Source organism: Streptomyces sp. NPDC050806 (genome assembly GCF_055586425.1).
The window spans coordinates 451,945-509,615 of record NZ_JBVJIF010000004.1 but is presented as its reverse complement, the minus strand read 5'-3'; the positions used below and the strand labels follow the sequence as shown (position 1 = coordinate 509,615).

The 57,671-nt window shown below is 72.7% G+C and carries 45 protein-coding genes (2 of these 45 only partly in view); 25 read left to right on the top strand and 20 right to left on the bottom strand.

The features are described 5' to 3' along the window. The 4 genes from lacZ to ACZ6WH_RS15040 form a co-directional block, all read right to left on the bottom strand. Positions 1-3,120, bottom strand: partial view of a beta-galactosidase, LacZ type gene (gene lacZ / locus ACZ6WH_RS15055; protein WP_469728656.1) — the 5' portion only. It extends 66 nt beyond the left edge of the window; the window shows 3,120 of its 3,186 coding nt (coding positions 1-3,120); its start codon is at positions 3,118-3,120; its stop codon lies off the left edge, out of view. 109 nt (positions 3,121-3,229) lie between these two features. Next, complete coding sequence (locus tag ACZ6WH_RS15050) at positions 3,230-3,874, bottom strand: LutC/YkgG family protein (RefSeq protein WP_469728654.1); 645 nt, start codon at positions 3,872-3,874, stop codon at positions 3,230-3,232. Continuing rightward, on the bottom strand, positions 3,871-5,364 hold the full coding sequence (locus ACZ6WH_RS15045; protein WP_469728652.1) for a LutB/LldF family L-lactate oxidation iron-sulfur protein: 1,494 nt from the start codon (positions 5,362-5,364) through the stop codon (positions 3,871-3,873). Before ACZ6WH_RS15045 ends, ACZ6WH_RS15050 begins: the two co-directional genes overlap by 4 nt. Then, positions 5,361-6,113, bottom strand: coding sequence for a (Fe-S)-binding protein (locus ACZ6WH_RS15040; RefSeq protein WP_432861014.1), 753 nt, complete (start codon positions 6,111-6,113; stop codon positions 5,361-5,363). Before ACZ6WH_RS15040 ends, ACZ6WH_RS15045 begins: the two co-directional genes overlap by 4 nt. Before the next feature lie 144 nt (positions 6,114-6,257). On the opposite strand from ACZ6WH_RS15040, the gene ACZ6WH_RS15035 reads away from it, so the two are divergent. The 5 genes from ACZ6WH_RS15035 to ACZ6WH_RS15015 all read left to right on the top strand — a co-directional run bounded on the left by ACZ6WH_RS15035 (position 6,258) and on the right by ACZ6WH_RS15015 (position 10,686). Continuing rightward, on the top strand, positions 6,258-7,538 hold the full coding sequence (locus ACZ6WH_RS15035; RefSeq protein ID WP_469728961.1) for an MFS transporter: 1,281 nt from the start codon (positions 6,258-6,260) through the stop codon (positions 7,536-7,538). A gap of 503 nt (positions 7,539-8,041) precedes the next feature. After that, positions 8,042-8,380 (top strand): hypothetical protein, encoded by a 339-nt coding sequence (locus ACZ6WH_RS15030; RefSeq protein WP_469728649.1) that lies wholly within the window; start codon positions 8,042-8,044, stop codon positions 8,378-8,380. A gap of 31 nt (positions 8,381-8,411) precedes the next feature. After that, a complete protein-coding gene (locus tag ACZ6WH_RS15025; RefSeq protein ID WP_469728647.1) occupies positions 8,412-8,729 on the top strand; it encodes a hypothetical protein in 318 nt (105 codons plus the stop codon). 183 nt (positions 8,730-8,912) lie between these two features. Further along, positions 8,913-10,019, top strand: coding sequence for an acyltransferase family protein (locus ACZ6WH_RS15020; RefSeq protein ID WP_469728645.1), 1,107 nt, complete (start codon positions 8,913-8,915; stop codon positions 10,017-10,019). A 145-nt stretch (positions 10,020-10,164) separates the two neighbouring features. Further along, on the top strand, positions 10,165-10,686 hold the full coding sequence (locus ACZ6WH_RS15015; protein WP_469728643.1) for an Asp23/Gls24 family envelope stress response protein: 522 nt from the start codon (positions 10,165-10,167) through the stop codon (positions 10,684-10,686). A 211-nt stretch (positions 10,687-10,897) separates the two neighbouring features. Here ACZ6WH_RS15015 and ACZ6WH_RS15010 read toward each other — a convergent pair whose 3' ends face one another. From ACZ6WH_RS15010 to ACZ6WH_RS14995, 4 genes are all read right to left on the bottom strand, one after another. Continuing rightward, on the bottom strand, positions 10,898-13,165 hold the full coding sequence (locus ACZ6WH_RS15010; protein WP_469728641.1) for an FUSC family protein: 2,268 nt from the start codon (positions 13,163-13,165) through the stop codon (positions 10,898-10,900). A 111-nt stretch (positions 13,166-13,276) separates the two neighbouring features. Then, positions 13,277-14,281: a Gfo/Idh/MocA family protein gene (locus ACZ6WH_RS15005; RefSeq protein ID WP_469728639.1), complete on the bottom strand. Its 1,005-nt coding sequence runs from the start codon at positions 14,279-14,281 to the stop codon at positions 13,277-13,279. A gap of 27 nt (positions 14,282-14,308) precedes the next feature. After that, positions 14,309-15,094 (bottom strand): SDR family oxidoreductase, encoded by a 786-nt coding sequence (locus ACZ6WH_RS15000; RefSeq protein ID WP_469728637.1) that lies wholly within the window; start codon positions 15,092-15,094, stop codon positions 14,309-14,311. Positions 15,095-15,114: 20 nt separating this feature from the next. Next, complete coding sequence (locus ACZ6WH_RS14995) at positions 15,115-16,290, bottom strand: phytanoyl-CoA dioxygenase family protein (protein WP_469728635.1); 1,176 nt, start codon at positions 16,288-16,290, stop codon at positions 15,115-15,117. 110 nt (positions 16,291-16,400) lie between these two features. On the opposite strand from ACZ6WH_RS14995, the gene ACZ6WH_RS14990 reads away from it, so the two are divergent. Continuing rightward, the gene (locus tag ACZ6WH_RS14990; protein WP_469728633.1) at positions 16,401-17,450 is read left to right on the top strand and encodes a LacI family DNA-binding transcriptional regulator; all 1,050 of its coding nucleotides are present in this window, start codon (positions 16,401-16,403) and stop codon (positions 17,448-17,450) included. 42 nt (positions 17,451-17,492) lie between these two features. Here ACZ6WH_RS14990 and ACZ6WH_RS14985 read toward each other — a convergent pair whose 3' ends face one another. Continuing rightward, on the bottom strand, positions 17,493-17,624 hold the full coding sequence (locus tag ACZ6WH_RS14985; RefSeq protein WP_469728631.1) for a hypothetical protein: 132 nt from the start codon (positions 17,622-17,624) through the stop codon (positions 17,493-17,495). A 99-nt stretch (positions 17,625-17,723) separates the two neighbouring features. Between ACZ6WH_RS14985 and ACZ6WH_RS14980 the strand changes: the two genes are divergently transcribed. Beyond that, the gene (locus ACZ6WH_RS14980) at positions 17,724-19,115 is read left to right on the top strand and encodes a condensation domain-containing protein (protein ID WP_469728629.1); all 1,392 of its coding nucleotides are present in this window, start codon (positions 17,724-17,726) and stop codon (positions 19,113-19,115) included. Here the strand turns inward: ACZ6WH_RS14980 and ACZ6WH_RS14975 are convergent. Beyond that, positions 19,090-19,632, bottom strand: a complete 543-nt coding sequence (locus ACZ6WH_RS14975) for a sugar nucleotide-binding protein (protein ID WP_469728627.1) — start codon at positions 19,630-19,632, stop codon at positions 19,090-19,092. The two genes, ACZ6WH_RS14980 and ACZ6WH_RS14975, sit on opposite strands and share 26 nt — an antisense overlap. After that, on the bottom strand, positions 19,629-20,123 hold the full coding sequence (locus ACZ6WH_RS14970; protein ID WP_469728625.1) for an NAD-dependent epimerase/dehydratase family protein: 495 nt from the start codon (positions 20,121-20,123) through the stop codon (positions 19,629-19,631). The genes ACZ6WH_RS14975 and ACZ6WH_RS14970 overlap by 4 nt, the downstream gene beginning before the upstream one ends. 123 nt (positions 20,124-20,246) lie before the next feature. Between ACZ6WH_RS14970 and ACZ6WH_RS14965 the strand changes: the two genes are divergently transcribed. The 3 genes from ACZ6WH_RS14965 (at position 20,247) to ACZ6WH_RS14955 (ending at position 31,255) form a co-directional block, all read left to right on the top strand. Next, positions 20,247-20,789 carry an enterochelin esterase domain-containing protein gene (locus ACZ6WH_RS14965; RefSeq protein WP_469728623.1) on the top strand — a complete coding sequence of 181 codons (543 nt, stop codon included), beginning with the start codon at positions 20,247-20,249 and terminating at the stop codon, positions 20,787-20,789. Positions 20,790-20,891: 102 nt separating this feature from the next. After that, positions 20,892-30,473, top strand: coding sequence for a condensation domain-containing protein (locus ACZ6WH_RS14960; RefSeq protein ID WP_469728621.1), 9,582 nt, complete (start codon positions 20,892-20,894; stop codon positions 30,471-30,473). A gap of 53 nt (positions 30,474-30,526) precedes the next feature. After that, positions 30,527-31,255 carry a 3-keto-5-aminohexanoate cleavage protein gene (locus tag ACZ6WH_RS14955; RefSeq protein ID WP_469728619.1) on the top strand — a complete coding sequence of 243 codons (729 nt, stop codon included), beginning with the start codon at positions 30,527-30,529 and terminating at the stop codon, positions 31,253-31,255. Positions 31,256-31,301: 46 nt separating this feature from the next. Here ACZ6WH_RS14955 and ACZ6WH_RS14950 read toward each other — a convergent pair whose 3' ends face one another. The 3 genes from ACZ6WH_RS14950 to ACZ6WH_RS14940 are packed head-to-tail and all read right to left on the bottom strand — an operon-like array spanning position 31,302 to position 33,427. Beyond that, positions 31,302-31,973, bottom strand: a complete 672-nt coding sequence (locus tag ACZ6WH_RS14950; RefSeq protein WP_469728617.1) for a TetR/AcrR family transcriptional regulator — start codon at positions 31,971-31,973, stop codon at positions 31,302-31,304. Next, positions 31,970-32,164 (bottom strand): ferredoxin, encoded by a 195-nt coding sequence (locus ACZ6WH_RS14945; RefSeq protein ID WP_469728615.1) that lies wholly within the window; start codon positions 32,162-32,164, stop codon positions 31,970-31,972. Before ACZ6WH_RS14945 ends, ACZ6WH_RS14950 begins: the two co-directional genes overlap by 4 nt. A gap of 39 nt (positions 32,165-32,203) precedes the next feature. Beyond that, positions 32,204-33,427 (bottom strand): cytochrome P450, encoded by a 1,224-nt coding sequence (locus ACZ6WH_RS14940; RefSeq protein ID WP_469728613.1) that lies wholly within the window; start codon positions 33,425-33,427, stop codon positions 32,204-32,206. A 220-nt stretch (positions 33,428-33,647) separates the two neighbouring features. Here ACZ6WH_RS14940 and ACZ6WH_RS14935 point away from each other — a divergent pair, with 220 nt between their 5' ends. The 11 genes from ACZ6WH_RS14935 (at position 33,648) to ACZ6WH_RS14885 (ending at position 46,743) form a co-directional block, all read left to right on the top strand. Further along, the gene (locus ACZ6WH_RS14935; protein ID WP_469728611.1) at positions 33,648-34,952 is read left to right on the top strand and encodes an extracellular solute-binding protein; all 1,305 of its coding nucleotides are present in this window, start codon (positions 33,648-33,650) and stop codon (positions 34,950-34,952) included. Beyond that, on the top strand, positions 34,949-35,857 hold the full coding sequence (locus ACZ6WH_RS14930; RefSeq protein WP_469728609.1) for a carbohydrate ABC transporter permease: 909 nt from the start codon (positions 34,949-34,951) through the stop codon (positions 35,855-35,857). The genes ACZ6WH_RS14935 and ACZ6WH_RS14930 overlap by 4 nt, the downstream gene beginning before the upstream one ends. Beyond that, positions 35,854-36,702: a carbohydrate ABC transporter permease gene (locus ACZ6WH_RS14925; RefSeq protein WP_469728607.1), complete on the top strand. Its 849-nt coding sequence runs from the start codon at positions 35,854-35,856 to the stop codon at positions 36,700-36,702. The genes ACZ6WH_RS14930 and ACZ6WH_RS14925 overlap by 4 nt, the downstream gene beginning before the upstream one ends. A gap of 5 nt (positions 36,703-36,707) precedes the next feature. Continuing rightward, a complete protein-coding gene (locus tag ACZ6WH_RS14920; protein ID WP_469728605.1) occupies positions 36,708-38,363 on the top strand; it encodes a beta-N-acetylhexosaminidase in 1,656 nt (551 codons plus the stop codon). 345 nt (positions 38,364-38,708) lie between these two features. Next, positions 38,709-39,128 carry an aspartate 1-decarboxylase gene (gene panD / locus ACZ6WH_RS14915; protein ID WP_399704255.1) on the top strand — a complete coding sequence of 140 codons (420 nt, stop codon included), beginning with the start codon at positions 38,709-38,711 and terminating at the stop codon, positions 39,126-39,128. 119 nt (positions 39,129-39,247) lie between these two features. Next, positions 39,248-40,633: a DUF6002 family protein gene (locus tag ACZ6WH_RS14910; RefSeq protein ID WP_469728603.1), complete on the top strand. Its 1,386-nt coding sequence runs from the start codon at positions 39,248-39,250 to the stop codon at positions 40,631-40,633. 52 nt (positions 40,634-40,685) lie between these two features. Beyond that, positions 40,686-41,438, top strand: coding sequence for a TauD/TfdA family dioxygenase (locus ACZ6WH_RS14905; protein ID WP_469728601.1), 753 nt, complete (start codon positions 40,686-40,688; stop codon positions 41,436-41,438). Continuing rightward, entirely contained in the window at positions 41,435-42,571 is a 1,137-nt protein-coding gene (locus ACZ6WH_RS14900) for a hypothetical protein (protein ID WP_469728599.1), read from the top strand. Before ACZ6WH_RS14905 ends, ACZ6WH_RS14900 begins: the two co-directional genes overlap by 4 nt. A gap of 158 nt (positions 42,572-42,729) precedes the next feature. Then, positions 42,730-43,674 carry an EamA family transporter gene (locus ACZ6WH_RS14895; protein ID WP_469728598.1) on the top strand — a complete coding sequence of 315 codons (945 nt, stop codon included), beginning with the start codon at positions 42,730-42,732 and terminating at the stop codon, positions 43,672-43,674. A gap of 242 nt (positions 43,675-43,916) precedes the next feature. Beyond that, positions 43,917-45,584, top strand: coding sequence for a SpoIIE family protein phosphatase (locus ACZ6WH_RS14890; RefSeq protein ID WP_469728596.1), 1,668 nt, complete (start codon positions 43,917-43,919; stop codon positions 45,582-45,584). Between the two features lie 37 nt (positions 45,585-45,621). Further along, complete coding sequence (locus ACZ6WH_RS14885; protein WP_469728595.1) at positions 45,622-46,743, top strand: cobalamin B12-binding domain-containing protein; 1,122 nt, start codon at positions 45,622-45,624, stop codon at positions 46,741-46,743. A 125-nt stretch (positions 46,744-46,868) separates the two neighbouring features. Here ACZ6WH_RS14885 and ACZ6WH_RS14880 read toward each other — a convergent pair whose 3' ends face one another. Both ACZ6WH_RS14880 and ACZ6WH_RS14875 read right to left on the bottom strand, forming a co-directional pair. Then, positions 46,869-48,434 carry an FAD-dependent oxidoreductase gene (locus tag ACZ6WH_RS14880; protein WP_469728593.1) on the bottom strand — a complete coding sequence of 522 codons (1,566 nt, stop codon included), beginning with the start codon at positions 48,432-48,434 and terminating at the stop codon, positions 46,869-46,871. A 44-nt stretch (positions 48,435-48,478) separates the two neighbouring features. After that, on the bottom strand, positions 48,479-49,669 hold the full coding sequence (locus tag ACZ6WH_RS14875; RefSeq protein ID WP_469728592.1) for a lycopene cyclase family protein: 1,191 nt from the start codon (positions 49,667-49,669) through the stop codon (positions 48,479-48,481). Between the two features lie 367 nt (positions 49,670-50,036). Between ACZ6WH_RS14875 and crtI the strand changes: the two genes are divergently transcribed. Genes crtI through ACZ6WH_RS14860 form a run of 3 tightly spaced genes read left to right on the top strand, consistent with a single transcriptional unit; the run spans position 50,037 to position 53,679 of the window. Next, on the top strand, positions 50,037-51,578 hold the full coding sequence (crtI, locus tag ACZ6WH_RS14870) for a phytoene desaturase family protein (RefSeq protein WP_469728590.1): 1,542 nt from the start codon (positions 50,037-50,039) through the stop codon (positions 51,576-51,578). Then, a complete protein-coding gene (locus ACZ6WH_RS14865; RefSeq protein WP_469728589.1) occupies positions 51,575-52,609 on the top strand; it encodes a phytoene/squalene synthase family protein in 1,035 nt (344 codons plus the stop codon). The genes crtI and ACZ6WH_RS14865 overlap by 4 nt, the downstream gene beginning before the upstream one ends. After that, positions 52,606-53,679, top strand: a complete 1,074-nt coding sequence (locus tag ACZ6WH_RS14860; protein WP_469728587.1) for a DUF5914 domain-containing protein — start codon at positions 52,606-52,608, stop codon at positions 53,677-53,679. Before ACZ6WH_RS14865 ends, ACZ6WH_RS14860 begins: the two co-directional genes overlap by 4 nt. Positions 53,680-53,769: 90 nt before the next feature. Here the strand turns inward: ACZ6WH_RS14860 and ACZ6WH_RS14855 are convergent, their stop codons facing one another. Both ACZ6WH_RS14855 and ACZ6WH_RS14850 read right to left on the bottom strand, forming a co-directional pair. Continuing rightward, a complete protein-coding gene (locus ACZ6WH_RS14855; RefSeq protein WP_469728586.1) occupies positions 53,770-54,669 on the bottom strand; it encodes a hypothetical protein in 900 nt (299 codons plus the stop codon). Positions 54,670-54,791: 122 nt separating this feature from the next. Further along, positions 54,792-55,169, bottom strand: a complete 378-nt coding sequence (locus tag ACZ6WH_RS14850; RefSeq protein WP_399704221.1) for a peptidase inhibitor family I36 protein — start codon at positions 55,167-55,169, stop codon at positions 54,792-54,794. Positions 55,170-55,563: 394 nt separating this feature from the next. Between ACZ6WH_RS14850 and ACZ6WH_RS14845 the strand changes: the two genes are divergently transcribed. After that, a complete protein-coding gene (locus ACZ6WH_RS14845; RefSeq protein WP_361564245.1) occupies positions 55,564-56,184 on the top strand; it encodes an L-threonylcarbamoyladenylate synthase in 621 nt (206 codons plus the stop codon). Between the two features lie 190 nt (positions 56,185-56,374). On the opposite strand, the gene ACZ6WH_RS14840 is transcribed toward ACZ6WH_RS14845, so the two are convergent. Both ACZ6WH_RS14840 and ACZ6WH_RS14835 read right to left on the bottom strand, forming a co-directional pair. Next, complete coding sequence (locus ACZ6WH_RS14840) at positions 56,375-57,487, bottom strand: NAD(P)-binding domain-containing protein (protein WP_469728583.1); 1,113 nt, start codon at positions 57,485-57,487, stop codon at positions 56,375-56,377. A gap of 152 nt (positions 57,488-57,639) precedes the next feature. Then, positions 57,640-57,671 carry the 3' end of an ABC transporter substrate-binding protein gene (locus ACZ6WH_RS14835; protein WP_469728581.1) on the bottom strand. 1,072 nt of this gene lie beyond the right edge of the window, so 32 of the gene's 1,104 nt are visible here — the last part of the coding sequence; its start codon lies off the right edge, out of view; its stop codon occupies positions 57,640-57,642.

Sequence of the window (57,671 nt, the reverse complement as noted above, 5' to 3'; positions counted from 1 at the left end):
CGGGGGCGCGCCCCAGGAGTCGTTGCCGCCGACGCCCATCTGGCGGTGGTTGACGCCGAGGACCGTCTCCTGGCGGGGCTTCAGCTCGTACGGGTGGCGCGGCCCGTCGAGGTCGTGCGGCGTGTGGTGGAGCGCGCTGATCTCCAGCAGGGGCGCGTCGTCGCCCGGTTCGGCGCGTACGGTGAGGCCCGCGCCGTCCCGGTCGGTGAGGGAGGCGTGCCGGACGTCGACGGCGTTGCCGGTCTGCTGCGGTCGCACGTACGGGCCGAACTGGTTGCCCACGGTGGAGCGGTAGCGGCCGACGAACGCGGCGGTGCACCGGTCCTGGTAGTTCTCGTGCGGCCCGCGGCCGTACCACGACAGCTTCTCGAAGCCGGCCGGCACGGTCAGCAGTGCGCCGACCATCGGCAGGTCGGGAAGGTCGGCGCCCGGCTTCAGGGTGTGGGCCACGCGGACCTCGCCGTCGCCGCGCACGGTGAAGAGCGTGTGCCAGGTGGAGGCGGCGGAGGAGGTGGGCAGCGTGGCGGTGACCTCGATGGTCACCTCGGAGGCGGACGGCTGAGCCGTCCGCACGGCGTCCACCGTCCGCTTCGTGCCCGCGTCACGCCAGGTGCGCAGGCTCTCCTGCGCCTTGCGCCCGATGTCGTTGTCGGTCGGCCCGCGCCAGAAGTTGGGGACGGGGCCGCCGGCCAGCACGGTCCTGCCGCGGTGGCGGTAGCCGGCCAGCGTACCCGTGGACTTGTCCAGGACGACCTCCACGTCCTTGCCGCTGACCGTGACCGCTTCGGCCGTCTCGGAGACCTTCAGGGGCGGCAGAGCGGACGCCGGGGGATCGGCCGGGGCCGGGGCGTGCCAGGGCAGGGCCAGCTGCTCGGCGGCGACGCTGTGCCCGGCCTCCGCCCACCGAGTGGCGCGGCGCAGCACGAAGGAGAGGCCGAGCCAGTACTCGGCGCCGGGAACGGGCCGCGCGGGGCGCCGGTACGGGATGCGGACGGTGGCGTCGTGGCCGGGCTTCACCTCGGGGGCGGGCAGCGTGCCGTGCTGGATGCGCTCGCCGTCACGCGTCACCTCCCAGTGCAGTTCGTACGCGTCCAGGCCCAGGAAGAGCTGCTTGTTGGCGACCTTCACGGTGCCGGACGCCAGGTCGGCGGCGGTCACCCGGACGGCCTGGTAGCACTTCTTCACCTCGTGGATCGCCGGGTGCGGCACGCGGTCGGCGGAGACGACGCCGTTGCAGCTGAAGTTGCCGTCGGTGGGGTAGCCCGGCTTCCAGTCGCCGCCGTAGGAGAGGTAGGTGCGCTGGGAGTCGCCCGGGACCGGGAGCCGGATGGCCTGGTCGCAGAAGTCCCAGATGAAGCCGCCGTGCAGGTTCGGGTAGCGCTCGATGATGTCCCAGTACTCGCGGAAGTTGCCGGTGCTGTTGCCCATGGAGTGCGCGTACTCGCACAGGATGAACGGCTTCGCGTTGCCGGACTTCCCGTACTTCTCGACGTCGGCCGGCTTGGTGTACATCTGGCTCTCCATGTCGGCCACGGAGTTCATGCCCTCGTAGTGGATGGGCCGTGAGGAGTCCCGCGCGCGGGCCCACTCCGCCATCGCCTTGAAGTTGTCGCCCTGGCCCGCCTCGTTGCCCAGCGACCAGACCACGATCGAGGGATGGTTCTTGTCGCGCTCGACCATCGAGCGCATGCGGTCCACGCAGGCGTCGGTCCACTCCGGAAGGCTCGCGGGGAGGTGGTCGCGGACGCCGTGCGTCTCCAGGTTCGCCTCGCCGATGACGTAGAGCCCGTACTCGTCGCACAGCTCCAGCCAGCGCGTGGCGTTCGGGTAGTGCGAGGTGCGCACCGCGTTGATGTTGTGCTGCTTCATGATGCGGATGTCCTGGACCATCCGCTCCTCGGGCACCGCCTGGCCGTGGTCCGGATCGGACTCGTGGCGGTTGACCCCGCGGAAGACGATCGGCACGCCGTTGACGGTGAACTTCCCCGGCTCGCACACGACCGAACGGAAGCCGACACGGGTGCGCTGGATGTCGACGGCCTTGCCGTCCGGGCCGGTCAGGGTGGTCACGAGCGTGTAGAGGTTCGGGTCCTCGGCCGACCAGAGGGCGGGCGCCCGTACGTCGGCGGCGGCCTCGACCGTGACCTGCTCGTCCTCGCCGAACCGCACGTCGGCGGTGAGCGGCCGGGGCAGCGCCGGCCGGCCCTGCGCGTCGTACAGCGCCGCGGAGAGCCGGTGGCCGCCGGGCGTGCCGCCGTTGTTCCGTACGGTCGCCGAGACCTTCAGCGTCGCGTCGAGGTAGGCGCCGTCCAGCTCGGTGTGCACGAAGAGGTCGTGCACATGGACGCGCGGGACGGAGTACAGGTACACCTCGCGGAAGATCCCGGACAGGTCGATCATGTCCTGGTCCTCCAGCCAGCTGCCGTCGGACCAGCGGTAGACCTCGACGGCCAGGCTGTTCGTCCCGGCCTTGAGCTTGCCGGTGATGTCGAACTCGGCGGGCGTGTAGCTGTCCTCGCTGTAGCCGACCTGCTCGCCGTTGACCCAGACGAAGAACGCGGACTTCACACCCTGGAAGGAGAGCAGGGTACGGCGGCCGTCCCAGTCCTCCGGGACGGTGAACGTGCGGCGGTAGGAGCCGACCGGGTTGAACTCGTGCGGTACCTGCGGCGGCTGCGGGTCCTCGTAACCGGTCCACGGGTAAGGGATGTTGAGGTAGATCGGCTCGGGGTAGCCCTCGATCTCCCAGTTGGACGGCACGGGGATGCGGTCCCAGGAACGGTCGTCGAAGCCGGGCGCGTGGAAGCCGGCCGGGCGCTCGTCGGGGTTCTTCGACCAGTGGAAGCGCCAGGTGCCGTTGAGGGAGCGGTAGTACGGGGAGCGGTCGGTCTCCCCGGCCAGTGCGGCCGCGGTGTCGCGGTACGGGATCAGGCGCGGACGGGCGGGCTCGCGGTTGACCTGGAACGTGCCGGGCGCGGCGTTCCACTCCTCGCCCGCTCTCGCGCCGGCCCGTCCGGCCACCGCGGCGAAGGCTTCTTTCTGTGCGCTGAAGGCGGCCCATCCGGCCAGTGCGGTGCCGGTGGCGAGGAACGAGCGGCGGCTGAAACGACGCGACGTCATGCGACAGCTCCGAACGTAAGGCAACAGGAAGCGTCAGGATCGAACGCAATCCCTCGGCAACACAAGCCTCACGCACGCCATTTGGCTCAGAAGGTCATGTAGACCCCACTCATGGCGTCATCAGTACTACCTCCAGCGTGCGCGGCCCGTGCACGCCCTCCACCCGGTCCAGTTCGATGTCGCTCGTCGCCGAGGGGCCGGAGATCCAGGTCAGCGGGCGCCGCGCGGAAAGCCGCTCCAGCGCCTGCGGCACGGACGCCACGACCTGCTCCGGCACCCGTACGACGCAGATGTGGTGGTCCGGCACCAGCGTGATGCGGCGGCGCCCCTGGTCCGGGCCCGCGTCCAGCACGATCGTCCCGGTCTCGGCGACCGCCACCGCGCAGCCCGTCACCACGCTGTCGACCGCGTCCAGTTCGTCCGGCGTCGCCTCCGGCGCGTCCGGCACCACCTCCACGTCGCACTCCGCCAGCCACTCGGCCGGCAGCCCCGCCGGCACCACCACCGACCGCGAGCCCCGCTCGCCCAGCAGGTGCGCGAGCAGCGCCGGCAACCCGGCGGCGTGGATGTCGTGGACCACCGCGCGGTAGTCGGCGAGGTTCTCCGCCAGCAGCCGGGCGGTGTCCTCCGCCGGCTCGTCGCAGTGCGCCCGCAGATAGTCCCGCGGTACCGGCGTCTCCTCGGGGCCGGCGGCGCGCGGCACGTCCGCCAGCGCCCGGCGCACCCTCGCCATCACCACGTCCCGGCTGCTCACTTCGCGCCCTCCTGTCCGCTGCCGCGCTCCACGCGCCGGGTGCGCTGCCACCAGTCCCGGAACGACTCAGCCGGTACCGGCGGCAGGTCCCGGATGTCGGTCCAGGCACGCCCCGGCCCCGGCAGCCGCCGCGGATGCAGCCTCCGGGTGCGTGCCGCCAGCCGCTGCCCCGTGCGCAGCACACCGGGCCGGTCGAACGCGAAGGCGGCGGCCCGCATCGCCGCCCGTTCCGCCGCGTGCCCCTTCGCCGGCTTGAGCACCGTCCGCACCCCGCCCCGGGTGACCTTGCCGCCCTCCACCACCCGCTCCCGCAGGTGCACCAGCACCTCCGGGATGTCGATCGCCACCGGGCACACCTCGTAGCACGCCCCGCACAGCGACGACGCGTACGGCAGCGAGGCGTCCAGCTCGCTCGCCGTGCCGCGCAGCTGCGGTGTCAGGATCGCGCCGATCGGTCCCGGATACGCCGAGCCGTACGCATGGCCGCCGGCCCGCTCGTACACCGGGCAGACGTTCAGGCACGCGGAGCACCGGATGCAGCGCAGCGCCTGCCGCCCCACCGTGTCCGCGAGCGTGTCCGTCCGCCCGTTGTCCAGCAGGACCAGATGGAACGTCCGCGGTCCGTCCCCGTCCGTGGTCCCGGTCCACATCGAGGTGTACGGGTTCATCCGCTCGGCCGTGGCCGAGCGCGGCAGCAACTGCAGGAAGACCTCCAGGTCCTGCCAGGTCGGCACCACCTTCTCGATGCCCACGACGGAGATCAGGGTCTCCGGCAGCGTCAGGCACATCCGGCCGTTGCCCTCGGACTCCACGACCACCAGCGTCCCGGTCTCCGCCACCATGAAGTTGGCGCCCGAGATGCCGACCTTGGCGCGCAGGAACTTCTCCCGCAGGTGCAGCCGCGCCGCCTCGGCCAGTTCGGCAGGCCGGTCGCTCAGCCCGTCCGGTGCCGGGCGTCCCCAGTCGCCCATCTCCGAGCGGAAGATGTCGCGGATCTCGGAGCGATTGCGGTGAATCGCCGGGACCAGGATGTGGGAAGGGCGGTCCTTGCCGAGCTGCACGATCAGCTCGGCGAGATCCGTCTCGTACGCGCTGATCCCGGCCTCGGCCAGCGCCTCGTTGAGCCCGATCTCCTGCGTGGCCATCGACTTGACCTTGACGACCTCGCGCTCGCCGGTGGCCCGGACGAGACGCGTGACGATGCGGTTGGCCTCCGCCGCGTCGGCCGCCCAGTGCACCTGGCCGCCCGCCGCGGTCACCGCCTCCTCCAGCCGCTCCAGATAGTGGTCCAGATGGCGCAGCGTACGATCCTTGATCGCCCGCCCCGCCGTACGCAGCTGCGCCCAGTCAGCCAGCTCGCTCACCGCCCTGGCGCGCTTGTCGCGGATGGTGTGCGTGGCGTGGCGCAGATTGGCGCGCAGGCGGGTGTCGCGGGTGGAGCGGGCAGCGGCCGCCGGGAAGGCCGGCATGCCCAGGTCGGTGACGCTCACAGGACGTTCCCTTCCGTACTGGCCAGGATCTCCGCGAGATGGACGGGACGGACCGTCGAGCCCTGGCGGGAGAGCATGCCGCCGATGTGCATCAGGCAGGAGTTGTCGACCGTGCAGACCGCCGCCGCGCCGGTCTCCTGGATGTGCCGGGTCTTGTCGGCACCCATCGCCGCGGACACCGCCGGGTTCTTCACCGCGAACGTGCCGCCGAAGCCGCAGCACTCCTGCGCCCCCTCCAGCTCCCGCAGCTCCAGCCCCTTGACGTGCGACAACAGGGCACGCGGCCGGTCCCCGAGCCCCAGCATCCGCAGCCCGTGACAGGTCGGGTGGTAGGTGACCGGGTGCGGGTAGTACGCGCCCACGTCCGTCACCTTCAACACGTCGACCAGGAACTCCGTCAGCTCGTACGTCTTCGGCACGGCCTCCGCCGCCGCCTCGGTCAGCGCCCCGCCGCGCCCCTCCGCCGCGGCCTTGGCGCCCATGCGCGGATAGTTGTCCCGGACCATCGCGGCGCACGACCCGGAGGGCACCACCACGTACTCGTAGTCGCGGAACACCCGCGCGTACCGGAGCGCCAGCGGCTCCGTGGCGTGCCGGTAGCCGGTGTTGAACTGCGGCTGCCCGCAACAGCTCTGCGCCGCCGGGAAGCCGACCTCCACCCCCAGGCGTTCCAGGAGCGTGACCACCGCGCGGCCGGTCCGTGGATAGAGGGTGTCGTTGATGCAGGTGACGAACAGTGCTACGCGCACGTTGCCATCTCCTTTCGGCCGCCCTCGCACCTGGCGGCCACCGGCCTCGCGGGGGCATGATCACCTGATGGCTCATCCTGCCCGAGCGGCAGGGTCACGTGAAGGACCCGGGAGCGGAGGCGCATGTCGAGCGCGGAGAACAAGATGGCCGAACCGGCGGCGGGGGAGCGGCACCCGGTGTCCGCGGTCCGCCAGCTCGCGGCGGCGTCCGTGGGGAATGCGGTGGAATGGTACGACTGGTACGCCTACTCGTTCCTCGCGGTCTACTTCGCCGACCAGGTCTTTCCCAAGGCAACCGGCAACTCCCTCGTCCCGCTGCTGTCCACGTTCGCGGTCTTCGCGGTCGGCTTCTTCATGCGGCCGGTCGGCGGACTGCTGATGGGCGCGGTCGCCGACCGGCACGGCCGGCGTGCGGCCCTGACCATCACCATCCTGCTGATGGGCGGCGGTTCCCTGCTCGTCGCGGTCACCCCGACCTACGCCGCCGCCGGTGTGCTGGCGCCGGTCGTGCTGGTGATCGCGCGGCTGGTCCAAGGTCTCTCGGTCGGCGGTGAGTTCGCGGCCTCCACCACCTTCCTGGTGGAGTCGGCCGGGCCCGGGCGGCGTGGCCTGTTCGCCAGCTTCCAGTACGTCTCCACCTCCATCGGCCAGCTGGTGGCCTCCGGTACCGCCGCCCTTCTCGCCGTGAATCTCACCGAGGGGCAGATGGCCGGCTGGGGCTGGCGGATCGCCTTCGTCGGCGGAGCAGTCCTCAGTCTGCTCGGCCTGTGGATCCGCAGCGGCGCCCGGGAGACGAGGAGCGCGGAACAACAGGCCGCCCGCCCCGGGCTCTTCGAAGCGCTGCGCCGCTATCCCCGCCAGTCGCTCCTCATCTGCGGCATCACCGCGGGCGGCACCATCGCGTACTACACCTGGACCACGTACCTGCCGACGTACGCGCAGGTCAACGCGGGCTTCGACAAGGCCGACGCGCTCACCGTCGGCACGATCTCGCTGGCCTTCTTCACCGTGCTGCAGCCGATCGGCGGCCTGCTCTCCGACCGCTTCGGCCGCAAGCCGCTGCTGCTCACCTTCGCGCTCGGCTTCGCGGTACTCGCCGTCCCGATGCTGCACCTGGTCACGGACGCGTTCTTCTCGCTGCTGCTCGTGCAGTGCGCGGGGATGGTGCTGCTGACCGGCTACACCTCCATCGCCGCGGCCGTGAACGCGGAGGTTTTCCCGGCCCGGGTGCGTGCCGCGGGCATCGGCTTCCCGTACTCGCTCACGGTGGCGCTCTTCGGAGGCACCGCGCCCTACGTGGGGACGCTGTTCAAAGACCTCGGCAACCCCGGCCTCTTCCCCTATTACGTGGCTGTCCTGTGCCTGCTCTCCTTCGTTGTGTACCTGCGGCTCCCGGAGACGGCGAAGCAGCCGTTGGAGACCTGAGGCGCCATCAGGCCCGGTACGACGGCGGGCGCCGCTCTCCCTTGGGACGAGGGGGAGCGGCGCCCGGTGATGCGGTTCCGTCAGACGAGCCAGCCCACGAAGTGGATGACGCTGGCCAGCACGTTGGTGAGGAAGTCCATCGGGTCGTTCTCCTTGTACATGGTGCGTTTCTGGGACACGCCCCCGCTCCGGAAAGGGACTTCGGCCGAGGGCGGCGCGGTGACGGTCTGCAGCCCGTCGCTTGCGCCCCGTAAGCTTCACCTGCCTCAGGCAACTAAAGAAAGCCCTTTAGTGGGCGATCACGCGTTCTGGGGAACAACCGCTCCCGTGTTCGTCTGTTCGCAACCTGGGGCGCCGGGTGCCGGGCGTCGCGGGTTCCACCCGGTCATCGCCTGCACCGCCCGGCGCGGCCGTGGTGTTTTCGGTGCGGCGAATTCCGGGATTGCCGGTCGGGTCGGCCGTTTTTATGCTGCCGCCATCGGAATTGACCGGGGGAGGCAGTCGTGTTCGTGGTCAGCCGGTATTTCCTGTGGGTGACGGGACGCCTGACGGTTTCCGTGACCATTGCGCTGAATCCGGACCGTCGGTATCTCATCGCCGGCGGGCTCACCGGAAAGTACGACGACGCCTACGGGCAGGTGTTCATCTCGACGGTGTGCGTCCGGAGCGGCAGTGACCAGGTGCTCTGCGGGGTACGGGACGATCCGGCCGACGCCCCGGCGGACAACATCCGCCGGCTCAACATCAATGAATTCCTCAACAACGCGACACGGGTGACCGTAAAACTCCGCAGTGACGGCGGTGGTCACCGTGCCGAGGGAATCGTTTACGACATCACCTGAAGTTCGAGAGGTCGACGGGAAAGGGCGAAGGATGAAAACGGTCAGTTATGTCGTTTACGACGGGGACACCGGCGCCGTCGTCCACATGCACGCCGAGCCGGTGGACATGGACAGCTCCACGGAGGAAATCCTCCGGCACGCCGATCCGCGGCGCCAGCGGCAGAACCTGAAGGTGCTCAAGGTGCCCGCCGACGCGCCGGCCGCCGCCCCGATGCGGGTCGTGGACGAGCGCATCGTCTTCGAGGAGGGCGGTCGCGCGGCGAAGGCCGAAGCGGCGGCGACCGGCGGCGCGGGCCTGACCGACGGTTCGCCGGCCGAGGGGGCGGAGCGCACCTACGAACCCCGGTGAGTCACACGGCCGCCCTCCGATACAGGGTGGGACATCCGACACAGTGGTGGGACATTCGACGCCGCGCCCCATGGGGCCCTAGGGTCGTGCCCTACAACGTGTAGGAGGAGGGTGGGCCGTCCCGCTCACGGTGACCGGTGGGGACAGCGGGAGGCACGCCGCGGTCATCGCTGAGGAGGCCACGTGGGACAGCGCTCGCCGGACGTGCCGGGGGCAGGACGCGATCCGTTCTTCGACAACGCGAAACTGCTGGCCATGGTGCTGGTCGTGGCGGGACACGCCTGGCAGCCGCTCAAGGACAGCCACGCCGTGTGGTCCGCGTACCTGTTCCTTTACATGTTCCACATGCCGCTGTTCATCGTGATCTCCGGCTACTTCTCGCGGAGTTTCGTCCTCAAGCCCGAGCAGGGCAAGCGGCTCATCACCGGCGTCGCGGTGCCGTATCTCCTCTTCGAAACCGCCTACACGCTGTACGGCAACGTCGTCGACGGCCGCCACAACGACCTCAGCCTGCTCTCCCCGTGGTACCTCACCTGGTTCCTCGCGGCGCTCTTCGTGTGGCGGCTCACGGCGCCCCTGTGGCGGGCGATGCGCTGGTACGTCGCGGTCGGGCTCGCCTTCGCCGTCTCGCTGGTCGGCGCGGCCACCTCGGTGAGCGGCGTCCTCAACCTCGACCGCGTGCTCCAGTTCCTGCCCTTCTTCGTGATCGGTCTGGTGCTGCGACCGGAGCACTGGCAGCTGCTGCGTGCCCGGTGGGTGCGGATCGCGTCCGTACCGGTGCTGGTGGCGGGCGCGGCCTTCGCGTACTGGGCCAAGGGCCGGATGACGGCGCAGTGGGCCATGCACAACCACAGCTGGGGCGAGCTGCACGTCTCCTGGCCGGTCGGCGTGGCGATGGTGCTGGGCACGACGCTCTGCTCGCTCGTGCTCTCGGTGGCGTTCCTGGCTCTGGTGCCGCGCCGCCGCACGTGGTTCACCGCGCTCGGCGCCGGCACCCTCTGCGCCTACCTGCTGCACGGTTTCTTCGTGCGCACCGCCGCCTGGAAGGGCTGGTTCGACGCGGCGTTCTGGCACACCCCGGCCGGTGAACTGGCCGTCACCGTCTTCGGTGTCGCCCTCGCGCTGGCCCTCACCTCTTCCCCGGTGCGCCGCTTCTTCCGTCCGGTGATGGAGCCCCGGATGGACTGGGCCTTCCGTATGCCGCTCGCGCGCCGCCCGGCGCCCGCCCGGCCGCCCGAGGAGGCCCCGGCACCGGCCGCGACCGCGGGGAGCCGCACGACCGGCGGATGAGGACGGTCCGTCCCGCGTCGCGTCGGCGCGGACAGCCTCCGGAAGAGTGCGGCGGACCGCGTGACGGCTGCGGCTCCGGCGGGTCCAAGTGGGCAAGAGCGGGTGACCGCCACCGACGCGCACCCGTCCGACCGAGGAGCCTTTCATGACGACGCAGCAGACGCCCCAGCAGCCGACGCAGCGGCCGAACGCCGCCAAGGGCACCGCCTCCCCGAAGGGCGGCCCCGTCGGCAACACCACCCTGAGTGGTGGCGCGGCCGGCGCCGACCAGCCCGCGGCGACGCGCGGCAGGACCGCCATCGCGGACGTCGTGGTCGTCAAGATCGCGGGCATGGCGGCGCGGGAGATCCCCGGCGTGTACGACATGGGCGGCGGCCTGTCCCGCACCTTCGGCGCCGTCCGCGACCGGGTGCCCGGCGGCCGTCCGAACGTCGGCCGCGGCGTGAAGGTCGAGGTCGGCGAGCGGCAGACGGCCATCGACCTGGACCTGGTCGTGGAGTACGGCGTACCGATCACGGACGTGGCACGGGACGTGCGGGAGAACGTCGTCGCCGCGGTGGAACGCATCACCGGCCTGGAGGTCGTCGAGGTCAACATCGACGTCAACGACGTCCACCTGATCGAGGACGACGCGGAGTCCGCGTCGGCCGACTCGCGGGTGGCGTGAGCACCGCTCCCGGAGGCCCTCGGCAGGCGTCGGCCAAAACGCCGCCGCGTGTCCGCAGTGTTGCCGCTCCATGGGCGGTGCTGCGGCTTCGTGGCCGGCCGGCGCACGGGCTTCCGGGAGCCCCGCAGCGCGTCCTACGGTCCGTCACACCGGCCCGGGAAAGAGCGCGGCACGGTCCCTGCCGCCGGCGGGCCCGCGGCGGGGGCGGGCCTCAGCCGGTCGAGCCCACGCTGCGTCCGGCCACCGGCACGTCCAGTGGCCGGGCGAGGCCCACCACGCCCTCGTCGAGGCGCTGGAGGTGGCGCAGCACGCGGTAGGTGACGGTGCCGGAGCGCGGGGCGCCGGTGTCGTCCACGTCCAGTATCGAGGCGATGCTCGCGCCGGCGGTGACCTCGCCGCGGGCGCTCTCGTCCACCACCCGCGCCACTATGACGTCGATGTTCCGGGCGATGCGCAGGCCCGCCCGCTCCAGCCGCGGGTCGGCCGCGACGGTCTTGCTGTACGGCACCAGCTCGGCGGTCGCCGCCAGCGAACGGGCGTGGTACGCGCAGGTCTCCAGCAGCGCCACCAGATAACGCGCGGTCTGCCGGCGGACCCGCAGCGGCGTGATCGGGTGCGTCAGCGGCTGGGTGGAGGCGCGCAGATCGTCCAGCGCGGTGTCCAGGTCCCGCGCCTTGTCCAGCAGGTCGACGGCGGGGCCGCCACTGAGCTGCTCCACCGCCGCCGACACCACGTCCCGCAGCCGCTCCAGGACCGTGCCCAGCAGCTCGTCCGTGCGGCTGTCGGTGTGCACCGGCAGCACCAGCACGGCCGCGATGATGCCGCAGGCCGCGCCGAGCGCCGTCTCCTCGATGCGCAGGATCAGCACGTCCAGGCTGTAGGTGTTCAGCAGCGTGTAGAGCAGGCCGAGCATCGCGGTGACGCAGAAGGACATCAGTGCGTACGACAGCGGGGCCGTGAAGAACATCCCGAAGATGAAGAGCAGGACCAGGCCGAACGCGAGCCAGGTGTGGTTGCCGACCAGGCCGGCGAGCGCCACACCGGCGACCACGCCGAGGACGGTGCCCACCAGCCGACGGTACCCCTTGACCATGATCTCGCCCGTCGAGGCGGTGTTGAGGAAGACCACCCAGCAGGTCAGCACCGCCCAGTACCAGCGCTGGCTGGAGAGGAACTCGCCGCCGATGATGGCCAGCGTCGAGCCCACCGCCACCTGGAAGGCGGCCCGGGTGGTGGGCCGCCGCAGCCCGGTGCGTTCCTCGGCCGCCTGCTCCTCCGCCTCCTCGTCCAGGCCGGCCATCGCCACGTCCTCGGCGTCGAACTCCTCGCGGGAGCGGGCCGTCGCGGGGCTGTCGTCGGACGCGTCCTGCGGCCCGTCCAGCGCCAGCCGCAGACCCAGCACGGCGCGCGCGGCTTCACCGATGCCGCGGAAGACGTCCTGGACGGCGGGCGAGGCGGGCGGCAGCTTGTCCTCGTCGCGGTAGCCCAGCAGCCGGTTGCGTACGTGGGCGACGGCCATGCCGCGCCCGTCCCCGGCGGGCCGCGCGATCAGCAGGTGCAGCGCGTTCAGGTCCCGGCGGAGGGTGATGGTCGTGGCGTCCTCGGTCGGCATGCGGTGCTCGGCGACCTGCACCGGCGCGTGCGGCAGGTGCAGGGTGATGGTGTCGGCGCGCTCGGCGCTGCGCGCGTTGAGCAGGGTGACGCCGAGCCGCTCGGCGGCGATCTCGGCGTCGGCGACGCGCCGCTGCAGCCGGGCGGCGGTGGCCGCGTCCCGGGTGCCCTCGTCCAGCCGGCCCTGGATCATCAGGGCCGCCTCGTGCAGCCGGGCGGTGCGCTGCCGCAGGGTGTCCAGGACCTTGTCCAGGTCCTCCGGGGTGGCGTCGAGCAGTTCGAGCTGGGCCGCCACCAGTTGGGCGAGCCGGGCCCGGAACGCCTCGCGCAGCCGTCCCAGCGTGCGCTGGGGTGTCTCCGGCACCACGGCGAAACGTACGACCGCGCTGCACGCGAACGCGACGGTCAGCGTCAGGTACAGCTCCGGCAGTGTGTCGGTGGTGGCGCGGACGAACAGCGAGACGAAGTAGACCTGGAAGCCGATCAGGCCGAGGGCCGTGCCGCGGTCGCCGAACCTGCGGCCGTATACCGCGGCGAAGATCAGCAGGACGAAGAAGACGTCACCGGCGATGATCTGCGAGTGCAGCAGCGCGCCCAGCGACATCGAGGCGAGGGCGACGGGCAGTGCGCAGGCGAGCGTGACGGCCTGCCCGCGCACCTCCTTCTCCTTGATGGCGAAGGTGCCGACCATCGCCGCCATCGCGCCCGCCACCATGTGCGTGACGTCCGTGCCGAGCAGGGCGAGGACCGCGAGGGTCAGCGTGATCGCGCCGACCGTCCGCAACCCCGCCATCAGCCGCAGCAGTCCGGGGTCGGACGCCGCGAAGCGGTCCCAGGTGCCGGTGCGGGCCCGCCGTATCGCTGCCATCACGCTGCCGTACTCTCCCGTTGCTCGCCATGATCCATGGAGGCTCCAGCATCCCATGACGGGGGTGCCGGCACCCAGGACGGTCCGCCGGAGATCCCGCGGAACCGGTGGTCAGGACGTGCGCACCTCCTCGATGCGCACCGGCCGCCGTTCATGGAGCGACAGTGTGCACGCCTCGGCGATCCACCCCGCCTCCAGCGCGTCGGCGACGGTGCACGGGGAGGGGCGGGTGCCCGCGACCACGTCGGTGAAGGCGGCGAGCTCGGCACGGTAGGCGGCGGCGAAGCGGTCCATGAAGAAGTGGTGCGGGGTGCCGCCGGGGAAGGTGACGCCCGGTTCCACCGAACGCAGCGGCAGCCGGTCCTCCAGGCCGGCGGCGACGCTGTCCTTCATGCCGTGCAGCTCCAGCCGGGCGTCGTAGCCGCGGGGGTTGTGCCGGGTGTTCGACACCACCGCCAGGGTGCCGTCGTCGAGGGTGAGGAGCGCGGACGCGGTGTCGACGTCGCCCGCCGCCGCGATGTACTCGGCGCCGCGGTTGCTGCCGGTCGCGTACACCTCGGTGACCTCGCGCCCGGTGACCCAGCGGACCGTGTCGAAGTCGTGCACGGCGCAGTCGCGGAAGATGCCGCCGGAGACCGCCACGTACGCGGCGGGCGGCGGCTCGGGGTCCAGGGTCGTGGACCGTACGGTGTGCAGCGGTCCCAGCTCGCCGCTGACCACGGCGCGCCGCGCAGCCGCGAAGCCGGGGTCGAAGCGCCGGTTGTAGCCGATCTGCACCGCCACCCCGCTCGCCTCCACGGCCTTCAGGACGGTCAGGCTCTCCTCCGGGGTGCGGGCCACCGGCTTCTCGCAGAAGACGGGCAGTCCGGCCTCGACCGCCGCGTGGAGGAGCGCGGGATGCGCGTCGGTCGCCGCCGCGATCACCACACCGTCCACCCCGGAGGCGAGTACCGCCTCCGGCGAGTCGGCCGGTTCGGCACCCAGCCGGTCCGCCGCCGCGGAGACGGCGGCGGCGACCGGATCGGTGACCACGAGGGAGCCCACCGCGTCGAGCGCGGCGAGGGTCTGTGCGTGGAAGGTCCCGATCCTGCCGAGACCCATGATGCCGAGGCGCATGCGCGCTCCTTCCATACGTACGCGAGGTCAGTCCGAGCCGCCGATGACGTGCTGGCTCCAGTCGATGACCGAGCCGGTGACGACCCCGCTGCGGTCGGACAGGAGGAGGACGACGAAGTCGGCGATCTCGTCGACCTGGCCCAGCTTGCCCATCGGCTGCGTACGGGCCGCCTGTTCCAGCCAGTCGTCGCCCGCGCCGTGGAAGGCGCGCTGGACGGCGTCCTCGCCCTCGGTCTCCGTCCAGCCGATGTTGAGACCGTTGATCCGGATCCGGTCCCAGCGGTGGGCGTGCGCGGCGTTCTTGGTCAGGCCGGCGAGCCCGGCCTTCGCTGCGGAGTACGGCGCGAGGTACGGCGGGCCGCCGTGCGCGCAGTCGGAGCCGATGTTGACGATGGTGCCCGGCGCCTTGCGCGACACCATGTCGGCGACGGCCGCCTGCATGGCGAAGAACGGCGCCCGCAGGTTGACGGCGATGTGCGCGTCGAACAGCTCGGGCGTCGTGTCCAGGAGCGAGCCGCGCGAGGTCAGCCCCGCCGCGTTGACCAGGCAGTCGATGCGCCCGTACGCGGCCACCACGTCCTCGACGCCGCCGCGTGCCTGCGCGGGGTCGGCCAGGTCGGCGCGGCGGAAGGCGGCCTTGGCGCCCGTCGCGGTCAGTTCGGCCACCAGCGCCTCGCCGACCTCCGCGCGGCGGCCGGTGACGACGACGGTGGCGCCTTCCCGGGCGGCCGCGCGGGCGATCCCCGCGCCGACCCCCTGGCTCCCGCCGTTGATGAGCACGATCTTGTCGGTCAGCAGTTCCCGTAGTGCCATGTCCGCTTCTCTCCGCTCTCTCAGCCGCGCCGTCGTTCGGCGCCGGCCCGCAGTTCCTTGCGCAGTGCTTCCGGTGTCCACTCCCCGGCCAGCGCCTGCCGCACGATGTCCGCCTGGGACGGCGGCGCGAGGCCGCCGACCGGCGCGTCCCGGTCCAGGTCGGTGGGGAAGGGGTAGCCCTCGGCGGAGGCGGCGACGACGTTCCGCAGCCACTCCTCGCCGGCGCCCGCGGCCTTGCGGCGCAGCAGGACGGGGAAGACGGCGTCGACCACCGCCGCGCGGTCGACGGTCTCCATGGCGCGGCCGAAGGCGGAGGAGATCTGCAGCAGGTTGGCCATCCGCCGGATGTCCGCCGAGCGGTTGTGTCCGGCGGCGTGGAACAGCGCGGGGTTGAAGAACACCGCGTCCCCCTTGGCCAGCGGCAGCTGCACGTGGTGTTCCTCGAAGTACGCGATGAACTCCGGGCGCCGCCAGGCGAGATAGCCCGGCTCGTACGCCTGCGAGTACGGCAGGTAGAGCGTCGGCCCGGACTCCACCGGCATGTCGCAGTGGGCGACGGCACCCTGCAGGGTCAGGGCGGGAGAGAGGCGGTGGACGTGCGCCGGGTGGGCGGCGGCCTGCTCCTGGGTGAGGAAGCCGAGGTGGTAGTCGCGGTGCACGCGCTGCGCGGCGCCGCCGGGGTTGACCACGTTGATCTGCGAGGTGACCTGGTAGCCCGGCCCGAGCCAGGCCTCGGCCACCAGGGCGACGAGGTCGTTGGCGTAGTAGTCGGCGAACGCCTCCGGCGCGCGGACGGCCGTCTTCTCCAGGGCGTTCCACACGCGGTCGTTGGCGCCGGGCCGGGCGAAGTGGTCGCCGCGTGCGGTGCCGGCCGCCCGCTCCTCCTTGATGAGGGCGCGGAAGGCTTCGGTGGCGCGGTCGGTGACGGCGGCGTCGAAGGCACCGGCGAGGACGACGATGCCGGGCCCGTCGAGGAGGGCGCGGATCAGCTCGGCCTGCACGGTGCGGCGGCCGTCCGGGGTGGCGGTGAGCGTCCGCAGCCGGTCGCCGGAGTAGCGGGGCACGTTCTGCTCGACGGTGTCGGCGGCCGGGAAGCCGGCCGGGTCGGTGGTCCGTTCGACCAGGGTGCGGAAGGCGTCGAGCGAGCAGTCTGCTCCGGTCAGCCAGGGGTGGGACGCAGCGGGGTGCGCGTACATGCCGTTCCTTCCGGTGAGCAGTGGGTTCTGTCATTCTTGTGAGCCCTGAATCCCTCAAGCAACCCTCAGTTGTCCCTCAAAAACCCCTCACCGCCTCGCAAGGATCCGCCATGGCACACCCCTATCCGATCCGTGAGATCGCCCGGCAGGCCGGGCTGAGCGAAGCCACCGTCGACCGCGTGCTGCACAACAGGGGCGGCGTACGGGAGAACACCGCGCGCGAGGTGCGGCAGGCCATCGAGGACCTGGACCGGCAGCGGACCCAGGTACGGATCGGCGGCCGCACGTTCATGATCGACATCGTGATGCAGTCGCCGGCGCGGTTCTCGTCGGCGGTGCGCACCGCCCTGGAGGCCGAACTGCCCGCGCTGCGCCCCGCCGTGGTGCGCTCGCGCTTCCACTTCCGCGAGACCGGTCCGGTGAGCGAGCTGGTCGCCACGCTGGACAGGATCGCCAAGCGTGGCAGCCAGGGCGTCGTGCTCAAGGCGCCGGACGTCCCGGAAGTGGCGGCGGCCGTCGGCCGGCTGGCCGCCGCGGGCATCCCCGTCGTCACGCTCGTCACGGACCTGCCCGGCAGCGCGCGCCGCGCGTACGTGGGGATCGACAACCGGGCCGCCGGGACCACCGCCGCCTACCTCGTCGGCCAGTGGCTCGGTGACCGGCCCGGCAACGTCCTCACCACCATCAGCCGCGGCTTCTTCCGGGGCGAGGAGGAGCGCGAGATGGGCTTCCGCAGCGCCATGCGCAGCACCCAGCCGCACCGCACGCTGGTGGAGGTCACCGGCAGCGACGGCCTGGACGCCACCCAGCGGGACCTGGTCCTCGCGGCACTCGAACGCGATCCGGCCATCACGGCGGTCTACTCGATGGGCGGCGGCAACGCCGCGACCGTGGATGCCTTCGAGGACCTCGGCCGGGAGTGCGCCGTCTTCATCGCCCACGACCTCGACCAGGACAACACCCGGCTGCTGCGCGAGCGCCGCATCTCCGCCGTGCTCCACCACGACCTGCGGCAGGACGTCCGTCGCGCCTGCCAGACCGTGATGCGCGCGCACGGCGCCCTGCCGCCCGAAGGCGCCTTTCCGCCCGCCACGATCCAGATCGTGACGCCCTTCAACATGCCGCCGGCGGCGGCGGCCGGCCCGCGGGACGGCGCCTGAGGGCGGGTACCGGTACGGCCCGGCCGGTGCCTCAGCCCCGGGTCACAGCGCCGCGTCCCGGTGCGTGGGCCGGCCGTCGACGACGGTGAGCAGGACGGGCAGCGCGGCGAGGCCGGTGTCGGCGACGGGGAGCGGGTCGTCGGCGAAGGCGGTCGGGTCGGCGCGGTACCCCATGTCAGGGCGGCCACCTAGGCGCCGGGCCCGTCGGCGCTCTCTTCCCCCCTCGGAGGATCATGTTAGGTTAGGCTTACCTTACTGAGATCGGGGTGGGTCATGTCGATACCGGAACCGCTCGCCGGCGCGTCATGCGTCCCGTCGTCCGCGTGCCCCCGCGCCCTGCCGCTCACCGCGGCCCAGCGCGAGGTGTGGGACGCGCGGTACGGCCCCGACGGTCCGGCACACCAGAGCGCCGAGTACCGGGAGATCCTCGGCCCGCTGGAGCCGCGCCTGTTCGCGCAGGCCCTCCAGCGCACGGTCGGCGAGGCGAGCGCGCTGCGCATGCGGTTCTTCGCCACCGCCGACGGCCCCCGGCAGTGCGCGCTCGTCATCGAGGCGCCGGGCAAGGGCTTCCCCCTGTACCGCGCCGATCTGCGCGACCGGCCGGACCCGGAAGCCGAGGCGCACGCCTGGATGGCGGAGGACCTGCAACGCCCCTTCCCGCAGGGCGGACCGCTCTTCCGGTACGCCCTGTTCCGGGTCGGGGAGGACCGCTGGCTGTGGTACCGGCGCGTCCACCACCTCGTCATGGACGACTTCGGGCGCGGCCTCCTCGTCCGGCGGACCGCCGAGGTGTACGACGCGCTCGCCGCCGGTCTGCGCCCGCCGGACAGCCCCTTCGGCCGGCTCTCGGCGCTGCTCGCGGACGAGGCGGCGTACCGCGCGTCCGACCAGTACACGGCCGACCGGGTCCATTGGTCCGCCACCCTGGGCGACCGCCCCGCGCCGCCCGTGCTCGCGGGCCGCACCGTGCCGCCCGCCCGCACCGCCCTCCGCGACAGCGTGGCCGTACCCGGTCATCTCGTCCGGAGAATCCGGCAGTTGACCGCCGGGCTGGACGCCACCCGGGCCGAGGTCCTCACCGCGGCACTGGGGCTGCACGTCGCGCGGACCACCGGCGCGGCCGACGTCGTACTCGGCGTGCCGATGCCGGGCCGCACCGGGCCGACGGCGCTGAGCGTCCCCGGCGTGCTGCGCAACGTCCTCCCGCTGTGTCTGACGGTGCGTCCGCACGACACCTTCGCGACGCTGATCCGGCAGACCGTCCTCGGCCTGCGGGCCGCCCGGCGCCACCAGCGCTACCCGCTGGCGGACCTCCGGCGCGACCTCGGACGCGGCGCCACGGGGCCGGCCCTGGTGGGTCCGCTGATCGCCGAGCGGGAGCCCGGTGACGGCCTCACTCTCGCGGGCGCGCCCGCCCTCGCGCACCCCCTCACCGACGGGCCCGTACACGACCTCGCCTTCACCGTCGGCGCCGACGGCGGCGCTTCGGGGCCGCGCATCGACTGCGCCGCCCACCCGGGGCTCTACACGGCGGCGCGCCTGCGTACGCATGTGGCGGGCCTGTTCGATGTGCTGGCGGAGTGCGGCCCGCACACACCGCTCGGTGTGCCGGGCCGCGCCGCCCACGACGGCCGGCCGCTCAGCGGTGCCCGCGCGCACCGCTGACGGCGGGTGCCGGGCGGGGCCCGCCGGCTGCCCGCCCGCCCGGCGTACTGCCCAGCGCGTAGAGCCGCTCGGCCACGTCGCACACCCAGTCCGGTGCCCGGCAGCCGCCGTCGGGGTGCCGTCGCGGGGTGCCCGGCGCGGTGTCCGGCAGCTCCTCGTGCACCACGGTGCGGCCGTGCGCCGCGTACAGCGATGTCGTGCACAGCGTCCGGCCGGCGGCCAGGTGCAGCAGGCAGGCATCGAGCCGGCCGCAGGCGCGGGCGAGCACCCGCAGGGCGTCGAGGTCGCCGCGGACGGCACGCGGGCCGGCGGGCATCTCACCCGTGCCGTGCCGGGCGTCGCAGTGCGCGACGACGGCGGGTCGTGTGCGCAGCAGGGTGGACTGCACGGCCGCCGCGTCGCCGAGGTCGAGGTCGTCCCGGCCCAGCGGCAGGAACCGCTGGCCGTTCGCGCGCAGCAGCGCGCACAGCCTGCGGCCGACCTCGCCGTCGGCGCCCGTCACCAGCCAGCAGCTCATCGTGCGCCTCCCGAGCGGCCGCACTCGGCGAGCAGCCGTCCGGTCAGCTCGGCGGCGGTCAGTTCGGCCCCGTCGCCGAGGTCGTGCACCTCACCGGCCGCGCCGCCGTCGAGTGTCAGCCGCAGCGCCCGGTAGTGGTCGTAGACGTAGACGAACCGTGTCACCCCGGCGTGCACGGCCGACTGGAGGAGGGTGCGGGTGCCCGGCAGGTCGACGGAGGCGGCGCGGGCCGCGTCGGGTTCCTCGGCGAGGTGGACGACCAGCTCGTGGTGGCGCATCAACTCCTGGATCAGCGGCCGGTCGTGGAGGTCGCCGGGCACGTGGTCGATGCAGCTGCGGCCGGCGAAGGGGGGCGGCCCGGCGGTGCCGGTGCCGGCGGACGGGTCGAGCACGGTGACGGCGCGTGGGGTGCTGACGGGGGTGGTGGACAGTAGTGCCCTGAGAAAGGGCGAGCCGGTGAATCCGGCGCGGCCGGTGACGAGCAGACGCATGGGCGGCCTCCGGGGGCGGGGCAAATCCGTGTGACCAATAAAGTTAGCTTAGGCTAACCTAAGTAAACATGGTCGCGGCGGGGCGGTCACAGGGGCCGCCCGCCGCTCAGGAAAGCGGGAAAGATGTACGTCCTCGTCGGCCCCGACGCTCAGGACTCGCGGCCGTTCCGCACGGCCGGACCCTGCGTCGAACGCCTCGCCGCCCGGCTCGCCACCGCCACCGAAGCCGAACGCGGAACCCTGCTCGCCGAATTCTGGGCGGACGCCGAGCGGCGCGGCACGCCCCTGGTCGAAGAGGCCGCCGGGGAGGCCGGTGACCGCGCGGTGACGTTCCTCTGGCGCGGCCACCGGGTCACCGGTCAGGTGCTGCTGCTCGCCGACGGCCTCACCGACCGCGACGACCTCACTTCCTCCCTGCTGGACCGGCTGCCCGGTACCGACGTCTGGCACCTGACGTACCTGCTGCGCGCCGGCAGTCGCGGGTCGTACAAGCTGGCCGCCGACATCTCGCCCGGCGGCCCACCCGCCGACCCCCGCCGCCTCCGGCAGCGGTTGCGGGCCCTGTGCGTGTTCGCCGACGCCGACCCGCTCAACAGGCGTACGGCCGAGGTGGGCTGGGGAGCGGAGGACGGTTCCGGCTACGTCCTGCCCGGCGGGGCCGAGTAGCGCGGCACTCCTTCCGCCGGGTCGACTGTCCGACAAGCTGACCTGACGTGTCGTCAGCACGGGTGCCCGACCAATCCGTGGTTGCCCCTCTATCGTGCGCTCATGACTCAAGCGCCCGATTGCGACCTCCGTGACCGGATCGCCCTCATCGGCATCGGCTGCCGACTGCCCGGACACGCCAACGATCACCGGGCGTTCTGGCGGAACCTCGCGGAGGGCCGGGACTGCATCGTCCCGACCCCTGCGGACCGGTACGACATCACCACGCTGCGCAGCCGGGACCGGGCAAAGCCCGGCCGGCTGGTCGGCGGCCGCGGCGGATACATCGACGGCTTCGACGAGTTCGACCCGGAGTTCTTCGGCATCAGCCCCCGCGAGGCCGCGCACCTGGACCCGCAGCAGCGCAAGCTCCTGGAGGTCACCTGGGAGGCCCTGGAGGACGGCGGACAGCCGCCGGCCGGCCTCGCGGGCCGCGACGTCGGCGTGTTCATCGGCGCTTTCACGGCGGACTACAACGTGCTGCACTTCTCCGACCTGGACTTCGTGGGCACGCACACCGCCACCGGCACCATGATGACGATGGTGTCGAACCGCATTTCGCACGCCTTCGACTTCCGCGGCCCCAGCGTCACCCTCGACACCGCCTGCAGCTCCTCCCTGGTGGCCCTCCACCTCGCCCGGCAGAGCCTGTTGCGCGGCGAGACCGACCTCGCGCTGGCCGGCGGCACACTGCTGCACTGCGCCCCGCAGTACACCGTCGCCGAGACCAAGGGCGGCTTCCTCTCCGTCGACGGCCGCTCGCGCGCCTTCGACGCGTCGGCGGACGGCTACGTCCGTGCCGAGGGCGTCGGCGTGGTGGCACTGAAACGGCTGGCCGACGCGGTGCGGGACGGCGATCCCGTGCACGCGGTGGTGCTCGGCAGCGGCGTGAACCAGGACGGCCGGACCAACGGCATCACCGTGCCGCGCGAGGACGCGCAGGTCACCCTGGTCCGGCGGGTGTGCGCCGAGGCCGGCGTCGAACCCGGCAGCCTCCAGTACGTCGAGGCGCACGGTACGTCCACCCCCGTCGGCGACCCCGTCGAGGCCCACGCGCTCGCCCGCGTCCTGGCCACCGGACGCCCGCCCGGCGCACCGTGCTACGTCGGCTCCGTCAAGACCAACATCGGGCACAGCGAGTCCGCGGCCGGCATCGCCGGACTGATCAAGACGGTACTGGCCCTGAAGCACCGTCAGATTCCGCCGCACCTCAACCTGGAGCGGCTCAACCCCGCCATCGACGCGGCCGCGCTGCCCTTCGGGATCCCGGACCGGCTGGTCGACTGGCCCGCGCACGACGGTCCGGCCCGGGCCGGCGTCAACTCCTTCGGCTTCGGCGGCACCAACGCCCACGTCCTGCTGGAGGAACCGCCGCACGAGCCGCCCCCGGCACCCCGGACGCCGCGGAACCACCCCACCATCCTGCCGCTGAGCGCACGCCACCCCGACGGGCTGCGCGACCTCGCGGCCGGCCTCCGCGCCGAACTCTCCGGCACGCCCGGCACCCCGCCCCCGCTCGCCGACATCGGCCACACCCTCGCCCACCGCCGCGAACACCACGAGCACCGGCTCGCGGTGGTGTACTCCCCGGACGCCCCCGGCACGCTGGACGAGGCGCTCGCCGCGTACGAGCGGGGAGAGCCGCACCCGCGGGTGCTGACCGGCCGCCGACGGGAGCGCCAACAACGCCGCACCGCCTGGGTGTTCACCGGAATGGGCCCGCAGTGGTGGGGCATGGGACGCCGTCTCCTCGCCACCGAACCGGTGTACCGGGCCGCCGTCGAAGCCTGCGACCGGGAAATCCGGGAACAGGCCGGCTGGTCCCTGCTCGACGAACTGGCCGCGGACGAGACCGCGTCGAGAATGGGCGGGACCTGGCTCGCCCAGCCCGCCAACTTCGCGCTCCAGACCGGCCTCGCCGCACTCTGGCGCAGTTACGGCGTACGCCCCGACGCCGTGGTCGGACACAGCACCGGAGAGGTCGCCGCCTGCTACGAAGCCGGCGTGTACAGCCTCCCCGAGGCCGTCAAGATCATCCTGCACCGCAGCCGCCTCCAGCACCGGCTGACCGGCACCGGCACCATGCTCGCCGTCGGACTGACGGAGGCGGAGGCGGCACGCAGGATCCGCCCGCTGCGCGGCCTGGTGTCGGTGGCGGCGGTCAACAGCCCCACCGGCGTCACGCTCTCCGGCGACACGGACGCGCTCCGCGACCTCGCGGCCGGCCTCGAACGGGAGCAGCTCTTCGCCCGTTTCCTGTCGGTCGACGTCCCGTACCACAGCGTGCGGATGGACCCGGTCCGGGACGAGCTGCTGGACGGCCTGGCGGACCTCAAGCCGCGTACGGCCGAGCTGCCGCTGTACCTGACCGCGCGGACCGGCGTCGCGTCCGGCGAGGAACTGGACGCCGCCTACTGGTGGGAGAACGTCCGCGCGCCCGTCCGCTTCCGGGCCGCCGTCGACCGGCTGGCCGACGACGGCCACCGCGTCTTCCTGGAGGTCGGGCCGCACCCGGTGCTCGGGCACTCGATCACCGAATGCCTCGCGGCCAAGGGCGTCGAAGGCCGCACGCTCGCCTCGCTGCACCGCCGGGAGGACGAGCCGGAACGGTTCCTGCGGACCCTCGCCGAGCTGCACACCCTCGGCGCGGAGCCGGACTGGCACGTCCTCCAGCCGGCCGGCCGCCCGGTCCCGCTGCCGCGCTACCCCTGGCGCCGGGACCGGTACTGGGCCGAGCCCGAAGGCACCGCGCGGCTCCGGCTCGGCCACCGCGACCACCCGCTGCTGGGCCGCCGCGCCGCACACGCCCGGACCGCCTGGGAGGCCCGGCTCGACACCGAGCAGCTGCCCTACCTGGCCGACCACCGGATCCAGGGCAACGCCGTCTTCCCCGCCGCCGGTTACCTGGAGATGGCGGCGCAGGCGGTACGGACGATGACCGGCGGCGCCCCGGTCGCACTGGCCGACATCCGGCTCGCCAAGGCCCTCTTCCTCGACGACGCACGTCCGGCCGCCGTCCAGTTCTCCTTCGACCCCGACAGCGCCGCCTTCACCGCCGCCACGGCCCAGGGGGAGACCGGCCGCACCGTCCACGCCACCGGCGTGGTCCGCACCGGCCAGCGGCGCGCTCCCGGCCCCGCACTCGACCCCGCGGCGGTCCGCGCCCGCACCCGTCACCACCTCTCCGGCGCCGAGTGCTACGCCGCACTGGCCGGCCAGGGCTACCAGTACGGCCCCGCCTTCCAGGGCATCGAAGACGTCTGGACCGGCCCCGACGAGGCGCTCGCCCGCATCCGGCCGCCGGACGGGCTCATCCGCGGGCCGGCCCCGGACCACTGCCACCCCGCCCTGCTCGACGCCGCGTTCCAGACCCTCCTGACCACCGTCCTGGAAACGGACGACCGGACGACCGGAGGAATCCGGCTGCCGCTCTCGATCGCCGAGGTACGCCTCGACCCCGTCGGCGACGGGCCGCTCTGGGCGCACGCCACCCTCACCCGGCGGGACGACACGCAGATCACCGGCGACCTCGCGCTGTACGCCGACGACGGCACACCGCTCGGCCGCGTCACCGGCCTCCGCGCGGTGGACGTCGACCGCGCCGCGGCCGTCGGGGGACCCGCCACTCCCGACAACTGGCTCACCGAGATCGTCTGGACCGACAGCCCACCACCGGCGGACACCACCGCACCGCCCGAAGCGCTGCTCCTGCTCGCCGACTCCGGCACCGTCGCCGAGGAGCTGGCCGCACTGGCCCGGGAAAACGGGGCCCGCTGCCACCTCGTACGGCCGGGCACCCGGTACGCGCACGGTCCGGACGAGTCCACCGTACGGCCGGACGCCGACGACGACCTGCCGCGCCTCTTCGACGACCTCGACGCCCGCTTCGACGCCGTCGTCCACCTGTGGAACCTGGACCAGCCACCGCTCGCCGACAGCACCGGGGCCGACCTGGCGCGATGCCGCGACCTCGGCGCCCGCTCGCTGGTCCGCCTCGCCCAGCTGCTGCCCGCCGCGCAGCCCGGCGCCCGGCTGCACATCGTCACCCGCGGCACGCAGGCAGCGGCCGACGGCGACCCGGTCGAACCGCTGGGCGCCGCGGCCTGGGGCGTCGGCCGGGTCCTGTGGCAGCAGGAACTCACCGACCGGCGCGGCAAACTGATCGACCTCCCGGCCCACCGCACCACGGGGGACGCCGCGGCGCTCTGGCGCGAACTCGGCACCGCGGGGGAGGAGGAGATCGCGCTGCGCGGCGACCGCCGCCGCACCGGCCGGCTCCGGCCCGCCGCCGGCCTCACCCGCCCGCTGCCCCTGCGGCTGCGCCCCGACGGCTGCTACCTGGTGACCGGCGCGTTCGGCGCCCTCGGCCAGGTGCTCTGCCGCACCCTGGTGGAACGCGGCGCGCGGCGGCTGATCCTCGTGGGCCGTACGCCGCTGCCCGACCGCACCCAGTGGCACGGCATCGACCCCGGCAGCACCGCCGGCCAGCGCGTCGCCTTCGTACGCGAGCTGGAGGCACTCGGCGCCCAGCCGCTCCCGGTCGCGCTCGACATCACCGACGAGACCGCGCTCGCGGACTGGCTCGCCGACCACCGCGGCCGGCAGCTGCCGCCCGTCCGCGGCGTCTTCCACCTGGCCGGCGAGGTCAGGGACGCGCTCGTGCCGCAGATGGACCGGGAGGCGTTCGACGCCGCGTACGCCCCCAAGGTGGCCGGCGGCCGCCACCTCCACCACTGCCTCCGTGACGAGCCCCTCGACCACTTCGTCCTCTTCGGCTCCGTCGCCGCCCTGCTGACCACCGCGGGCCAGACCAACTACGCGGCCGGCAACGCCTTCCTGGACGCGCTGGCCCACCACCGCCGCGCCCAGGGACTGCCCGCGCTCAGCCTGGCCTGGGGCCCCTGGGACGCCGGGATGATCGAGGAGCGCGGCCTCGCCGAGCACTACCGCACCGCACGCGGCATGAGCCCGCTCGCCCCCGCCGCCGGCATGGCCGTACTGGAACGCACCATCGGCCAGGAGCGGGCACACCTGGCCGTCACCACGGTCACCGACTGGCGGACCGCGGCGGCCTGGTACCCCGCACCGCCCCCGCTGATCGCGGACCTGGTGGCGGACGCCGCCGCGGCGCCGGCCGGCACGGCGCGCGGCACCTTCCTGGACGCCTTCCGCGCAGCACCGGACGAACTGGCCCGGCGGCACCTGGTCGCCGAACGTTTCGGCGAGCTGGTCGCGACCGTACTGGGCGTGCCGCAGGACCGGATCGACCCGGCCGCCGGACTGCTCGCGCTGGGCCTGGACTCCCTGCTGGCGATGGAGCTGCGGGCCAGGACGGACACCGAACTGGGCGTCGCCCTCCCGGTGGTGGCCCTGCTCAGCGGGGAGCCGGTCACGGAGCTGGCCGCCCGGCTGTACGAGGGTCTGGCGGCGGCCGGTGTGGCCGAGCCCGCCCCCGCGGCCGAGTCCGCCTCCGCCGTCGAGCTGCCCGTGGCGGGCGCGGGGGAGGGGCGGACGGAAGAGAAGCGGACCGAGGAGGGGCGGACCGAGGAGGGGCGGACCGAGGAGCAGCGGACTGATGAGGAGCGGGCCGAGGAGGAGTACCCCCTCACGCACAACCAGAAGGCGTTGTGGTTCCTGAAGGAGCTGGACCCGGACGCGCACGCCTACAACATCGGCGGCGCGCTGACTGTCCACGGCGAGCTGGACCCGGAGCTGGTGTTCACCGCCTTCCGCACCCTCCTGGCACGCCACCCCGCGTTGCGGACCACGTTCGTGCGGAAGGAGGGCCGGCCCGTGCAGCGGATCTCGCCGGACGTGCGCGCCGACACGGCCCTGTTCGACGTGCGCGGCGAGGACGAGGACGCCGTCCGGCGGCGGATGATCGAGGAGTACCGGCGGCCGTACGACCTCACGAGTGACCCGCTGATCCGGCTGCGGCTCTACCACGCCGGACCGGACCGCTGGATCCTCCTGAAGGCCGTCCACCACATCGTCTCCGACGCCCAGTCCATCTTCACCTTCGTCGAGGAGCTCTTCGAGGTCTACGACGCGCTGCGCACCGGCAGACCGGCCGTGCTCGCGCCGCTGCCCGCGCGGTACCCGGACTTCCTGAGCCGGCAGGATCGGCTGCTCGCCGGGCCCGAGGCGGAGCGGATGCTGGACTACTGGCGCGGCCATCTGCCGGAGCGGATTCCCGACCTGGAACTGCCCACGGACCGGCCGCGTCCGGCGGTGGCCACCCACAACGGCGCGTCGGAGTCCTTCGAGATCGACGCCGGACTCGGCGCACGGGTGCACGCGCTGTCGCGCCGCCACGACGTCACGCCCTTCATGGTGCTGCTCAGCGCGTACTACCTGCTGCTGCACCGCTACTCGGGCCAGGACGACATCGTGGTCGGCAGTCCGGTCAGCGGGCGTACCCGCGAGGAGTTCGCGCCGGTCTACGGCTACTTCGTCAACCCGCTGCCGCTGCACGTCGGCATGGCCGGCTACCCCTCTGTCGCCGACCTGCTGGGCCGCACCCGCGACACGGTGCTGGGCGGGCTGGACAACCAGGAGTACCCGTTCGTCCTCCTCGTCGAGAAGCTCGGGCTGCCGCACGACGCCAGCCGCTCGGCGGTGTTCCAGACGATGTTCGCCCTGCTCACCGACCAGCTCGGCGACGAACTGGCGGGCCACCGCATTGAAAACCTCCAACTGCCGGACCAGGAAGGGCAGTTCGATCTGACCCTGGCCGCTTACGAATACCCGTCGGACGGCCGCTTCGAGTGCACCCTCAAATACAACACCGACCTGTTCGACGCGGCGACGGTGCGCCGGCTGGCCGGGCACTACCTGAACCTGCTGGACGCCCTCACCCGCGCCCCCGCCGAGGCGCCCGCCTGCGAACTGCCGCTCCTCGGCGCCGAGGAGCGGCAGCGCATCCTGACCCGGTGGAGCGGCAGCGACCGGACGGCCCGCCACGATCTGCCCGTCCACGAGACCATCGTGCTGCAGGCCGCCGAACACCCTGAGGCCGTCGCCGTCGTGGCCCCCACCGGCTCCGGCGACGCCCGCCGGCTGACCTACGCCGAGCTGGCCGACCGGTCCCGCGTCATGGCCCGGCAGCTGCGCGCACGGGGCGTCCGGGACGGCGCCGTGGTGGCCCTGCGGATGGCCAAGTCACCGGAGCTGATCGTCACGCTCCTCGCGGTCCTGCGGGCGGGCGGCTGCTACCTGCCCCTCGACCCCGGCCACCCCGCTGAGCGGCTGGACCGGCTGGTGACGGACGCCGGCGCCGTCCTGGTCGTCACCGACCGGCCCGCGGACCCCCGCCCCGCGATCCCTGGCCCCGCGAGCCCTGGCCCTACGAGCCCCGGCCCCGCGAGCCCTGGCCCCACGGTCACCACCCCCGACGAACTGGCGGCCCCCGGCGAACCGGCGGTCCCGGACGGGCTGTCGGTCCCGGACGGACTCGCGGTCCCAGGCGAACCGGCGGCCGGGGCGTCGGCCGACGTCACCCCCGAGCCCCGGGGCGGCCTGGACGCGCCCGCCTACCTCCTCCACACCTCCGGCTCCACCGGCCGCCCCAAGGCCGTACGCGTGACCCACCGCAACCTCGCCTCGGTGCAAGCCGCCTGGCACGCGGAGTACCGCCTGGCCGACGAGGCCCGCGTCCACCTGCAGATGGCCGGCCCGTGCTTCGACGTCTTCACCGGTGACGTGGTGCGCGCCCTCTGCTCCGGCGGCACCCTGCTCCTCGCCGACCGCGACCTGATCCTCGACACCGCACGGCTGTACCGGACCATGGTCACGGAGCGGGTGGACTGCGCCGAGTTCGTCCCGGCGGTCGCCCGCGCCCTGCTGAGCCACTGCGAACGGACCGGACAGCGGCTCGACTTCCTGCGCCTCCTCATCGTCGGTTCCGACACCTGGCGGGTCGGCGAACACCGGCGGCTGCACGCCCTGTGCGGGCCGGCGACCCGCCTGATCAATTCCTACGGTCTCACCGAGGCCACCATCGACAGCACCTGCTTCGAAGGGCCCGTGGACGGCCTCGACGCGGGCCTCACCGTCCCCATCGGCCGCCCCCTGCCCAACAGCGAGGCATACGTACTCGACCGCCACGGCGAACCGGTCCCGCCCGGCGTGACGGGCGACCTCTGGATCGGCGGCACCGGCGTCACGAGCGCCGGCGGCGACCTCATGAGCGAAGGCAGCGACATCGTGAGCGGCGGCACCGACGCCATGAGTGGCGGCACCGACGCCATGAGTGGCGGCCCCCTCTGCCGTACCGGCGACCTCGCCCGCTGGTCCGCCGACGGCACCCTCCACCTGATGGGCCGCGCGGACCGGCAGGTCAAGGTGCGCGGCCACCGTGTGGCCACCGGTGAGGTCGAGGCCCAGCTCGCGGACTGCGCCGCACTGCGCCAGATCCATGTGACGACCCGTCCCGCCGACGGCGGCGACCACGCCCTCTGCGCCTACTACGTACCGGCCGAGGGCGCGCGCCCCGACCGGACGGAGCTGCGCCGCCACCTCGCGGGCCGGCTCCCCGCCTACATGATCCCCTCCCACTTCGTGGAGCTCCCGGACCTGCCCCTCACGCCGAACGGCAAGCTCGACACCGACGCGCTCCCGGCCCCCGCACCCCCACCGGCCGACCGGGCCCCCGAACCGCCGGCCACCCCGTACGAGTCACGGATGGCGGAGCACTGGCGGACCGTGCTCGGCGGGCGAGAGGCCGGCCCGTCGGACGACTTCTTCGAGAGCGGCGGCAGCTCGCTCGCCCTCATCGAGCTGATCCACCACCTCCGTACCGATTACGCCGTCGAGATCCCCGTCGGCCGGCTGTTCACCGACACCACGCTGCGCGGCATGGCCCGCACGGTGCAGTGTGCGGTCACCGACAGCACCGCGGACACCGCCGACACCACGCCGTACGTCCGCTTCGGTCCCGAGGCGGATCCCGGACGCACCCTCTTCTGCTTTCCACCGGCCGGCGGCCACGGCCTGCTCTACCGCGAACTGGCGCCTCACCTGGGCGAGTTCAGCCTCATCGCACTCGACTACGTCCCCCGTCTCCCCGACGCCCTCGGAATCACCCGCTGCGCCGACCTGATCGAATCGCTCCAGCCTGCCGGCCCCTGCCCCCTCCTCGGCTACTCCCTCGGCGGCAACCTCGCCTTCGAAGTGGCCAAGGAGCTCGAACGCCGCGGCCGGGAGGTCCCCCAGCTGGTCCTGCTGGACTCCTACCGCTTCACCCATGCCGAACCGCTCGACGAAGCGGCCCTGTCCCGCTTCGAGAAGGACCTGCGTACCCAACTCTCCCGTCGGGACGGCACCGCTCCCGGCCCCGGCACCGAGGAAACCGTCGCCCAGGCCCTGGACTTCCTCGGCTTCTGCTGCCGCACCCCCAATCTCGGCACGATCACCGCCCCGATCACGGTGATCTCCGCCGAGGAGAGCGGACTGCCGTACGTACTCGGAAAACGGGCCGGCTGGGAGGAGAGTTCCCGCACCCGGTCGGTACGTATCGAGGGCTCCGGGACCCACGACACCCTGCTCGCCCCCGCCCACCTCGCCCACAACGCCGCCCTGGCCCGCGACGCGCTGACCCGCAATGCGCGGGCGGCGGCGGGCACGCACGGCGAAACCACCGCATGACCTCCTGTCCGCCCACGGCCCGCCCACGGGCGGGTGATGGCATAGTCGCGGCCATGTTGCAGGTATGCCTGAACGGGCCGCGGACGCGCGCGGAGCACCGGTCCCTGCCCGTGTCACCGAGCGAGCTGGCCGCGGAAGCCGCCCGGGCGGTGGCCGCGGGCGCTGCGGACATCCATCTGCATCCCAAGGACGCCGAGGGACGCGATGCCCTGGAGCCGCGCCTCGTCGCGGAGGCGGTCACCGCCGTACGCCGTGCCGTGCCGCGCGGCGTACGGATCGGCGTGACGACCGGCGCGTGGGCCGCCCCCGACCCGGGGGAGCGCGCGGCGCTGGTGCGCTCCTGGACGGTGCTGCCCGATCACGCGTCCGTGAACTGGCACGAGGACGGCGCCGAGCAGGTCACCGAGGCGCTCCTGGAGCGCGGAGTGGGGGTGGAGGCGGGCATCTTCTCGGGCACGGACGCGGCACGCCGCTTCTGCGCCTCACCCTTCGCGGGACGGACGCTGCGCGTACTCGCGGAGGTCACGGACACCGATGCGGCGACGGCCGAGCGGGTGGCCCTCGCCCTGCTGGCGGAGCTCGCCCCGGTCCGGCCGTCCCCGGTGCTGCTCCACGGCGAGGACGGCAGTGCGTGGCCCGTCCTGCGGGCGGCCGTCCGGCTGGGGCTGGACACCAGGGTCGGGCTGGAGGACGTCCTGGTCCTGCCCGACGGCACGGAAGCACCGGACAACGCCGCGCTCGTACGGGCAGCCCGGGAGACGGGGGCGGCCCGGAGACCGTAGGGGCCGTGCGCCGCCGGGCGGCCCGGCCCGTGACCGACGGGCCGGATCACCCCCGCCCGAGCAGTGCCGCCGAGAGGCCGCAGAGGGCGGTGATGAGATCCTCGCCCAGCTGCCGCCAGCGCTGTTCGGTCTCGGAGTGGTCGATCCGGCCGTTCGCCAGGTCGTGCTCCAGCTCGGCGAAGGCGTGCACGCTGAGCTGGCGCACCATCGCGTTGTGCCGCTGGAGCAGGCCGGGGTCGACGTCCTTGCGCCGCACCGCGCCGTACGTGTCCAGGATGCGGTGCGACGGGGTGTTCAGGTGCTCCTGTATCACGTACGCGCGCAGCGCCGGCTCGACGAGCGCCTGGGCGAAGAACCGGGCGCCCCAGGTCGGCCCCGGTGCCTCGATGTGGTGCTCGACACCCGGCATGATGAGGCACCCGAAGTGCTCCTCCAGGGACACCGTCCGGCCGCCGCCGAGCGCCTCGACCATCTCGATGCGGCGCTCCTCGATGACGTCCGTGTAGCTCGACAGGATCGCCTTGATGAGCTCGTCACGGCCGTTGAAGTGGTACTGCACGGCGGAGTTGTTGCGCTGGCCGGCCGCCTCGCTGATCTGCCGTACGGAGACGTTCGCGAAGCCCCTTTCGGCATAGAGCCGCTCCGCGGTGCGCATCAGCTTGTTGCGTGCGAGCACCGAGCGGGGGGACGGCGAGGCGGCCGGCGCGGTCGTCTTCATTCCGCGAGTCGGATGGCTCCGGTCGGGCACCCCGCGGCGGCGGCGCGCACGTCTTCGAAGTTCTCCGGCGACGGTGCCTCGTCCAGCAGCATCACGACACCGTCCTCCTCCCGCTGGTCGAACACCCGGTCGGCTCTGATCACGCACAACCCGCTGCCGCAGCACGCGTCCTGGTCCACGGTGATCTTCATGCTACCTCCTCGTTTCCCGCCGTCCGGTGGTGCGCCGCGTCACCACGTGACCCACAGTTCCTGCAGGCCACCGGCGGCCACCCCGTCGCGCTGGCGCAGCTGTTCAGGGGTGTCCCGCAGCCGCAGACCGGGCAGCCGTCGGACGAAGGTGTCCAGTACGACCTTCAGTTCCACGCGGGCCAGCGTCTGGCCGACGCAGAAGTGCGGCCCGGCACCGAAGGTGACGTGCTGGCTGTTGTTCTCGCGCCGCGGGTCGAAGTGGTCGGGCTCGGGGAACTTGCGTTCGTCCCGGTTGGCGGCGGCCAGGTTGACCAGCAGGCTGCTGCCCGTACCGACCGGCTCCCCGCCGACCTCGATGTCCTCGGTGATGAAGCGGGGGATGCCCACGCCGGCGATCGGGTCCATCCGCAGGGACTCCTCCACCGTGCCGGTGACCAGCTCCGGGTCGGCGACCACGGCCTCGTACCGCTCCCGCTCGGACAGCAGCAGCGCCGTCATCTTGAGGATCATGTTCGAGGTGGTCTCGTGCCCGGCGAGCAGCAGGCCGCGCGCGGTGGACACCAGCTCGTCGTGGCTGAGCCGGCCGTCCTCGCTGTCGGAGATCTGGGTCAGCTCGCTGAGCAGGTCGTCGCCGGGGTGGGCGCGCTTCTGCTCCACGAGGTCCGAGGCGTAGTCCAGGAACGCCTGCGATGCCTCGTCGACCTCCTGCTGCGAGTACTTGGTCAGCGTCAGCGCCACCTCGGACCAGTGCGCGAACTTGTCCTGGTCCTCGCTCGGCGCGCCCAGCAGCGCGCAGATGACCCGGACGGGCAGCGGCAGTGCCAGCTCCCGCCGGAGGTCAACCGGCGAGCCCTTGGCGAGCATGGCGTCGATCAGTTCGTCCGCCATCTCCTGGACGCGGGGCCGCCAGGCCTCCATCTTCTTCACGGTGAACGCCCGGCTGAGCAGCCGCCGCCACCGCTGGTGCCCGGGACCCTCCTGGATGTCGGCGGTGCCGGCGGTGGTCCGGCTGAACAGTCCGCCGTCCTCGGTGTTCGACAGGCGGGCCGCGCCCTTGCGGGACAGGTCGCGGCTGAAGCGCGGGTCGGCGAGCAGGGTGCGGACCTCGTCGTACCCGGTCAGCAGGCCCACGACGTCGCCGCTCGGCATCCGTACGTGGGAGACCGGGCACTTGGACCGGCTCTCGGCCCATTCGCGCGGCGGTTCCAGCACGTGGGGCTGGTCGAACGGGTAGTCAGGGATCGGTGTGGCCTCGTCGGTCATGGGGGGGCTCCTCCGGGCGTCGGCTTCCCGGCCACCGTAAGACGCGTGTCTTACTAAGACAATCGCCTTAAGTCGATTGGCCGATTCTGCATCCCCCGCCGTGGATCACGAATTGGTGTAGACCTTGTCCCCGCCCTTCGGCCGCCATATGCTCCACGCCAGTTGTGCAGAGCGAAACGTTCATTGCATATGTTGCAACGCTCGATCCGTAGGGGTATCGATGAAGCCGTTCGCCCGAATAGCCGCTCCACTGGCCGCACTTGCTCTCGCAGGCGTCACCGTCACCGCCTGCGCGCCCCAGACCTCGGGCAGCGGCGCACCGGAGGACGAGAAGAGCGGGACACTGCGCGTGTGGCTGTTCCGCGAGGTCGGCAACAAGCCCAAGGAGAAGGTGGTCGACGCGGCCGTCGCCGACTTCGAGAAGCGGCACAAGGGCACCGACGTGGAGGTCGAGTACATCCCGGTCGACACCCGGGCCCAGCGCATCAAGGCCGCCTTCAACGACCCCGAGAGCGCGCCGGACCTCATCGAGTACGGCAACACCGACACCGCCGGCTACGTCCGGGACGGCGGACTCGCCGACGTCACCACCGAGTTCAAGGCGTGGGGTGATGCCAAGGACGCCGACCCCACCGCCGAGCAGTCCGTGACGGTCGACGGCAAGGTCTACGGCGCGCCGTTCTTCGTCGGCGTCCGCGCGCTGTACTACCGCACCGACGTCCTCGACGACCTGGGCATCGAGCCGCCCCGCTCGCAGGCCGAACTGATCTCCGCCGCGAAGAAGGTGCACAAGGCCCGGCCCGGCCTCTACGGCCTCGCCGTCGGCGGCGCGTACACCTACGGCGCCCTGCCCTTCCTCTGGGCCAACGGCGGCGAACTCGCCGTGAAGAAGGACGGCACCTACAAGGCGGCCGTCAACACACCGCAGGCCCGCAAGGGCATCAGCGCGTACGCCTCGCTCTTCGGCGACGACAACTGCCCGGCCGACAAGTGCGCTTCGCTGGGCGGCAACGCCACCGTCACCGCCTTCACCTCCGGCAAGGCCGCCATGGCGATCGGCGGCGACTTCAGCCACGCCGCCGTCGAGGCGAGCAAGGTCAAGGGGAAGTACGCCGTCGTCCCGCTGCCCGGCGTGCAGAAGAACTCCATCGCCCCGGCCTTCGCCGGCGGCAACAACATCGGCGTCCTGAAGAGCACCTCGCACCGCACCCTGGCCGTGGACCTGATGAAGTCGCTGACCGGCAAGGACTCCCAGCGCCGGCTGTTCGACGCCATGGGCTTCCTGCCGACCTACCGCGACGTCCTCGACGAGGCGGCCGAGAAGGAGCCGTTCGTCGAGCCGTTCGTGAAGACCCTGCAGGCCGGCGCCAAGTCCGTGCCCGCCTCGCCCGCCTGGGGCCAGATTGACACCTCGCTGATCCTCCCCACCATGTTCCAGGAGATCGTCAGCGGCCGTAAGGGCGTGGACAAGGCCGCCGACGACGCGGCCGGCAGGATGGACGCCGCGTTCACCGCAGCGCAGTGAGGACCGCGCCCTTGACCGCCCCGCGCCTGCGCCACCCGCGCTGGACACCCTGGCTCTATCTGCTGCCCGCGCTCGCCGTACTCGCCGCGCTGCTCGTCTACCCGATCTACCAGCTCGGCCTGATCTCCTTCCTGGAGTACACCCAGGCCCAGGTCAGCGGCGGGCAGCCGACCTCCTTCCAGGGGCTGGGCAACTACGCGACGCTGTTCGGCGACGGCGAGTTCTGGCGGGTGCTCCTCGCCACCGTGCTGTTCGCGGCCGCCTGCGTGCTCTCCACCCTGTTCGTCGGCTGTGCCCTCGCCGTCCTGCTGACCCGCGTGCGGGCGGTGCCCCGGCTCCTCCTGATGCTGGCCGCGCTCGGCGCCTGGGCCACCCCGGCCATCACCGGCTCCACCGTCTGGGTCTTCCTGTTCGACCCCGACTTCGGGCCCGTCAACAGGGTGCTCGGGCTGGGCGACTTCTCCTGGACCTACGGGCGCTACAGCGCCTTCGCCCTGGTCCTCTTCGAAGTCGTCTGGTGCTCGTTCCCGTTCGTGATGGTCACCGTCTACGCCGGCATCCGCGCCATCCCCGCCGAAGTCCTGGAGGCCGCCTCGCTCGACGGCGCCTCGCAGTGGCGCATCTGGCGCTCCGTCATGGCCCCGATGCTCCGGCCGATCCTCCTCGTCGTCACCATCCAGTCGGTGATCTGGGACTTCAAGATCTTCACCCAGATCTACGTCATGACGGGCGGTGGCGGCATCGCCCGGCAGAACCTCGTGCTCAACGTCTACGCGTACCAGAAGGCGTTCGCGTCCTCGCAGTACAGCCTCGGCTCGGCGATCGGCGTGGTGATGCTGCTGATCCTGCTCGCCGTCACGCTGGTCCACCTGCGCATCGTGCGACGCCAGGGGGAGGAACTGTGAGCCCGTCCGGAACCTTCCGCATACGGCGCCCCGGCCGGCTCGCCGCCGAGGCCGCCGCCGTCATCGTCGCCGCCCTCGTCGCGTTCCCGCTGTACTGGATGGTGCTCTCGGCCTTCAAGCCGGCGAGCGAGATCCAGTCCACCGAGCCGCGCCCCTGGACCCTCGCCCCCTCCCTCGACGCCTTCCGCCGTGTCTTCGCGCAGCAGGACTTCGGCCGGTACTTCCTCAACAGCCTGATCGTGGCGGGCACGGTCGTCGTCGCCTCCGCGCTCGTCGCCTTCCTGGCCGCCGTCGCGGTCACCCGCTTCCGCTTCCGGTTCCGCACCACCCTGCTGATCATGTTCCTGGTGGCGCAGATGGTGCCGGTCGAGGCACTGACCATCCCGCTGTTCTTCCTCATGCGGGACTTCGGCCAGCTCAACACCCTCGGCTCGCTGATCCTGCCGCATCTCGCCTTCTCGCTGCCGTTCGCCATCTGGATGCTGCGCGGCTTCGTCAAGGCGGTGCCCGAGGCGCTGGAGGAACAGGCCGCCATCGACGGCGCGAGCCGTGCCCGCTTCCTGTGGCGGATCCTCTTCCCTCTGGTCTTCCCCGGCCTGGCCGCGACCAGCGTCTTCTCCTTCATCTCCACCTGGAACGACTTCCTGTTCGCGAAATCGTTCCTCATCAGCGACGTCTCGCAGTCCACACTGCCGATGGCCCTGCTGGTGTTCTTCAAGCCCGATGAGAACGACTGGGGAGGGATCATGGCCGCCTCCACGGTCATGACCGTCCCGGTACTGGTCTTCTTCGTACTCGTACAGCGCCGCCTGGTCTCCGGGCTCGGCGGTGCGGTCAAGGACTGATCACCATGAACCGTTCGACGACCGGCACCACGGACCCCGCACTCATCCCCGCTCCCGTGCGCGGCGACGCCGTCCCCGGCGACGGCTGCACGCTGGACGCCGGCACCGCACTCGCGGCCGGTCCCGGCACCGCGGACACCGAGCGGTGGCTGCGCACCACCCTGGGCGAAGCGCTCGGACTGCCGCTGCCGCCCGGTACCGCCGGCGCGCCCGGCACGATCACCCTCGCCGTCGCCCCCGAACTCGCCGCTGAGCACTACCGGCTCGACACCACCGACGGCTCCGTACGGATCACCGGCGGCGACCCGGCCGGCGTCTTCTGGGGCGCCCAGACCCTCCGCCAGCTCCTCGGCGCCGACGCCTTCCGCCGCGCCCCCATTCGCCCCGAGTGCGCCTGGCGCCTGCCCGCCGTACGGATCGAGGACGGGCCCCGGTTCGGCTGGCGCGGCCTGATGCTCGACGTGGCCCGGCACTTCCTGCCCAAGGAAGACGTCCTGCGCTACCTCGACCTGCTCGCCGCGCACAAGCTGAACGTCTTCCACTTCCACCTCACCGACGACCAGGGCTGGCGCATCGAGATCACGCGCTACCCGCGGCTCACCGAGGTCGGATCCTGGCGCGCGCGGACCAAGTGGGGCCACCGCGCCTCGGAGCTGTGGGACGAGACGCCGCACGGCGGTTACTACACCCAGGACGACATCCGGGAGATCGTCGCGTACGCCGCCGCACGGCACATCCGCGTCGTCCCCGAGATCGAGGTGCCCGGTCACTCGCAGGCCGCCATCGCCGCCTACCCCGAACTCGGCAACACCGACGTCATCGACACCTCGGCACTGGAGGTGTGGGACACCTGGGGCGTGAACCCGAACGTCCTCGCGCCCACCGATGCCACCCTGCGCTTCTACGAGGGCGTCCTGGAGGAGGTGCTCGACCTCTTCCCGGCCGAGGTCTCGCCCTTCGTGCACCTGGGCGGCGACGAGTGCCCCAAGGACCAGTGGCGGCGGTCCCCGGCAGCCCAGGCCCGGATCGCGGAACTGGGCCTGGCCGACGAGGACGAACTCCAGTCGTGGTTCATCCGCCACTTCGACGACTGGCTGACCGCCCGTGGCCGCCGGCTCATCGGCTGGGACGAGATCCTGGAAGGCGGCCTCCCCGGCGGCGCGGCGGTCTCCTCCTGGCGCGGCTACGCGGGCGGCATCGCCGCTGCCGAGGCCGGGCACGACGTCGTGATGTGCCCGGAGCAGCAGGTGTACCTCAACTTCCGGGAGCACGGCGGTCCCGACGAACCGATGCCCATCGCGTACGTCCGCACCCTGGAGGACGTCTACCGGTTCGACCCCCTGCCGCCGGGGCTTTCCGCGGAGGCGGCCGGCCACGTGCTCGGCACCCAGGCCAATGTCTGGAGCGAGGTCATGCAGAACCGCGCCCGCTTCGACTACCAGGTGTTCCCGCGGCTCGCCGCGTTCGCCGAGGTCGCCTGGTCACGGCTCCCGGCCCCGGCGGAACGGGACTTCGCCGCCTTCGAGGCGCGGATGACCGCCCACTACGCCCGCCTGGCCGCCCTCGGCGTCGACTACCGCCCGCCCGGGGGCCCGCTGCCCCGGCAGCGCCGCCCCGGCGTACTCGGCCGCCCGCTCGACGGCCCGCCTCCGCGGAAGTAGGGCGCTCGCCGCACGGCCGGGGTACGGGGCACGCCCCCGTACCCCGGCCGTCGTCGTGCGGAGGGCGCCTCCGTACGGGGCCGATCGCGGCCCCTCTGCGCCGCCACCGTAAAGGGAAAGCAAATATGTGATCTTCGCCGAGTGCACGGACCGCGGAATTCCGACGTGGGGGAGCGCAGTAAAAGACACGGGGCCGACCGTGGTTTCCACGCCTAACGCCCCGTCAAACGTACGGATTCCATGGTCCTTCAGGGCTTGTGGCTCCGGTTCGCCGCCTGTCAGTCTCGCCGACGCCGCGGCACTCCGAGCACACCGTCCGACCGCACGTTCCAGCGAAGGGCCACCGTGTACTTCGAGACACTCAAAGCGAAGATCCACCGCGCCACCGTCACGCAGTCGCACCTGAACTACGTCGGCTCGATCACCATCGACCAGGACCTGATGGAAGCGGCCGGCATCCGCCGCCACGAAAAGGTCGACCTGGTCAACGTCACCAATGGGGCCCGCCTCTCGACCTACGTCATCGAGGGGCCGCGGGGATCCGGTGTCATCGGCGTCAACGGGCCGTCGGCCCGCCAGGCCCAGGTGGGAGACCTGGTGCTGATCGTCTCCTACGCCACGGTCACCCCGCAGGAGGCCGACACCTTCGAGCCCAAGGTCGTCTTCGTGGACGCCAAGAACACGATCACGGGATTCGGCGGTGACCCCGCCGAGGTGCCGCCGGGCAGCGGCCTCGTCCGCGGCGACCAGGTCGCCGGCGCCTGACACCGGCCCCGCCGCGGCGCCCTCGCCGGGCCGGTACCGCACCGGTACCGGCCCGGCGAGGGGCCCGGCCCGTACGCACGCACCTCTCCCACACCTCACCCACACCGAACGGGAATGCCTTGACGACCACGCTTTCCGTCCCCTCCCCGGTGGCCGACGCGCTCACCCGCTACCGCACCGCACTCGCACCGGAGTTCGCGACGCTGGAGAAGGCCAGGACCGGCTCCGGCGACGCGGATTTCTCGCCCGCGTTCCGCCTCCCCGAACCCACGGACGCACTGGAGCGGTTCTTCTCGGTCTCCGGCATCGCGGTGGCCGACCTCCCGGACTACCGCGGGCACCGGCTCCGCCTGCTCGACCTGATGCGCAACCCCGGCACGCGGACGACGAAGACGCTCGCCTCGCTCACCATCGTGGCCCGCGCCGTACGCCACATCACGGACACCGGCGAGCCGATCATGATCGTCACGCCGTCCTCCGCCAACAAGGCGACCGCGCTCCGCGACGCCGTGCAACGCGCTATCGAATGCGGCCTGGTGACGTCTGATCAGCTGCAGATCACCAGCGTGGTACCGGCCGCCTCGGTGGCCAAACTCTGGTCCTCGGCGCTCAGCGACGACCCCGAACTGCGCTCCCGTAACCCCCTGGTGGTGCACGACGGCGCGGAGCCGGCCGCGGTCAAGGACCTGGCCACCGCCTTCGTCTCCACGCACGCGCACGAGCTGCGCCGCCGCTACGGAGTACGGCTCTGGTACACCCTCGGCCTCGACAACTACCGGGCCGCCGACCTGCTCCGGGCGTTCGCCGAACGCGACCTGCTGCCCCGGACGTCGAGCCGCACCCATGTGCACTCCGTCTCCAGCGCATTCGGGCTGCTGGGCCATGACCTCGGGCATGCCGCCGTGGCCCGCGCGGGCGGCGCGCCCCTGCCGGCCGCGCGCTACTTCCTCGTACAGCACCTGGGCACCCCCGACATGGTGCTCAGCCTCCGGCACGGGAGCCACAGCCGCGACAACCTGCCCACCTACCGCCGCGATCCCGGCGACGGGCTGTACCGGCAGGACACCGACCCGCACTTCCCCACCAGCACCTTCGACCCCGACGAGCAGCTGGACGCGACCTTCTACACCCGCCGCCCGGTGACGTCCGCCCGCATGGACCCGCTCATCGCCGCCCACGGGGGCGGTGGCGTCGTGGTGTCGCTGCACGAGTGCCTGAACCGCTACGCGCAGATCCGCCGGATGCTGGCGGACACCGGAGCGGCGCTGCCCGCCGACCCGCGCCGGCTGCGCGAGTGGTCGCTCGTGATGGCCCTCACCGGAACCCTCAACGCCGCCGACCGCGGACTGCTGCCCGACAGCGACGACCTCCTCGTACACGGCTCGGGCAGCTACACCTGCGACGACTACCGCCCCGTACCGGCCCACCTGCGCGTCACCGCCGACGACGCCGGCGACCTCGCCCGGCACGTCACCGCGGCGGTCCGAGCCGCACGCCCCGCCTGAGCCGCCGGCAGCGCCGGACCACCCGATGACACGCAGAAGAGAAGGAGCAGTCATGCCCAGGCACCCGGAAAGCCTGCTGTCCCTCACCGACTTCAACGGCGGGCCCCTCGCGACCGACCTGGCCCGCAAGACCTTCGACGACCTGCTGGAACGCCACGGGTACGTGCTCATGAGCAAGGTGCCCGAGACCTTCGACCCGGTGGCGTTCTGCAAGGGCCTCGGCGGCTTCGTCCCCCAGTACACCGGCGTCCTCGTCGGGGACGTCCGGCCGGAGCCCGGAATGGAGGAGTTCTACCACGCGGGCAACACCAAGCCCCTCTACCCGCACTCCGAGGGGTACGACTTCGAGGGGCTGCCCCCGCGGTACCTCGCGTTGTGGTGCCAGACGCCCAACACCGGCGCCGGCGGTGAGACGACACTCGCCGACGCCCACGCCTGGGTCGCCTCTCTCGACGAGGACGACCGTGCCTTCCTGCGGGAACGCGTCTGGTCCTGGGAGACCACCGACGCGATGCGGCACCTGGGACTCGACCTGCACCCGCGGCACCCCGTGATCGAGGACCACCCCGACGGCACCATCGTGCGCTACTCGTTCAACAACCTGGTGCGCGAGGACGATCCGCGCATCGGTCCGCTCCTGGACTCGGCCAGGGAGTTCTTCGCCCGGGAGCACACCGCCATTCAGTACGAGCGCCGCGACATGCTCGTCTTCGACAACTGGCGCATGCTGCACGCCCGTACGGCGTTCACCGACATCGGCCGCCATCTGCGCCGGATCCAGATCGCCCACCTGGAGACGGCATGACGGCAGGGACGCCCGGCGGCATCGCCGTGGTGGGCAGCGGATCGCTCGCCCGGGCGATCTGCTGCTCGCTCGCGGTGGCCGCCGACCCGGCCCCCGACCGGGTGACCGTACTGGCCCGCTCCGGCGAGGCCGCGCAGGAGATCGCCGCCGTCGCCGCCGCACGCGCCGCCGTCTCCGGCCGCCCCACCCGGTTCGTCGCCACGGCCGTCGACGCGGCCGACCCGGACGCACTGGTACGGGCGCTGAACAGCGTCCGGCCGCGCGTCGTGGCGCACTGCGCCTCCGTCCAGTCGCCGTGGGAGAACCTGCACGCACCGTCGGCCTGGACCGACCTGCTCGCCCGGGGCGGTTTCGGGGTCGGCCTGCCGCTGCACGCGCTGCTCGCCCGCCGCGTCGCCGAGGCGGTACGGCGCAGCGCGGCACCGGCCCTGCTGGTGAACGCCTGCTACCCCGACGCGGTGAACCCCCTGCTGCACGCGGAGGGGCTGCCGGTGCTGTGCGGCGTCGGGAACGCGGCGACCCTCGCGGCGGGACTGCGGGCGGCCCTGCGTCCGGAGCCCGGGCGGCGGCTGCGCGTCCTGGCGCACCACGCGCACCTGCACACCCCGGAAGACCCCGGGGACGAGCTGCGGGCCTGGCTCGACGACCGGCCGGTGGCGGGCGTCACCGGCCTGCTGCGACGCCATCGCGCCTGCTCCCGCACCGAACTGAACGCGGTGACGGGGCACAGCGCCGCCGTCGTGCTGGCCCGGCTGGCCGCAGGGGACGCCGTCCACGCCGACCTGCCGGGGCCGCTCGGCCTGCCCGGCGGCTATCCGGTACGCGTCGAGGGCGGCGAGGTCACCCTCGACCTGCCCGCGGGGCTCACCCGGAAGAAGGCCGTCGACTGGCAGATGCGGATGGCCGCGCACGACGGGGCCGTGGTGACGCCGGCCGGCGAGACCTGGTTCGGCGACGCCTGCCGGGCGGCCCTGGCGCCTCATCTGCCCGGCGAGCCCGAGCGGTACGGAGCGGGGGACACGGCCGCGCTGGCCGGGCGCCTGCTGGAGCTGCGCGCCCGGCTCCGTACCGCGCCCGCCGCGCCGGCGGTGCCGGACACCGCCGAACCCGCCGGCCGGCTCGTACGGAGCTGAGCGGCCGAGCGGCACGCACGACCGGCTCATGACCACGTCCGGCCCCCGCCGGCCGCCCCGCGGCGCGCACCCGCGTCGCCCACCGAGGAGGAACCATCGCCCCGCCCGCCGCACTGCGCCGCCCGGCCACCGAACTGATCGGTCTCGGACTGAGGAAGGTGCCGGCCCCGCTGCTCGTGCTGGGCGGGGTGCTGGGCCTCCAGGGCGGCGCTGCCCTGACCACCGGTCTGTACCCCGTGGTGGGGCCGGCGGGCGTGGTGGCGCTCCGCCTGGTGATCGCGGCGATCGTGCTGGTCGCGGTCTGGCGGCCGGGGTGGCGCTGGGACCGCACGACGTGGTCGCTGGCCCTGGGCGCCGGCACCCTGATCGCGGTCCACCACCTCAGCTACTACGAGGCGGTGGAGCGGGTGCCGCTGGGCGCGGCCACGACCATGGAGTTCATCGGGCCGTTCGCCATCGCGCTGGTTTCCTCCCGACGGCCGGCCGACCTCCTGTGGGCCGCGCTGGCCGCCGCGGGCGTCGTACTCCTCAGCGGCTCCGGCGTGCCGCTGGACGCCGCCGGGCTGCTCTGCGGTCTCCTCGCCGGCTGCTGCTGGGGCGGCTACATCCTCGTCGGGAAGCGCCTCGCCGCACACGTACCGGACGGCCGCGGGCTGGCGCTCGCCGTGTGCTGGGGCGCGCTGCTCAGCCTGCCGTACGGCATCGTCCAGGCCGGCCCGCGCCTCCTGGACCCGTCGGTCCTGGCCGTCGCCGCCGCGGTCGCGGTGCTCTCCAGCGTGCTGCCGTACACCTTCCAGATGGAGGCGCTGCGCCGCCTCCCGCCGGGCGTCTTCGGCATCCTCACCAGCCTCGAACCCGCTGTCGGAGCCCTCATCGGGCTCGTCTTCCTCGCCCAGCATCTGGCTCTCCCGCAGTGGGCCGGCGTGGCGGCGGTGGCACTGGCCTCCATCGGCGCGGGGCGGGCGTCCCGCGGTTCCGGCAGGGACTCCGGCGACGACGGCGAGGCATCCGGCGGCGACGGCCGGGGCTCCGGTGAGGACGGCCGGGGCTCCGGCGATGGCGGCCGGGTCTCCGGCGGTGAGGGCGAGCGGGACCGCATCTGACCTCCCGTCATCCGGGGGCCGGTCAGAAACGGAATGCGGCGTGGGCAGAGGCGGACAGAAAAACGCCGCTCCTAAGCATGTCTTCAATCACCTTCGATGCGGCATCGGTGTTATCCGGAGGACCGGTTGCCGTGGCGAGACGGGTGCGGGAGGGTCCCAGGACGGTGTCCTGTCGGAAGCCGGGAGGTGGGGGCCGCAGCCGCGTGCCCCGCTCGTGGGCTCGTGTCCGCTCGTGGAGACTCGTGGAGACTTTCAAGGGGGCTGCCGGCCATCGCGGTGCCGGACTCGGTACCGCGTGGGGTGCCGCGCCCTATCCGGTAGTGGCGGCGGACACCGCCGGCGCCGTGCTGGAGCTGAACCGCGCGGCCGTGCTCCTCTTTCCGCGCGCCGCCTCCGGGACATGGCTGTACGACGTCGTACCGGCCTGGCTGGCCGACGCGCACCGCCACCTCACCGATCTCCTCCTCTCCCACGGGCGCGAAGCCCTGCTGTCCCCGCGCCGCGAAGGCATGCGGCCGGTACAGGGGGACGCCGGCGGGCGGAGCTTCGAGGCGTACGCGACCTTCGGCGAGGAGGGGGAGGTCGTGTGGTGGCTGGTCGACGACACCGACCGCAGGCGGGCCGAGGAGGCCCTGCGGACCGAGCGGCAGCGCGCCCTGCTGCTGTCCGAGGTCTCCAACGCCCTGCTGGCCTGCATGAACGTCGAGCGGTGCATGACGGTGACCGCCCAACTGGCCGCGCGTCACCTCGCGGACGCTGCGGTGGTGATCCCCTCGACGACCGGCCACCGGCTGTCGGTCATCACCAGCGACGCCAAGGGTGCCGTGGTGCGCCGGGCCGTCGACGCCGACCCCGGTCAGGTACCCGGGCTGAGCGAGGCGCTGCAGGGCCTGCCGCCGGTGTCCGGCTGCTGGATCGACCCCGGTTCGATTCCCGACTGGCTGGTGCCCGGCGGTCTGGCCGGCCCCGTCGGATCGGTGGTGGTCACACCGCTGCCGGGACACGGCGTGCCCACCGGCGCGCTGATCCTGCTGCGCCGCGAGGAGGGCGCCGGCTTCAGCGAGAGCGAGGAGTCCTTCGCCCGGCTGTTCGCGGCCCGTGCCGGGGCCGCGTGGTCCGTCGTCCGGCTCTACGCCGAGCAGGCGAGCATCACCGCAACCCTGATGCGGGAGCTGCTGCCGCCCACCCTGCGTCAGGTGCACGGCGTGCAGTTCGCCGGCGGCTACCGCCCTTCGGGTCAGGGGACCCGGGTGGGCGGCGATTTCTACGACGTCCACCCGGGCAGCGACGACCGGAAGGAGACCTTCGTCGTCCTGGGCGACGTATGCGGCAAGGGCCTGGAGGCCGCCGTCCTCACCGGCAAGATCCGCAACACGCTCCAGGCGCTGCTGCCCATGGCCGACGACCACCTTCGCGTCCTGAACCTCCTCAACGGCGCACTCGTCACCTCTCATCACTCTCGCTTCGCCACCCTCGTCCTGGCCTCGGCGCTGCGCGTCGCGGACCGGGTGCGGCTGCGGCTGACCTGCGCCGGGCATCCGGCGCCGATGATCGTGCGGACCGACGGCACGGTCGAGGAGGTCGACACGCACGGAACCCTCGTCGGGGTGCTGCCGGCCATCGAGGCGCGGACGGCAGAGGTCGAACTCGGGCCCGGCGAGACGTGCCTGATGTACACCGACGGCATCACGGAGGCCAAGGGCGGGCCGCTGGGCGGTGCCATGTTCGGCGAAGGACGGCTGCGGAACGCCCTGGCGGAGTGCCTGGGCATGCCCGCCGAAGCGGTCGTCGAACGGATTCAGATGCTCGCCACGCAGTGGATCGGTCAGGGGCGCCACGACGACATGGCCGTCGTCGCCATCACCGCGCCCCGCACCGCGCACGCCGCCGCGGCGAACGCACACCTATGAGGCAGGTAAACGAACACCTATAAGGCAGGTGCACGACATGACTACTCCCTCCTCCTCGTCTTCCGGCGCCGCTCCCGAACTGGACGCCGTACGCGCCCGGCTGTGGGACGCCGTCTCGGAGGGCGACGAATACGCGGCCGCGCAGGTCGCCTTCAACGCCCTCGACGACGGCCTGGCCGCCGAGACGGTCCTGCTCGACACGATCGCGCCCGTCCAACAGCGGATCGGCGCCGAGTGGGCCGCCAACCGGATCACCGTCGCGCAGGAGCACGCCGCCACGGCCATCAACGACCACGTGATGGCCGCGCTCGCCCTCCGTATCGCCGGCCGCCGGGACCTCGGCGGCCGGGGCGGCCGGACCGCCGAGCGGCGGCTGACCATCGCCTGTGTGTCGGGCGAGTGGCACGCGCTGCCCGCCCGACTGCTCGCCGAAGTCCTCAAGCTGCGCGGCTGGCAGGTCGACTTCCTCGGCGCCCATGTCCCCACCCCGCACCTCATCGCACACCTCTACCGCACCGGGGCCGACGCCGTCGCGCTCTCCGCCTCCCTCGCCGACCGGCTCCCCACCGTCCACACCACCATCAACGCCTGCCGCTCGGCGGGGGTTCCCGTGCTGGCCGGGGGCGCCGCCCTCGGCCACGACGGCCGGTACGCGCCCCCGCTGGGCGCGATCTGGGCCGACGACGCGCGTGCCGCCGCCGACCGGCTGGAGGAGGGGCTCACCCGGCCGGACCCCGCGGCCGTACGACAGCCGGTCGACGACCTGGCCCACCTGGACGACCAGGAGTACACGCTCGTCACGAAGGCCACGGTCCAACTGGTGCAGCACACACTGGGCGCGCTGGAGGACCACGTGCCCGCCATGAAGACCTACACCGAACGGCAGCGGCAGTACACGGCCGAGGACGTCGCGCACATCGTGAACTTCCTCGCCACCACCCTCTACGTGGACGACGACACCCTCTTCACCGACTTCATCCGCTGGACCGCGGACATCCTCGCGGCCCGTGACGTGCCGCCGGACTGCCTGTTCCCCGCGCTGAACATCATCGGCGGGCAGCTGAAGGACTTCCCCCGGGCGACCGCCGTGCTCAACCGGGCCCATGAAGCGCTGGCCTCCCACATCGACAGCATGCCGCCATCCCCTGAAGGGGCATGAGCGTATGCACGAAGGGAGGCCAAGACCCGAGCACGAAAGGAGGCCAAGACCGGCGCATGAAGGGAGGCCATGGCCGGACGAATGAGGGGAGGACATGGCCGTGACCACCGCTCTCTGACGGTTCGTCACCCGCCCCGCTGCCACCTCGCCAGGGCCCGCAGCGGGGCGGAGCGCCCCTGGTCCGGGACGGTCCACAGCGTCTGCCCCCGTACACCCCAGCGCTCCAGGAGGGCGTTGGCGGCGAGGAAACCGGAGGTCGCCGCGCGTTCCATGAGCGCCACCGGCAGATCCGTACGGACGAGGTCCCCGGCGACCATCAGGGCGGGGTGCGGCGTGCGTACCGCAGGCCGGTCGGCGTACCCGCCCACCGGGAACAGCGGGCAGTCCGCGCGCCACTCGTGCCGCGCGTCGACCACACGGGCCGCACGCGTCTCCGGATACACCGCGTGCATTTGGGCGATCAGCCGCTTCTGTTCCCGGTCGCGGTCGGCCCCTTCGGACAGTGCGTAGGCGTGCAGCTCCACCACGGAGCCGCCGGTGCGCGCGCTCCAGCGGGCCGCCTCGCCCTCCCACCGTTCCAGCACGCTGACGTTGTCCAGGGACCCGTACCCACTCGTCCCGAGGAAGCCGGGCCGGTCCGCCGCGACGGGCCGGTCCAGCCACAGCCGCGACACCAGGAACGGCGGTGCCGTACGCAGCCGGGACACCTGCCCGCGCCACCCTGCGTCCCCCAGGCCGGGGGAGTGGTGGACCAGGGAGCGCAGCCCTCCGGTGTCCAGCGCCAGCACCACCGCGTCATGGTGCCGGGAGCCTGCCGGGCCGGTCACGGTGAACCCGCCCGCCGGTGCCGGTTCCACGGAGCCCACGGCGCTGTCCGTACGCAACTCCGCACCGTGGCCCCGTAGATAGCGCGCGAGCGGCTCCCACAGGGCCGTCGGGAACGGTTCTCCGGGCACATCGAAGAGCAGCCCCTCGCTGGACCCGAGGAAGTAGATGTGGAACATGAGGACCATCTCAGCGGCCGACAGCTCACGGGGATCGGCGAAGAAGCTGCGCGAGAAGACCTCGAAGGCCAGATGGTGCGCGGCCGCGGGGAAGCGGATGGCATCGAGGAAGTCCCGCGCGCTGGTGCCGTCCAGCCGTTCGTAGACCTCGGGCACCCGGACGTCCAGCAGCGGCAGGGCCGCCACCGGATTCATGCGCAGCAGGTCCCGGGCGCGGAAGGTCGGGCTGAGCGCCACGAAGCCCAGCGCGCTCCAGGGCGGCGTCCGCGGCACCCGGCGGAAGCCGTCCCGCAGTCCGCTGCTGTGCCTGAGCGGGTAGTCGGGCAGCGCGGTGAGGGCGCTCAGCCCGGGGTCGGACCGGCGCAGCAGCCCCCGCAGGTTGTAGTACTGCCGGAAGAACGCGTGGAAGCCCCGGCTCATCGTCGCCCCGCTGCCGTCGGCGAGTTCCGTCGGCCGGCCGGCGAGACGGCCGCCGAGGACCGGCTCCCGCTCGTGCAGCGTCACCCGTACGCCGCGCTCGGCGAGGGCGGTGGCGGCGGCCAGCCCGGCGATGCCCCCGCCGATCACCGCCGTGGAGGGCGGCTCGCCCTCGATGCGGTGGCGGCCCGGGGAGGGCGGTAGGACGCGCGCCCGCCGGTCACGGCCACGGCGGGCGGCGACGGGCGCCTCGTCGCGCGGCAAGAACATGGAGCCTCCTTGGTCACCCGAAGGTGCGTGGCGGTGGGGGCATGTCACGGCCCCGGGAAGGGCCGGCGGGGCAGCAGCGGCAGCTCGGCCACCGTACGGAGCATGGGCAGGACAGGAGTGCGCAGCCCGATCGCCAGGTCCTCGTGCAGGCGCGTACGGCCGTCCAGGAAGCGCAGCAGCCGCTCCGCGGGGACGTGCCGGAACAGCCGCGCGAAGAAGTCGGCTCCGTCCACCCTGCCGGTGTCGAGGGCGCGCAGCAGTACGGAGTCCATCGCCCGGGACCGTACCGGGTGCGGCGGGGGCGGCACGGGACGGCGCCCCGCGTGGTAGGCGGCGGCGATGGCCCGCGTCTGCCGCTGGACGGCGGCGAAGGTGTACCCCGTGGCGGGCCGGGTGGCGCCGCCGGCCGCGCCGATCCGGAAGACGGCCGGCCCGGCCCGCCGCGTGAACGGGGCGTCCGTCATGGGGATCACGCCGGTCTCCGTGCCGGTGACGGACAGGCTGCCCAGCCGGAGCACGTCCCCGGTGTAGTGGCGCAGCGCCGCCTCGTACGCCTCGGTGCTCAGCGGCGCCGAGGAGAACTCGGTGTACTCCACCAGGGCGGTGTGCGGCCCCGTGGGCAGCACGTACCCGAACGACAGGCCGTGCGAGGGCTGCGGCGTACGGAAGTCCATCAGCCGTACGGTCCGGGGGTCGAAGGCGGGACGCTCGGTGCGGACGAACCAGCCGCGGAAGTGCTGGAGCAGCGTGGTGCGGGCGGGCGGCAGGCTCTTCAGGGGGCGTGAGTCGAACACCCACCGGGCGGTCACGGTCACCGGCCTTCCCCCGGCCGTCGTACCGCGCACCTCGGCGCCTCCGGGCACGTCCCGCACCGCCTCGACCGCCGCCTCGACGCGGCGCACTTCGGATCGCTCCGACAGCTCGCGCTCCACCAGCGCTTCGAAGTCGTCCGACCGGATCATCTTGTAGCGCAGCGGTGCGATGGACCCGTACGTGGTGCCGCCACGGTGGTCGTGCACGGCCAGCCGCTGCCAGGACGCGGTGACCGCCGCCTCGTACGCGCCGTCGCCCGGCTCCCAGAAGCACCAGGTCCGACGTGGCGGCCGCAGCGGGCCCGGCGGCGCGTCGATGAGCGCCACCCTCGGCCGCCGGCCGCCTCCGGGCGCCGAGAGCCGGTGGGCCAGGGAGAGACCGGCGGCCCCCGCTCCCACGACGGCGACATCGGCGTCGAGCACAGCACTTCCTCCTCCGGTACGGCGGCGCGGGCCAGATGACCGCACGGCAGTGCGAGTCCCATCGTTCGGGCGCTCGACACGCGGCTGCCCGAAGGATCCCGTGCCACACGGCCGGACGGAGACGCGGCACGCGGAGGCCCATCCATGTCACACCCATGTCAGGCCCGTGCAGGGCGCGTTTCCCGCCGTACCGGGGGCGGCGATCTCGCCGCTCTACAGGGGATGTCCGAATCGCACCTGAGTGCGGTTCTCGCCGAAGTACGCCCCGCCCTCGTGTCGACCGCCGATCCCGGGGCACCGGCAGTGAAGATGAAACGGCTCGTCGCGCACAGCGTCCGCCACCCCGCCCGGCCGACGGAGGAACACGATGACCAGGACCCTGCCGGGCCCCACCGACCACGTCGTGGTGGTCGGGGCCGGCCTCGCCGGACTCGCCGCTGCCCTCCACCTGCTCGGCGCCGGGCGCCGGGTCACGGTCGTCGAGCGCGGCGTGCTGCCCGGCGGGCGGGCAGGCCGGATCGAGCGCGGCGGCTACCGCATCGACACCGGCCCCACCGTTCTGACCATGCCCGACCTCGCCGACGAGGCCTTCGCCGCAGTGGGCGACAGCCTCCGCGACCGCGTCGACCTCGTCCCCCTCCACCCGGCCTACCGTGCGCACTTCGCCGATGGCAGCCGGCTCGACGTGCACACCGGCGCCGAGGCCATGGAGGCCGAGATCGAACGCTTCGCAGGCCCCGGGGAGGCAGCCGGCTACCGGAGCCTGCGCCGCTGGCTGGAGCAGGTCTACCGGGCACAGATGCGGCGCTTCATCGACGCCAACTTCGACTCACCGCTCCAACTGCTCAACCCGGACCTGGCCCGGCTCGCCGCACTGGGCGGCTTCGGCCGGCTCGACGCCCGGATCGGCCGCCACCTGCGCGACGAGCGGCTGCGCCGGGTGTTCACCTTCCAGGCCCTGTACGCGGGCGTCCCGCCGGCCCGCGCCCTGGCCGCCTACGCCGTCATCGCGTACATGGACACCGTCGCCGGGGTGTACTTCCCGCGCGGCGGCATGCACGCCCTGCCGCAGGCCATGGCGGACGCCGCCGCCGATGCGGGCGCCGACCTGCGGTACGAACACGACGTGACCCGGCTGGAACGCTCCGGCGACCGCATCACCGCCGTCCACACCTCCCAGGGCCGCATCCCGTGCGACGCGGTCGTCCTCACCCCCGATCTGCCCGTCGCCTACCGGCTGCTGGGCCGCCGCCCGCGCCGCCCCGTAAGGCTGCGGCACTCGCCATCGGCGGTCGTCCTGCACGCGGGCACCGACCGCACCTGGCCGGACCTCGCGCACCACACGCTGTCCTTCGGGCACGCCTGGCGGCGCACCTTCGAGGAACTCACCGCCACCGGCCGCCCGATGACCGACCCGTCCCTGCTCATCACCCGCCCCACCGCCACCGATCCCTCGCTGGCCCCACAGGGACGCCATCTGCACTACATCCTGGCGCCCTGCCCCAACACCGACATCGGGCCGAGCGCGGCACAGTGGAGCGATCTCGCGCCGCGCTACAGGGCGCGGCTCCTCGGCGAACTGGAGCGCCGCGGACTCGACGGCATCGCCGCCGCCGTCGAAGAGGAATGCCTGGTCACACCGGCCGACTGGCACGCACAAGGGCACGCCGCCGGCACGCCGTTCTCCGCCGCCCACACCTTCGCGCAGACCGGCCCGTTCCGCCCGCGCAACCTGGTCGGCGGCACCGAGAACGCCGTCCTCGCGGGCTGCGGCACCACGCCGGGAGTCGGCGTGCCGACCGTCCTGCTCTCCGGCAAACTGGCGGCCGCCCGGGTGACCGGCCCACCGCCCCGTCCCCGCACCCGCCCCCGGGCCCCGCGTCCGGCCACGGAAGGCACCCGGCGATGACCGAACGCGAACTGGATGCCGCCGGCATCACCGACCCGGCCCTGCGCGACGCGTACACCCGCTGCCGGCACCTGAACGCCCGGCACGGCAGGACGTACTTCCTCGCCACGCGCCTGCTGCCGCCGGCCCGCCGCCCCGCCGTGCACGCCCTGTACGGCTTCGCCCGCTGGGCCGACGACATCGTGGACCACCTCGACGACGGCGCCACCCCCACGGAGCGGAGCGCGGCCCTGCGGCGCCTCCAACGGGCCCTGGAGACAGGGCTGCGCGACGGGCACAGTGCCGAGCCCGTGGTGCACGCGCTCGCCGACACCGTCGCCCGGTACGGCATCGACCCCCGCCACTTCACCGACTTCATGGCGTCCATGCGCGACGACCTCGTGGTCACCGACTACGCCACCTACGAAGAGCTGCGCGGCTACATGCACGGTTCGGCCGCGGTGATCGGCCTCCAGATGCTGCCCGTGCTCGGCACGGTCGTGCCGCGCGACCGGGCGGCCCCGCACGCCGCGGCACTGGGCGTGGCCTTCCAGCTCACCAACTTCCTCCGGGACGTGGGGGAGGACCTGGACCGGGGCCGGATCTACCTGCCCGCCGACCTGCTCGCCGCGCACGGCGTCGACCGCCCGCTGCTCCGCTGGAGCCGGGACAGCGGACGGCGCGACCGCCGCATCACCGAGGCGCTGCGGGCCGCCGAGCACCTCACCCGCGGCGTGTACCGGGAGGCAGCGCCGGGGCTGGCGATGCTGGACCCGGTGGCGCGCCCCTGCATCCGTACCGCCTTCGTGCTCTACGGCGCGATCCTGGACACCATCGCCGCCGAGGGCCACGCCGTACTCCACCGGCGCGCCGTCGTCCCCAGGCGCCGCCGGGCGGCCGTCGCTCTGGACGGCCTCGCCAGGGTGACGGCCGCACGGCTTCGGGCGGGCGGCACTCCGCCCTTCGTGGGCGCCGCGGGCGCGGCGCTCCTGCGCTCGGCGAGCACGGGGAAGCCGCTCCTGCGCCCGGCCGGAACGGGGGAGACCGGATGACCGCCGACGGCCGTCCCGCACGCGGGCGCTACCCGCTCAGCCTGCGCCGTTCCCCCGTGCCCTGGGAGCGCCAGCGGCCGACCTGGCGCGACGCCAAGCCCGCGGTGATCGCCGCGGCACTCCGGCGCGCGCTGGCCCGCCCCTCGGGCAACTGGTTCGTGGTCGGCGCCACACGGGACGTCGGGCCCGCCCGCCCTCTGGCGCGTACCGTCGCGGGACACGAAGTGGTCGTGTGGCGCGGCTCCGAAGGGCGCCTGATCGCCGGCCCGGGCGCCTGCCCCCACCTGGGTGCGCCGCTGCGCGACAGCCCCGTGCGCTGCGGCCGGCTCGTCTGCCACTGGCACGGCCTCGCCCTGGACGGCAACCCGTTCGCCGGCTGGTCACCGCTGCCCGTGCACGACGACGGCGTACTGGTCTGGGTACGCCTGGACGACGTCGGCGGGGAGAAACCGCTGGACGAACCGGTGATCCCGCAACGTCCACCGCTCGCCCGGGCGGTGGCGGCCGTCTACACCGGCGTCGGCACCTGCGAGCCGGAGGACGTCGTGGCCAACCGCCTCGACCCGTGGCACGGCGCCTGGTTCCACCCGTACTCCTTCGTGGACCTCACGGTCGTGACGGCCCCGGACGAGAAGAGCGGCCCGGCGGACGAGAAGGCGTCGGGCGACGAGATCACGCCCGCGGACGGGGACGGGAGCGGGGGCGGGGACGGCTTCGCGGTCGACGTCTCGTTCCGGCTCGCCGGCCGCCTCGTGGTGCCCGTCCGGGCGGTGTTCACCGCTCCGGAGCCCCGCACGGTGGTCATGCACATCACCGACGGCGAGGGCGAGGGCTCCGTGGTCGAGACGCACGCCACCCCGCTCGCCCCCGACGGCCGCGGCCGGCCGCGCACCGCGGTGATCGAAGCGGTTGTGGCCGCCTCCCAACGCCCCGGCTTCGCCGTGGCCCGCAAGGCGGCCCCCGTACTGCGCCCCTTCATGCGGGCCGTCGCCGGACGCCTGTGGCGCGACGACCTGGCCTATGCCGAACGCCGCTGGCACCTCCGCAGCACCGACCGTTTCCCGGGCTGAGCGGCGACGGGCACCAACACCGGTACCTCGACTGACGAGCCGCCCTGCCCGGCGCGCTGGGGGCGGCCGCGGCCCGACTTCGGATTCGGCCTACCTCGACAAAACCTTCTCGACGGCCTTCAGATGGCGTTCCTTGCCTTCTTCCAGCGTCCGGAAGTATTTCGCGTGCTTCTTGACCGCCGCCTTCTCCAGCTGGCTCTCCGCCGCGTACCAGACGTCGACCAGGCCGCTTTCTTCCTTGCAATGGACGTCGCGAACGGCCGTCGCCCGCTCTTCCGCCCCGCCGATCCGAGCCGTCTCGTCCTGCCACCACTTCTTGGTGTTCATGGCGTCGTACGGGGTGGCGTAGTCCTTGCCGTCCGCTTTCATGCAGCGGGACCACTCGTTCATCGCCTTCTTCACCTCCGGCTCCCGCTGGGAGTCCTTGAGGTACTTAGGGCTCAGCTCATTGAAGAGCGTGTAGTCACCGCCCGAATCGTCGAGTTGCGCGGCGGCTTGCGCGATGCAGGTGTCCTGACTGTTTCCGCTCTCCTGCCCGTTCTCATGCCCGAGGGCCGCCTTCTGCTGTGCGGTCGACAGCGTGCGGAGCCTTCTCTCGTCCGCTCTTTTCGTCCCGTCCGGGTCACGCAGCGCGAGGGGGGCGTGATATCCGTAAGCCCGTGCCACCTTGATTTCCACCACTCCGTAGCGCCGCCTGTTCGTCAGATCCGCTACGCGGGTCGGCCGTTCGATGACCTCCCAGTCCAGGCCCTTCCGCTTCATGCACTGCCGGATGAGGACGTCCGTCGCGTTCTGCGAAGCGTTGTACTGACTCTGGGCCAGCTCGTACCGGTCGAAGGGGAGAGTCAGGGACTTCACCTGCTCGGTGGGGCTCGGCGGCGCCGGGACGGCAGGTGGGGCCTCCCCGGCGGGCGGGGCCTCCTGGGTGGTGGTTCCGCAGCCCGCCAGCAGGGCCAGCGAGACGACCGCGGTCGCCCGGCGCTTTCTCATCGTTCTCCTCGGGCCGCGAAAGCGTGTGGATGCCGGATTGTCACCGGCACCCACACGCTGCTTACTCAGTCATTCCGGCATACAGCCGCCGCTAAGCCGCTAAGCCGTTCAGCCATTCCGCCTCAGCGGAAGTCGACGGAGCTGGCCTTGTTGTCGAAGCTGTTGTTGGAGAAGTCGCCGTCGACGGAGTTCTTCTTCGCGAAGTAGTTGTCGCCGGCGTAGCCGCTCGTCTGGTACAGCACGACGTCGTGGCTGGTGCGGTTCTTCATCGAGCTGGCGCCGTCGTTGCAGGCCCCGGACGCATTGGTCCAGTAGTTGTTGGCAAGGCTGCTGTCGTCACCGGTGAAGTTGCACCAGCCGCCGCCGTAGTTGTCGTGCTGGTAGATGGTGAAGTAAGTGGCCTGGACGCCGGTGTCCGCCGCGCTGGCGGCCGGGGCGGCAAGGGCGGCCGCACCGAGCAGTGCGGCGGAACCGAGTGCGGTCAGGAGCATGCGCTTCATGTCGTTCCCCTCCGTAATTCCCGAGCCGGAAGTCACCGCATGTGACTCCCGTTTGCTCGAGGCGCCTTATTCGAACGAGCGGCTTCATGCCGTGTCAACGGCTTTAGGGAGGGCGAGCGCGACCGCCGGAGAATACGGAATGGTCCGGACCGATCCGGCCGACCGGGCCGTCGGAGTTGCCGGGCGTGATCACTCACCGGGAGGCGGTTCGGCGGGTCAGTCCTGGATCGACGCAAGTGGAATTCCGGCACCGTCGCCAGAATTTTCATACGGATTTAGGTGCTCCGGTTGCGCTACTCCGGATATGTCGGACTCGCGGTACGGATCTCCTCCGCTGATCGCGCCCGGCGCGCACTCTGATGCGTCTGCCGATCACATCGCCTAGGGTCGGTGGATGGCGAAGTACTTCGACGTGCACCCCGAAAACCCGCAACCGCGCACCATCACCACCGTGGCCGACAGCATCCGGTCCGGTGCGCTCGTCGCCTACCCGACGGACTCCTGTTTCGCCCTCGGCTGCCGGCTGGGCAGCCGTGACGGCATCGACCGGATCCGGTCCGTCCGGCACCTCGACGACCGCCACCACTTCACCCTCGTCTGCCAGAACTTCGCGCAGCTCGGACAGTTCGTCCACATCGACAACGACGTGTTCCGCGCGATCAGGGCCGCGACGCCCGGCAGCTACACCTTCATCCTCCCGGCGACGAAGGAGGTGCCGCGCCAGTTGCTCCACGCGAAGAAGAAGACGGTGGGCGTCCGCATCCCGGACCACACCGTCGTGCAGGCCTTGCTCGCCGAGCTGGGTGAGCCCCTGCTCTCCAGCACCCTCCTCCTGCCCGGCGAGGAGGAGCCGCTGACGCAGGGCTGGGAGATCAAGGAGCGGCTGGACCACGTGGTGGACGCGGTGGTCGACTCCGGCGACTGCGGCACCGAGCCGACCACGGTCATCGACTTCTCCGGCGACGAGCCCGAGATCGTACGCAGAGGAGCGGGCGACCCCTCGCGATTCGAGTGATCCTTCACGGTACGAGGGCACCATGCGGTTCGAGTGACTTCTCGCGGTGAGCACGACTCTGCGCGGCCGGAGTGACCTCTCGAAGTGAGAGCGACTCTTCGAGAGCGACTCCTCGCGGTTCGAGTGGCCTCTCGCAGCGAGAGCGACTCTGCGCGGTTCGAGTACGCACCCGCGGGCGCCGCGTACGCGCTCAGGCGGCGGCCGGTACGCCGGCTTCGAGCAGCTCGCGTATCTCGCGTGCCGCCGCCCGGCCCGCCCGGTTGGCGCCGATGGTGCTGGCCGAGGGTCCGTAGCCGACGAGGTGGATGCGGGGGTCGTCCGCGACGCGGGTACCGGCCATGCGGATGCCGCCGCTCGGCCCCCGAAGGTGGAGCGGGGCGAGATGGTCGATGACCGGGCGGAAGCCGGTGGCGAGGAGGATGGCGTCGGCGTCGAAGGCGGTGACGCCGTCCTCCCGCGCGCCCTCGGGCCAGTGGACCCCGGTCTCGGTGATCCGGTCGAACATCGGGCGGCGTACGAGTACGCCCCGCTCCCGCGCCCGGCGCAGCTCCTCGGTCATCGGCAGGCCCGTGACCGAGACCACGCTGCGCGGGGGCAGGCCCTGGCGGACGCGGTCCTCGACCAGGGCCACCGCGGCGCGCCCGCGGTCCTCGTCGAACGGCCCCTCCCGGAAGGCGGGCGGCCGCCGGGTCACCCAGGCCGTGTCCGCCGCGACCTCGGCGATCTCCATCAGGTGCTGTACGGCGGAGGTGCCGCCGCCGACCACGACGATCCGCTGCCCGGCGAACTCCTGCGGGCCCCGGTAGCCGGCGGTGTGCAGCAGCCGGCCGCGGAAGCGTGCCTGCCCCGGGAAGTGGGGCCAGAACGGCCGGTCCCAGGTGCCGGTCGCGTTCACCAGCGCCCGGGTCGCGTACACCCCCTCCGAGGACTCGACGAGCAGCCGGCCGCCGGGTTCCGGTTCCGGACGCACCGCGGTGACGTGCACAGGGCGGTGCACACGCAGCCCGTAGGTGTCCTCGTAGGCGGTGAAGTACTCGCCGATGACCTCGGAAGAGGGGCGGGCGGGGTCGGCGCCGGTCAGCTCCATGCCGGGGAGCGCGTGCATGCCGTGGACCCGGCCGTAGGTCAGGGTCGGCCAGCGGAACTGCCACGCGCCGCCCGGCCGCGGCGCGTGATCGAGGACGACAAAGTCCTGGTCGGGGACGTAGCCGAGCCGCCGCAGGTGGAATGCGGCGGCCAGCCCGGCCTGACCTGCACCGATGACGACAACTTCGACGTCACGGGCCCCGCTGATGTAGTCCATATTTCTACTAACCAGGTCGGGGGCAGTTGTCTTCCCGCGGGGGAGGCCATCCGTCATCGCCCGCCCCGGCGGGGGCGAGGCCCGTGTCGGAGCGGGGCGAGCCCGTCTCAGTCACCCTTCCCCTCGACTGACTCGTGCGACTCCTGCGACTCCTAGGACTCGTGCGAGTCATGCGACTCCTGCG

Coding starts and splice junctions, on each gene's coding strand:
- ACZ6WH_RS15035 (WP_469728961.1), top strand. CDS start 6,258: ATGGCCGAACCGGCGGCGGGGGAGCGGCACCCGGTGTCCGCGGTCCGC.
- ACZ6WH_RS15025 (WP_469728647.1), top strand. CDS start 8,412: ATGAAAACGGTCAGTTATGTCGTTTACGACGGGGACACCGGCGCCGTC.
- ACZ6WH_RS15015 (WP_469728643.1), top strand. CDS start 10,165: ATGACGACGCAGCAGACGCCCCAGCAGCCGACGCAGCGGCCGAACGCC.
- ACZ6WH_RS15010 (WP_469728641.1), bottom strand. CDS start 13,165: ATGGCAGCGATACGGCGGGCCCGCACCGGCACCTGGGACCGCTTCGCG.
- ACZ6WH_RS15005 (WP_469728639.1), bottom strand. CDS start 14,281: ATGCGCCTCGGCATCATGGGTCTCGGCAGGATCGGGACCTTCCACGCA.
- ACZ6WH_RS15000 (WP_469728637.1), bottom strand. CDS start 15,094: ATGGCACTACGGGAACTGCTGACCGACAAGATCGTGCTCATCAACGGC.
- ACZ6WH_RS14995 (WP_469728635.1), bottom strand. CDS start 16,290: ATGTACGCGCACCCCGCTGCGTCCCACCCCTGGCTGACCGGAGCAGAC.
- ACZ6WH_RS14990 (WP_469728633.1), top strand. CDS start 16,401: ATGGCACACCCCTATCCGATCCGTGAGATCGCCCGGCAGGCCGGGCTG.
- ACZ6WH_RS14985 (WP_469728631.1), bottom strand. CDS start 17,624: ATGGGGTACCGCGCCGACCCGACCGCCTTCGCCGACGACCCGCTCCCC.
- ACZ6WH_RS14980 (WP_469728629.1), top strand. CDS start 17,724: ATGTCGATACCGGAACCGCTCGCCGGCGCGTCATGCGTCCCGTCGTCC.
- ACZ6WH_RS14975 (WP_469728627.1), bottom strand. CDS start 19,632: ATGAGCTGCTGGCTGGTGACGGGCGCCGACGGCGAGGTCGGCCGCAGG.
- ACZ6WH_RS14970 (WP_469728625.1), bottom strand. CDS start 20,123: ATGCGTCTGCTCGTCACCGGCCGCGCCGGATTCACCGGCTCGCCCTTT.
- ACZ6WH_RS14965 (WP_469728623.1), top strand. CDS start 20,247: ATGTACGTCCTCGTCGGCCCCGACGCTCAGGACTCGCGGCCGTTCCGC.
- ACZ6WH_RS14960 (WP_469728621.1), top strand. CDS start 20,892: ATGACTCAAGCGCCCGATTGCGACCTCCGTGACCGGATCGCCCTCATC.
- ACZ6WH_RS14955 (WP_469728619.1), top strand. CDS start 30,527: ATGTTGCAGGTATGCCTGAACGGGCCGCGGACGCGCGCGGAGCACCGG.
- ACZ6WH_RS14950 (WP_469728617.1), bottom strand. CDS start 31,973: ATGAAGACGACCGCGCCGGCCGCCTCGCCGTCCCCCCGCTCGGTGCTC.
- ACZ6WH_RS14945 (WP_469728615.1), bottom strand. CDS start 32,164: ATGAAGATCACCGTGGACCAGGACGCGTGCTGCGGCAGCGGGTTGTGC.
- ACZ6WH_RS14940 (WP_469728613.1), bottom strand. CDS start 33,427: ATGACCGACGAGGCCACACCGATCCCTGACTACCCGTTCGACCAGCCC.
- ACZ6WH_RS14935 (WP_469728611.1), top strand. CDS start 33,648: ATGAAGCCGTTCGCCCGAATAGCCGCTCCACTGGCCGCACTTGCTCTC.
- ACZ6WH_RS14920 (WP_469728605.1), top strand. CDS start 36,708: ATGAACCGTTCGACGACCGGCACCACGGACCCCGCACTCATCCCCGCT.
- ACZ6WH_RS14905 (WP_469728601.1), top strand. CDS start 40,686: ATGCCCAGGCACCCGGAAAGCCTGCTGTCCCTCACCGACTTCAACGGC.
- ACZ6WH_RS14900 (WP_469728599.1), top strand. CDS start 41,435: ATGACGGCAGGGACGCCCGGCGGCATCGCCGTGGTGGGCAGCGGATCG.
- ACZ6WH_RS14885 (WP_469728595.1), top strand. CDS start 45,622: ATGACTACTCCCTCCTCCTCGTCTTCCGGCGCCGCTCCCGAACTGGAC.
- ACZ6WH_RS14880 (WP_469728593.1), bottom strand. CDS start 48,434: ATGTTCTTGCCGCGCGACGAGGCGCCCGTCGCCGCCCGCCGTGGCCGT.
- crtI (WP_469728590.1), top strand. CDS start 50,037: ATGACCAGGACCCTGCCGGGCCCCACCGACCACGTCGTGGTGGTCGGG.
- ACZ6WH_RS14865 (WP_469728589.1), top strand. CDS start 51,575: ATGACCGAACGCGAACTGGATGCCGCCGGCATCACCGACCCGGCCCTG.
- ACZ6WH_RS14860 (WP_469728587.1), top strand. CDS start 52,606: ATGACCGCCGACGGCCGTCCCGCACGCGGGCGCTACCCGCTCAGCCTG.
- ACZ6WH_RS14855 (WP_469728586.1), bottom strand. CDS start 54,669: ATGAGAAAGCGCCGGGCGACCGCGGTCGTCTCGCTGGCCCTGCTGGCG.
- ACZ6WH_RS14850 (WP_399704221.1), bottom strand. CDS start 55,169: ATGAAGCGCATGCTCCTGACCGCACTCGGTTCCGCCGCACTGCTCGGT.
- ACZ6WH_RS14845 (WP_361564245.1), top strand. CDS start 55,564: ATGGCGAAGTACTTCGACGTGCACCCCGAAAACCCGCAACCGCGCACC.
- ACZ6WH_RS14840 (WP_469728583.1), bottom strand. CDS start 57,487: ATGGACTACATCAGCGGGGCCCGTGACGTCGAAGTTGTCGTCATCGGT.